The following is a 57,671-nucleotide window of genomic DNA, read 5'->3' as shown; positions in this document are numbered from 1 at the left end:
TGCCGGTGTGGCTGCCGGAGGACCACATGCCGCCGCCCGCGTGCCACTGGGTGCTGATGTAGGAGCCGTCGACGGGGGCGACGAAGGTGTTGAGGCGCTTGCGCTCCTCCTCGCGGGCGGCGCGCTCGGCTGCCTCGCGCTCGGCCGTCGCCTTCTCCTCGGCCTTCTGCTTGGCCTCGGCGGCGCGCGCCTTCGCGTCGGCCTCCGCCTTCGCCTTGGCGGCAGCGGCCTCGGCCGCGTGCTCCTGGGCCTCGGCCTGGGCCTCGATCTGGACCGGGAGGTCCTCGGCCGTCACGACGGCGTTCAGGCCGGTGTCCTCCATGGAGGGGGCCTTGTCCGACGCGGCGAACGCCGGGCCTGCGAGGGAGCCGACGACACCGGTGGTGGCGAGGGCGGCTATGCCGGCGTAACCGGCGGTCTTGCGGCTCAGACGACTGGAACCACGGTGCTTACCGGCGGCACGACTGCCAAACGCCATGAAGGGGCTGATCCTTTCCTTCCTTCTCGCCTACCGGGTTAGCTGACGGGTTCGGAGCAGGAAGGTCTCCTACGGGCCCCCTCTGGCGAGGCGGTCCGATTCACCCCAGGGACGCATGTGGGTCCCCGGCTCCCCAGGCTCGCGCCTGACGGGGACTCGGCGATCGCTGCCCGGTGCCGCGGATGCGGCGCCTACAACTGACGGACAGCACGGCCGACGCTAGGCGGATCATCAGTCAATCGCCAAACAGACACGCCTTTTTGTTGCGTACGCCACACCGCATACAAGCAACCTCTCCACTAAACAGACATAAGGGGCCCCGGTGGACAAGCCGCCGGAGCCCCTTGGAATGTCCGTCAGTTGCCGACGACGGTGACCTCACCGATCCCGAGCGCCCGCACCGGCGCCTCGATCTGCGAGGCGTCGCCCACCAGGACGGTGACCAGGCGGTCCACCGGGAAGGCGGCCAGAACGGCCGAAGTCGCCTCCACCGTGCCCGTTTGGGCCAGCTGCGCGTACAACCGGGCCTGGTAGTCGTCCGGGAGCTCCTGCTCGACCTGGTCGGCGAGCGTGCCGGCGACGGCCGCGGCCGTCTCGAACTTCAGGGGGGCCACGCCCACCAAGTTCTGTACCGCCACGTCCCGTTCGGCGTCGGTCAGACCGCCCTCCGCGAGGGTGCGGAGCACCTTCCAGAGGTCGTCGAGCGCCGGGCCCGTGTTGGGGGTGTCCACGGAGCCGCTGATGGCGAGCATCGAGGCGCCCTTGCCGTCGGCGGTGGAGCGCAGCACCTGGCCGAAGGCGCGCACCCCGTACGTGTAGCCCTTCTCCTCGCGCAGCACCTTGTCCAGGCGCGAGGTGAGGGTGCCGCCCAGGCAGTACGTGCCGAGCACCTGCGCCGCCCAGACCCGGTCGTGCCGGTCCGGCCCGATCCGGCCGATGAGCAGCTGCGTCTGGACCGCGCCGGGACGGTCCACGATGACCACGCGGCCGGTGTCGTCGGCGGTCACCGGCGGCACCGGGAGCGCCTCGGCGGAGTTGCCGGTCCAGCTGCCCAGGGTGTCCGCCAGGACGGCGTCCAGGTCGATGCCGGTCAGGTCGCCGACGACCACCGCGGTGGCGGTGGCGGGGCGTACGTGGGCCTCGAAGAAGGCGCGTACCGCCGCGGAGTCGATCCGGGCGACCGTCTCCTCGGTGCCCTGGCGCGGGCGGGACATCCGCAGGGTGGCCGGGAAGAGCTGCTTGGAGAGCTCCTTGGCGGCTTGGCGCTGCGGGTTGGCCAGCTCGTGCGGGATCTCGTCGAGCCGGTTGCGCACCAGACGGTCGACCTCGCTGTCGGCGAAGGCGGGCGCGCGCAGCGCCTCGGCGAGAAGGCCCATCGCCTTGGCCAGCCGGGAGGCCGGCACCTCCAGGGAGACCCGCACGCCCGGGTGGTCGGCGTGCGCGTCGAGCGTGGCGCCACAGCGCTCCAGCTCGGCCGCGAACTCCTCGGCCGAGTGCTTGTCGGTGCCCTCGGACAGCGCGCGGGCCATGATGGTCGCCACGCCGTCCAGGCCCTGGGGCTCGGCGTCCAGCGGGGCGGCGAGGTTGACCTCGACGGCGACGACCTGCTGGCCCGGCCGGTGGCAGCGCAGCACGGTCAGCCCGTTGGGCAGCACGCCCCGCTCGGGAGCCGGGAAGGCCCACGGCCGGGCCTGGCCGGCCTGCGGCTGCGGGTGGAAGGTCATCGTGACGGCTGCGGTGTCGCTCACTGCTCCGCCCCCTCGTTCTCGTCGTTCTCGTCGGCCCCGTCGGCCTCTGCCGGGAGCGGCTCGTACACCAGCACCGCGCGGTTGTCGGGGCGCAGTCGGGCCGCGGCCACGGCCTGCACCTCCTCGGCGGTGATGTCGAGGACCCGCTGGACGGCGCTGAGCGCCAGCTGCGGGTCGCCGAACAGCACGGCGAAACGGCAGAGTTCGTCGGCGCGGCCGGCCACCGTGCTCAGCCGGTCCAGCCACTCGCGCTCCAGCTGCGCCTGGGCACGCTCCATCTCCTCGGCCGTCGGGCCCTCGGCGGCGAACCGCGCGAGCTCCTCGTCGACGGCCGCCTCGATGTCGGGCACCTCGACCCCGCTGGAGGTCTTCACGTCCAGCCAGCCGAGCGAGGGCGCGCCGGCGAGCCGCAGCATGCCGAAGCCGGCCGCGACGGCCGTCTGGTCCCGGCGCACCAGCCGGTTGTGGAGCCGGGAGGACTCGCCGCCGCCCAGGACGGTCAGGGCCACGTCGGCGGCGTCGCACTCGCGGGTGCCGTCGTGCGGGAGCCGGTAGGCGGCCATCAGCGCGCGGGCCGGGACCTCCTCGACGATCTCCTCGCGCAGCTGCCGGCCCATGACCTCGGGCAGCGTGCCGTCGCGCGGCGGCTGCTTGCCGTCGTGCCCGGGGATGGTCCCGAAGTACTTCTCGATCCAGGCGAGCGTCTGCGCGGGGTCGATGTCGCCGACGACCGACAGCACCGCGTTGTTGGGCGCGTAGTACGTACGGAAGAAGGTGCGGGCGTCCTCCAGGGAGGCCGCGTCCAGGTCGGCCATGGAACCGATCGGGGTGTGGTGGTACGGGTGGCCGTCGGGGTACGCCAGGGCGGTCAGCCTCTCGAAGGCCGTGCCGTACGGGACGTTGTCGTACCGCTGGCGGCGCTCGTTCTTGACCACGTCGCGCTGGTTCTCCATGGACTCGTCGTCCAGGGCGGCCAGCAGCGAGCCCATCCGGTCCGCCTCGAGCCAGAGCGCGAGCTCCAGCTGGTGGGCCGGCATGGTCTCGAAGTAGTTGGTGCGCTCGAAGCTGGTCGTGCCGTTGAGCGAACCGCCTGCGCCCTGGACGAGCTCGAAGTGGCCGTTGCCGGGTACGCTCGCCGAGCCCTGGAACATCAGGTGCTCGAAGAGGTGAGCCAGACCGGTCCGCCCCTTGACTTCATGGCGCGAGCCGACGTCGTACCAGAGGCAGACCGCGGCGACCGGGGTCAGGTGATCCTCGGAGAGCACCACGCGCAGGCCGTTGGCCAGCCGGTGCTCGGTCGCTGTCAGGCCGCCGGAGCCGGCCTGGGCTGTGGCCGTGTGACCCATGGGCATGTGGTCCCTTCGATCGCGATGCAGAGATTTCCGTCAGACCTGCCACTGTATGCAAGCGCATCGGGGACCGGAGAAGTTCCCGGCTCAGAGTCCCCCGAGGACTCCGTCCAGGGGGTTCCCCAGGGTCGGAGTCGGCGTTGTCGGTGCCTCGGGCCACAATGGTCCGCGACGACCCCCGTCAGCCCCTGTCACACCACCCGCCAGACCACCCGCAAGACCCCCAGCACACCTTCTTGGTTAAGGAGCCGCGCAGCGATGGCCCGCCGCAGCACGAAGACCCCGCCGCCGGAGGATTTCGAGGAGAAGATCCTCGACATCGACGTCGTCGACGAAATGCAGGGCTCCTTCCTCGAGTACGCGTACTCGGTGATCTACTCCCGCGCCCTGCCCGACGCCCGCGACGGCATGAAGCCGGTGCACCGGCGCATCGTCTACCAGATGAACGAGATGGGCCTGCGCCCCGACCGCGGGTACGTGAAGTGCGCCCGCGTCGTCGGCGAGGTGATGGGCAAGCTGCACCCGCACGGTGACGCGTCGATCTACGACGCGCTCGTGCGCATGGCCCAGCCCTTCTCGATGCGGCTGCCGCTGGTCGACGGCCACGGCAACTTCGGCTCGCTCGGCAACGACGACCCGCCGGCCGCGATGCGTTACACCGAGTGCAAGATGGCGGACGCCACGTCATTGATGACGGAGTCGATCGACGAGGACACCGTCGACTTCACCGCCAACTACGACGGCCAGGAGAAGGAGCCCGTCGCGCTGCCCGCGGCGTACCCGAACCTGCTGGTGAACGGTGCCTCCGGGATCGCGGTCGGCATGGCCACCAACATGCCCCCGCACAACCTGGGCGAGGTCATCGCGGCCGCCCGCCACCTGATCCGCTACCCGCAGGCGGACCTGGAGGCGCTGATGCGCTTCGTGCCGGGTCCGGACCTGCCCACGGGCGGCCGGATCGTGGGCCTCTCCGGGATCAAGGACGCCTACGAGAACGGTCGCGGCACGTTCAAGATCCGGGCGACGGTGGCCGTGGAGAACGTGACCGCCCGCCGCAAGGGCCTCGTCGTCACCGAACTGCCCTTCACGGTCGGCCCCGAGAAGGTCATCGCGAAGATCAAGGACCTGGTCGGCTCCAAGAAGCTCCAGGGCATCGCGGACGTCAAGGACCTCACGGACCGCGCGCACGGCCTGCGCCTGGTCATCGAGATCAAGAACGGCTTCCACCCGGAGGCCGTGCTCGAGCAGCTGTACAAGCTGACGCCGATGGAGGAGTCCTTCGGCATCAACAACGTCGCACTCGTCGACGGCCAGCCCCTGACGCTCGGCCTCAAGGAGCTCCTCGAGGTCTACCTCGACCACCGCTTCGAGGTCGTGCGCCGGCGCAGCGAGTTCCGCCGCAGCAAGCGGCGCGACCGGCTGCACCTGGTCGAGGGCCTGCTGGTGGCCCTGATCGACATCGACGAGGTCATCCGGATCATCCGGGACAGCGACAACTCGGCGCAGGCCAAGGAGCGGCTCATCGAGCGCTTCTCGCTGAGCGAGATCCAGACCCAGTACATCCTGGACACCCCGCTGCGCCGGCTCACCCGCTTCGACCGGATCGAGCTGGAGTCCGAGCGCGACCGCCTCACCGGCGAGATCGACGAGCTGACCGGGATCCTCGAGTCCGACACGGAGCTGCGCAAGCTGGTCTCCACCGAACTGGCGGCGGTCGCGAAGAAGTTCGGCACCGAGCGGCGTACGGTCCTGCTGGAGTCGGCGGGTACGCAGGTCGGGGCGGTTCCGCTGGAGGTCGCGGACGACCCGTGCCGGGTGCTGCTGTCCTCGACGGGCCTGCTGGCGCGCACCGTGACCGGCGAAGCGCTGCCGGAGGAGGAGGGCGGCGCCCGCACCAAGCACGACCTGATCGTCTCGCAGGTCGCCGCCACGGCCCGGGCCGAGGTCGGCGTGGTCACCTCGTACGGGCGGCTGCTGCGGCTGTCGGTGATCGACCTGCCGCAGCTGCCGGACACCCACACCGCGCCGAACCTGGCGGGCGGCGCCCCGGTCACGGAGTTCCTCTCCGGTCTGGAGGCGGACGAGAAGGTGATCTGCCTGACCTCGCTGGACGAGTCCTCGCAGGGCCTGGCCCTGGGCACCGAGCAGGGCGTGGTCAAGCGGGTCGTGCCGGACTACCCGGCGAACAAGGACGAGCTGGAGGTCATCACCCTCAAGGAGGGCGACCGGATCGTCGGCGCGGTCGAACTGCGCACGGGCGAGGAGGACCTGGTCTTCCTCACCGACGACGCCCAGCTGCTGCGCTACCCGGCGGCCCAGGTGCGCCCGCAGGGCCGCCCGGCGGGCGGTATGGCGGGCATCAAGCTCGCCGAGAACGCCAAGGTGATCCACTTCTCGGCGGTGGACCCCGCGCGGGACGCCTTGGTGTTCACCGTGGCGGGCTCGCACGGGACACTGGACGACTCGATGCTGTCCGGGAAGCTGACCCCGTTCGACCAGTACCCGCGCAAGGGCCGGGCCACCGGCGGCGTGCGCTGCCAGCGGTTCCTGAAGGGCGAGGACCTGCTGGTCCTCGCCTGGGCCGGCAACGCCCCGGTCCGCGCGGCCGCGGCGAACGGCACCCCGGCGGAACTGCCGCCCGTGGACCCGCGCCGCGACGGCTCGGGGGCCGCACTGCCCGCGGCCGTCGCCGCTCTGGCGGGGGGCGCACTGTAGGACGTACGGCGGCATTCGGGTGGTGCGACCGGGGGGACGTACCACCCGAATGCCGACTAGTGTTTTCCCGTTGGGCTTGTGGGGGGCGGGGGAAAACTGTTGAGCCGTCAGTCGAGCGGGATGATCGGGAACTGGGCCGAGGCTCAGCGCAGGCAGCAGCGGACGCTGGTGATCCAGCAGCGTGAGGCGGAGCGCCGACGCCGGGCGTGGGACCGCGACGTCGCCCGGGGCGAGCGCGAACAGCAGGCCGCCTACCGGCAGCATCGCGAGGCCGAGGCCCGGCGCCGCACTGAGGGCATGGAGGCCGAGGTGGCGGCGCTGCAGAGCCTGCTGGTCACAGGCTGCCGGTCGGCGCCATTCCGGATGGCCTCACTCGTGCGGAACGAGGGGCTCGAACCGTTCCGTCCCGGGGCCTTGGCGCAGCCGGTGGCGATGCCCCGCATCGAGCAGTTCCTGCAGGAGAGCAGTGGCATGGCGCTGGGTTCCTACCGGCGGGCTCAGGCGGAACGCGAGGCGCACGCCCAGTACAAGCGGGCTCATCAGAAGGCGCAAGCTGCGGAGACGCGGCGCCAACAGCAGCTCGCCGAGCAGCGGCAGCAGTACGACCGGTGGGCGGCCGAGCAGCTCGCCGGGATCCGTGCGCACAACCGCGGGCTGAGCGAGCTGGCCGGAAGGCTGCGCGCGGGCGAGGCCGAGGCCGTGGTGGAGTACTTCTCGGCCGCCCTGTACGCCTCCACCGCCTGGCCCGAGGAGCTGCCGAGGCAGGTCGCGGCCGCATACGACCCCGCGGCTCAGCAGCTGGTGCTCGACTGGGAGTTGCCCCGCTACGGCGTGATACCTGAGGCCAAGTCGGTGCGGTACCTGCCGAGCACGGACCAGGACAAGGAGACCGCCCGCCCGGTCACGCAGCGACGGGCGCTGTACCGGGACCTGCTGGCGCAGTGCGTACTCCTGGTGGTGCGCGAGCTCTACTCGGCGGACGAGTTCGGTGCGCTGGACTCCGTGGTCGTCAACGGCTTCGTGGACGACCACGATCCGGCGACGGGCCGGGAGGCGCAGATCGTCCTCGCCACGGTATCGGCAGCGCGGTCCGCCTTCGAGGGACTGCGCCTGGAGCAGGTCAGCGCGGTGGAGTGTCTGGTGGAAGGGCTGCGCGGGCAGCTGTCGGCGCGGCCCGACCAGCTGGCTGCGGTACGGACGGGGCGCCGACCGGGCGAGGTCGGCGGCGTCGTCAGCCACGGCGGCCAATCCGGCAATGGGGACGACGAGCCGGACCTCTTCACGATGGACCCGATCGCCTTCGAGAACCTGGTGGCGGAGCTCTTCCGGGCGATGGGCATGGAGGCGGTGACCACGCAGCGGTCGGGCGACGGCGGGGTGGACGTGGAGGCGCTGGACCCGGCGCCGATCCGGGGCGGGCGGATCGTGGTGCAGGTCAAGCGCTACCGGAACACGGTGCCGCCGACGGCCGTGCGTGATCTGTACGGCACGGTCCAGGACAAGGGGGCGAACAAGGGGGTGCTCGTCACCACCGCATCCTTCGGGCCCGGGTCGTACACCTTTGCCAACGGCAAGCCGCTGGAGTTGGTTCCCGGGGCGGACCTGGTCGACCTGCTCCACCAGTACGGGCTGCGCGGGCGGCTGGGCGGCGGTCCGGCGCAGCGCGCGCCCGAGCCGGAGGCCCCGGCCCCTTCGGCGGACCACAACGTGCTCGGCATGTCCTGGTCGGGCGCGGTCGCCCTGGACGTGTGCGCCCTCGTCTGCGCCGGCAACCGGGTGCTGGGCGAAGACCACTTCGTGTTCTTCAACAACCCGCGGACCCCGGACGGTTCGGTACGGGCCCGCGCGCACTCGGCTCCCGACAAGGCCGCGCTGGAGGTCTCCTTCGACGCCCTGCCCGAGCCCGCCGACCGCCTGGTCCTCGTGGCCGCGATCGACCCGGAGGCCGATCCGCGCGCCGACCTCGCCGGGTTCACCGAGGCCCACATCCGCCTGCTGTCCGCCGGCGGCGAGGAACTCGGCCGGCTGGACGTCTCCGACGGGCGCGCCGGCGAAACCGCTCTGGTCCTCGGCTCGTTCCGGCGCCGCTCCAACGGCGACTGGGACTTCGTCATCGGCGGCAAGGGCTACCGCGGCGGCCTCGAGGACCTCCTGCGCGAATACGGCGTCGAGGTCGCCTGATCAAGCGGAGTCGGGATCGGAGTCGGGGTCGCCGTACGGATCGGGCTCGTACGGTTCCGCCTCCGGTTCGGCGTCCGCCTGCGCGGGGCGGTCGACGTAGCGGAGCACGCCCCACATGCTCTCCGGGGGTGCGTGCTGCGGGGCCGGTTCGCGGCAGGCCTCCAGTTCGTGGAGCAGGGCGGGGCCGTCCGTACCGGCGCCGATCAGGACCAGCTGCGTCAGACGGGCCTCGCCCCGGCCCCAGGGCTGCGGGGCGAACCGGAGGAAGCGGCCGACCGCGTGGACCTCGTAGCGCTCCTCGTGACCGGGGACGCCGAAGTATGCATAGCCCTTGATCCGGTACAGCCCGGCCGGCCGCCGGTCGAGGAAATCGATGAACCGGCGCGGGTTCATGGCCTGGTCCGACACGAATTCCGTGCTCTCGTACACCGTGTGGGCGTGCCCGGTGTGGTCCTCGCGCTCCGCGTCGTCCGCGTCCCTGGCCTGCGCGATCAGGTCCTCGAACGACAGCTGGCCCTGGGTCTCGGTCCACGGGCGGCGGTCGAAGAGCAGCTCCGGGTCGATGCGCCCGTGGTCGGCGGCCACCACCGGCGTCCCGGGACACAGAGCGCCCAGCTCGCCCTCGATCCGGGCCCGCTCGGCGGCGTCGACCCGGTCCGTCTTGTTGAGGACCACCAGGTCCGCGACGGCGAGGTGGCGGTCGGTCTCCGGGTGCCGGTCCCGGGTCGCATCGAACTCCGCCGCGTCCACGACCTGGACCAGCCCGCCGTACCGGATCGCCGGATTCTCGCTGGCCACCAGCATCCGGATCATCTCCTGGGGCTCGGCCAGCCCGCTCGCCTCGATGACGATCACGTCGATCCGGTGGACCGGCTCGGAGAGCTTCTCCAGGTACGCGTCCAGCTCGCTGCCGTCGACCGCGCAGCACAGGCAGCCGCCGCCGAGCGAGACCATCGAGTCGCCGACCTGGCCCGCCACGGCCATCGCGTCGATCTCGATCGAGCCGAAGTCGTTGACGACGACCCCGATCCGGGTGCCTCCCCGGTTGCCGAGCAGGTGGTTGAGCAGCGTCGTCTTGCCGGATCCGAGGAATCCGGACAGCACGACGACGGGAATCGGCTGAGCGGACTGCCGGACGGGCGGCTGAGCGGACGGCTGGACGGACGGCTGGGCGGGCTGACTGCTGTTCACCCCGCTGATCGTAGTCAGCCGAGCACCGGAACCGGCTCCGGCGGGTTCGGGCCGACGTACCGGGCCGCCGGACGGATGATCTTCGAATCCGCGGCCTGCTCCAGGACGTTCGCGCTCCAGCCGACCACACGGGCGGCGCAGAACGTGGGGGTGAACATCTCGCGCGGCAGCCCGCACAGCTCCATGACCACGCCCGCGTAGAACTCCACGTTGGTGTGCAGCTCGCGCCCCGGCTTGAGCTCGGCGAGGATCTCCTCGACGTGCCGCTCGACCTCGACGGCGAAGTCCACGAGCGGGCCGCCGAACTGCAGCGCGATGTCCCGCAGCATCCGCGAGCGCGGGTCCTCGGTCCGGTACACGGGGTGCCCGAAGCCCATGATCCGGTCCCCGGCGAGCACCCGCTCGCGGATCCACGGGTCGATGCGGTCCGCCGTGCCGATGGCGTCCAGGGTGTCCAGGGCCCGGCTGGGCGCGCCCCCGTGCAGCGGCCCGGAGAGCGCGCCGATCGCACCGGTGAGGCAGGCCGCGACGTCCGCGCCGGTGGAGGCGATCACGCGGGCGGTGAAGGTCGAGGCGTTGAAGCCGTGGTCGACGGTGGAGATCAGGTACTGCTCGACCGCCCGCGCCTTGACCGGGTCGGGCTCCTGCCCGGTGAGCATGTACAGGTAGTTGGCGGCGTACGGGAGATCCGCGCACGGCTCCACCGGCTCCAGTCCCTGCCCCAGCCGGTGCAGCGCGGTGAGCAGGGTCGGTACGGCGGCGCAGGCGGCCAGTGCGTCGGCGGCCCGGCGCCCGGGGTCGAGGTCGTACACCGGGCGGAACCCTGCGGACGCGCCGAGGAGCGAGAGCGCGGTGCGCAGTCCGGCGAGCGGGCCGGAGAGCGCGGTGGCCCGGGCGAGGGCGGGCAGCGCGTCGCGCACCGCATCGGGCAGCCGGCGCAGCGGGGCGATCTCGGCGGCGAACGCGGCCCGCTCGGCTGCGCCGGCCGGCAGGGCGCCGCGGAACATCAGGTGCCACACGTCCTCGAAGCTGCGGCTCGCTGCGAGCTCGACGGCGGAGTACTGGCGGTAGTGGTAGAAGCCCTCGCGGCCTCGGACGTCACCGAGTTCGGTCTCGGTGACCACGACTCCCGCGAGACCGCGGGGCACATCGACGGTGGTGTTCATGCATCGACCATCCATGATGGATCGAATCCTTGTCAATGTTGATCGAATCAATATATGTAGGGTGGGCGTCATGAACGACCAAGCGGAGGGCGAGCGCCGGATCAGCACCCGGCAGGCGGCGGAACTGCTCGGGGTGAAGCCCGCGACCGTGTACGCGTACGTCAGTCGGGGCCAGCTCACGAGCCGCCGTGACGCCGTCGGCCGCGGCAGCAGCTTCGACCCGCGCGAGGTGGAGGACCTGGCCCGGCGCAGCCGGCGCGAGGCGGCCGCACCCCCCGGGGCGGAGCTCTCCGTACGCACCTCGCTCACGCTCATCGAGCCCGACCGGTACTACTTCCGGGGCGTGGACGCCGTCGAGCTGGCCTCGCGGCACCGCTACGAAGAGGTCGCCGAGTGGCTCTGGACCGGGACGCTGCCGCGCGGCGCGCGGTTCACCGCTCCCCCGCAGGCGCTGGCCGCCGCCCGGCGCGCGGTGGCCGCGCTGCCCGAGCACAGCGGCCCGATCGACCGGCTGCGGGTGGCCACCGCGGCCGCCGCCGTGACGGATCCGCTGCGCTTCGACCTGTCCGCGGAGGCCGTACTGGGGTCGGCACGCTCCCTGATCCCGACGCTGGTCGGCGCGCTGCCCGAGGTGGGCGCGCCCGGCTGGCGCGGGGACGGCCGACTGGCCCGGCAGCTGTGGACCCGGCTGACGGCGCGCGAGCCGGACCCGGACGCGCTGGCCACGCTGGATCTGGCCCTGGCGCTGCTCATCGACCACGATCTGGCCGCCTCCACCCTGGCCGTACGGGTGGCCGCGTCGGCGCGGGCCCATCCGTACGCGGCGGTCTCGGCCGGGCTCGGCGCGCTCGAGGGCCCGCTGCACGGCGCGGCCGGCCGGCTCGCGCACCGGATGCTGGTGGAGGCCCTGGAGCGGGGCGGGGCCGCGCCGGTGGTCGCGGACCATCTGCGGGCGGGACGGCGGGTCCCCGGCCTCGGGCACCGGCTGTACGAGGGCGAGGACCCGCGGGCGACGGCCCTGTTCGCGCGGCTCGAGAACGTGCCCCAGGCCGGGCCCGCGCTGGCGGCCGCCCGGGAGGTCGTCGCCACGACGGCGGCCCGGCGGGGCGGCCTGGCCGCCAATGTCGACCTGGCGCTGGCCGTGCTGACGGTGTCGTGCGGGATGCCCGCGGAGGCCGGGGAGACGGTGTTCGCGGTGTCGCGGACGGCGGGCTGGATCGCGCACGCGCTGGAGGAGTACCAGGAACGGCCGCTCAGGATGCGCCCGAGCGGCCAGTACCAGGGGCCCCGCCCGCCACAGCCGATGCCGTGACGGACCCGCTGCCCGCGCCCGCCCGATGCCGCGCGCCGGCTCGGCCGGCGCTGCCCGCGGCCGGCGGGAGATCCGCCGCGGTTGCATACACATGGGATATTCCGCTCAGGCCGAAGGCGACCTACGGTTGCTGGTCATGCGGTTCCTCCACATGAGCGCTCGGCGCCTCGGGCTGCCCAGACGGGCCGTCTCGCAGATCCTGCTGACCCAGCTGGCCATCGCCGCCGGGGTCGCCGTGCTGGCCACCGGGCTCTTCCTGGCCCCGCTCGGCGCGCAGCTCGACGACCAGGCCATGCGGCGCGCCCTGGCCATCGCCCAGAGCGCGGCGGCCGACCCCTCACTGGCCGCCGACCTCCTCGACTCCGGACCGACGGCCGACAGCCCGGTGCAGGCCTCGGCCGAGCGGATCCGCCGCGCGACGGGCGCCGAGTACGTCGTCGTCATGGACCTGGACGGGATCCGCCGCTCGCACCCCGGCACCGACCGGATCGGCCTGCCCGTCTCCACCGACCCGAGCGATGCCCTCGCGGGCCGCGAAGTCATGGAGATCGACGAGGGCACGCTCGGCCGCTCCGCCCGCGGAAAGGTCCCGCTCCTCGCGGCCGACGGGGAGATCGTCGGCGCCGTCTCCGTCGGCATCGCCTACGACAGCGTCCACGACCGGCTGCTCGGCGCCATCCCGGGCCTGCTCGCCTACGCGGGCGGCGCCCTCGCGGCAGGCGCGCTCGCCGCCTACCTGCTGTCCCGCCGGATCCAGCGGCAGACCCGCGACCTGGCCTTCTCCGACATCGCCGGCCTCCTCGCCGAGCGCGAGGCGATGCTGCACTCCATCCGCGAGGGCGTGATCGCCCTCGACCGCGACGGCCGGGTCCGGCTCGTCAACGACGAGGCGGCCCGGCTGCTGGGCCTCGCGCCGGACTCCGCCGCCACCGTCGCCGGGCGTCCGCTGGACGACGTCCTGGGCGCCGGGCGCACCACGGACGTCCTCGCCGGCCGCGTCACCGGCCGCGACCTGCTCACCGTTCAGGGGCCCCGGGTGCTGGTCGCCAACCGGATGCCCACCGAGGACGGCGGTGCGGTCGCCACCCTGCGCGACCGCACCGAGCTGGAACACCTCGGCCGCGAGCTCGACTCCACCAAGGGCCTGATCGACGCCCTGCGCGCACAGGACCACGAGCACGCCAACCGCCTCCACACCCTCCTCGGCCTGCTGGAGCTGGGTCTGCACGAGGAGGCGGTGGAGTTCGTCACCGAGGTCGTCGGAGTGCACCGCAGCACCGCCGAACAGGTCACCGAGAAGGTCCACGACCCCCTGCTGGCCGCCCTTCTGGTGGGCAAGGCGACCGTCGCGGCCGAGCGCGGCGTCCCACTGCGCCTCGCCGACACCACCTTCCTGCCCGACTGCCTCGTGGACCCCGGCGGCCTCGTCACCATCACGGGCAATCTGGTGGACAACGCCCTGGACGCGGCGGCGGGCTCCGCCGCACCCCTGGTCGAGGTCGAGCTGCGCGCCGAAGGCCGTACGGCGATCCTCCGCGTGCGGGACAGCGGGCCCGGCGTCCCGGCAGCCCGCCGCGAGGAGATCTTCACCGAGGGCTGGTCGACCAAGCAGCCCAAGGCCCACCGCGAGCGCGGGCTGGGTCTCGCACTCGTACGCCGCCTCGCGGAGCGGCAGGGCGGCACGGCCCGGGCCGGCGAGGCAGCGGACGGAGGGGCGGAGTTCTCCGTCGTACTCCCGGAGGCCCTGCGATGAACGAGACCCCGATCCACGACATCCACGTATTGGTCGTCGACGACGACATGCGTGTTGCCCGGATCAACGCAGCGTACGTGGCGAAGGTTCCCGGCTTCCGTGTCTGCGCCCAGGCCCATTCGGCGGCCGAGGCCCTCTCGTACCTCGACACCCATCCCGTCGACCTGATCCTCCTCGACCACTACCTCCCGGACGAGAACGGCCTGGACCTGGTCCGCCGCCTGCGCCAGCTCGGCCACCGCACCGACGTGATCATGGTCACGGCCGCCCGCGACCTGGCCACCGTCCAGTCCGCCATGCGCCTCGGCGCCCTCCAGTACCTCGTCAAGCCCTTCACCTTCGCCGGCCTGCGCACCCGGCTGGAGGCGTACGGCTCCCTGCGCCGCACCCTGGAGACCGGCGGCGAGGCCGAACAGGCCGAGGTGGACCGCATCTTCGGCGCCCTCGCCGCGGCCGGGTCCCCGAACGAAATGCCCAAGGGCCACTCCGCCACGACCGCCGAACTCGTCCGCCAGGTCCTGCGCTCCGCCGAGGGCCCGCTCTCCACCCAGCAGATCGCCGACCGCGCCGGCATCAGCCGCCAGACCGCCCAGCGCTACCTGAAGCTCCTGGAGCGCACCGCCCGGGTCACCCTGGCCCTGCGCTACGGCGAGACGGGCCGCCCCGAACACCGCTACTCCTGGCTCCCGTCCGAGGGCCCGTGACCGCCGGACGGGAACGCGCTCAGACGGCCCCGGCGCCGGTCAGGGAGCGGACCTCCGTCTCCGCGTGCTTCGCCCCGTCGGGCTCCTCCGCCGAGGTGACCGTGCCCAGCCAGCCCGCCAGGAAGCCCAGCGGGATCGAGACCAGGCCCGGGTTCTGCAGCGGGAAGAACTGGAAGCTCACCCCAGGGAAGAGGGAGTCCGGACTGCCGGAGACCACCGGCGACAGGACGACCAGCACCACCGCCGGGATCAGGCCCCCGTACACCGACCAGACAGCGCCCCGCGTGGTGAAGGAGCGCCAGAACAGCGAGTACAGCAGCACCGGCAGATTGGCCGAAGCCGACACCGCGAAGGCCAGCCCCACCAGGAACGCCACGTTCAGGTCCTGCGCGAGCAGGCCCAGGGCGATCGCCACCGCCCCGATCCCGACGGCCGCGACCCGGGCCACTGTGACCTCGCTGCGCTGGCGCGCACGGCGGCGCTTGAGCGACGCGTACAGGTCGTGCGCCACCGAGGCCGAGGAGGCCAGGGTGATCCCGGCGACCACGGCCAGGATCGTGGCGAACGCGATCGCCGCCACGAAGGCGAACAGCACCGCGCCCCCGGTCGAGCCGGCCCCGCCGCCCAGGAACGCCGCGAGCAGCGGAACCGCCGTGTTGCCCGAGGCGTTGGAGGCCCGCACCGCGTCCGGACCCACCAGCGCGGCCGCCCCGAACCCGAGCACGATGGTCATGAGGTAGAAGCCGCCGATCAGCGCGATCGCCCACACCACCGACCGGCGGGCCGCCCGCGCGGTCGGCACCGTGTAGAAGCGCGACAGGATGTGCGGCAGCCCGGCCGTCCCGAGGACCAGTGCGAGGCCGAGGCTCATGAAGTCGAAGCGGGCGGTCCAGTCGCCGCCGTACTTGAGCCCCGGGCTCAGAAACCGCTGCCCGTGCCCGCTGCGCTCGGCTGCGCTGGTGAGCAGCTGGTCGAAGTTCCCGTGGAAGCGCAGGAGTACGAGCACGGTGAGGGTGACGGCCCCGCCCATGAGCAGCACGGCCTTCACGATCTGGATCCAGGTGGTGGCCCGCATGCCGCCGAAGGACACGTAGACCACCATCAGCGCCCCGACCCCGATCACGGTCAGCGTCCGGGCCGCGGTGCCCGAATCCCCGAGCAACAGGCCCACCAGGCTGCCCGCGCCGACCATCTGTGCGACCAGGTACAGCACCGAGACGGTGACGGAGGAGGTGCCGGCGGCGATCCGGACGGGCCGCTCGCTCATCCGGGCCGCGACCACGTCCGCGAGGGTGAAGCGCCCGCAGTTGCGGACGAGTTCGGCGACGAGGAACAGCACGACGAGCCAGGCGACGAGGAAGCCCACCGAGTACAGCAGGCCGTCGTAGCCGAAGAGGGCGATCAGGCCCGAGATGCCGAGGAAAGAGGCGGCGGACATGTAGTCGCCGGCGATGGCGAAACCGTTCTCCAAGGGGGAGAACAACCGCCCGCCGGCGTAGAACTCCTCGGCCGAGCCGTGCCGGTTGCGGCTGACCCAGGTGGTGATGCCCAGGGTGACCGCGATGAAGAGGCTGAACAGGAGCAGCGCGAGGGTCTGGTGCTCGGTGGTCACCGGCCGGCCTCCCGGGCCCGGGTCCGCTCCTGGCCGCGCTCCTGCTCGAAGACCGTCCAGCGCAGGTCCAGCGCGGCCCGGTCGCGGCGCAGCCGCGCGTGCCGGGCGTACGCCCAGGTCAGCAGGAAGGTGCTGAGGAACTGGCCGAGCCCGGCCAGCAGGGCGATGTTGACCGCCCCGACGACGGGCCGGGCCATGATCCCCGGTGCCATGGTGGCCGCGACCACGTAGGCGACGTACCAGAGGAAGAATCCGGCGGTCGCGGGGACGACGAACCCCCGATAGCGGCTGCGGACCTCCTGGAAGGCGGCGCTGCGCTGCACTTCGAGGTAGATGTCGGATGCCCCGGGCGCGGCCCGGCCGCCGGCGGCGGTACGCGGGGGCGCCGGGTCCTCGCCCTCGCCCTCCCCCCAGCCGACGGCGAGCGCGTCGTACCAGGGGTCGTCGAGCCGGATCGTTCCGGGATCGGGACCTTCGTGCTTGTCCACCGAACTCTCCTTGTCCGCTGCCGCATTGGCCACGTGCCCACAAGGATGTGCGGTATGGACGTTTTCCGGACTGGTGTCCCGGTGCTCTTCACTCCAACAGGTGATGGAGCGAAGAGCACCGGTCTGCCGGTGCGCCCGTCAGGCGTCGATGCGCGAGCGGTCCAGGGTCGCCGCGGAGCTCGTGATGAACTCCTTGCGCGGCGCGACCTCGTTGCCCATCAGCAGGTCGAAGACCTGCTCGGCCGAGTCCAGGTCGCCGATGTTGATCCGGCGCAGCGTGCGGTGGCGGGGGTCCATGGTGGTCTCCGCCAGCTGGTCCGCGTCCATCTCGCCGAGACCCTTGTAGCGCTGGATCGAATCCTTGTACCGGACGTTCTTGCGCTGGAATTCGAGCAGCGTCTGGCGCAGCTCGTTGTCCGAATACGTGTAGACGTACTTGTCCTGGCCCTTCTTGGGCTGGACGAGTTCGATCCGGTGCAGCGGCGGCACCGCGGCGAACACCCGGCCCGCCTCGACCATCGGCCGCATGTACCGCTGGAAGAGCGTCAGCAGCAGGCAGCGGATGTGCGCGCCGTCCACGTCGGCGTCGACGAGCAGGACGATCTTCCCGTAGCGCGCGGCGTCGATGTCGAAGGTACGGCCCGAGCCGGCTCCTATGACCTGGATGATCGCTCCGCACTCGGCGTTCTTGAGCATGTCCGAGACCGACGACTTCTGGACGTTCAGGATCTTCCCGCGGATCGGCAGCAGTGCCTGGAACTCCGAGTTCCGCGCGAGCTTGGCCGTACCGAGGGCGGAGTCGCCCTCGACGATGAAGAGCTCGCTGCGCTCCACGTCGTCGCTGCGGCAGTCGGCCAGCTTCGCGGGCAGCGAGGAGGTCTCCAGTGCCGTCTTGCGGCGCTGAGCCTCTTTGTGCTGGCGGGCGGCGATCCGGGTCCGGGCGGCCGCGACGATCTTCTCCATCACGGCGCGGGCCTGCTGCTTGTCGTCGCGCTTCGTGCTGGTCAGGAAGGCCTTGAGCTCCTTCGCGACCACAGCCGCGACGATCCGGGCGGCCGCCGAGGTGCCGAGCACCTCCTTGGTCTGACCCTCGAACTGCGGCTCGGCCAGCCGGACGGTGACGACCGCCGTCATGCCCTCCATCGCGTCGTCCTTGACCACGTCGTCCTCGGCGACGCGCAGCAGCTTCGCCGAGCGCAGCACCTCGTTCACGGTCTTGGCGACCGAGCGCTCGAAGCCGGTGATGTGGGTGCCGCCCTTGGGCGTGGCGATGATGTTGACGAAGGACTTGACCTGCGTCTCGTACCCGGTGCCCCAGCGCAGGGCGATGTCCACGCCGAGCTCGCGGGTGACCTCGGTGGGGGTCATGTGGCCGCGCTCGTCGAGGACGGGGACGGTCTCCTTGAAGGTGCCCTGGCCGGTCAGGCGCAGCACGTCGCAGACGGCCTTGTCCTGCGCGAGGTAGTCGCAGAATTCGCTGATGCCCCCGTCGAAGCGGAAGGTCTCCTCGGTCTTGCCGGCCCCGTCGATGGCGCGCTCGTCGCGGACGACGATGGTCAGGCCGGGGACGAGGAAGGCCGTCTGGCGGGCGCGCTGGTACAGCGTCTCCAGCGAGAGCCTGGCGTCCTTGAGGAAGATCTGCCGGTCCGCCCAGTAGCGGACCCGGGTTCCGGTCTTGCCCTTGGCGACCCGCTTGGCCTTGCGCAGGCCGTTGGCAGGGTCGAACGGGCTGTCGGGGCCCTGCTCGGTGAACATCCCCGGAACGCCGCGGCGGAAGCTGATGGCGTGGGTGGAACTGTTGCGGTCGACCTCGACGTCCAGCCGGGCGGAGAGGGCGTTGACCACGGAGGCGCCCACGCCGTGCAGGCCGCCGGAGGCCGCGTACGAACCGCCGCCGAACTTGCCGCCGGCGTGCAGCTTGGTCATGACGACCTCGACGCCGGACAGCCCGGTCTTGGGCTCGACGTCGACGGGGATGCCGCGGCCGTTGTCGCGGACCTCGACCGAGGCGTCCTCGTGGAGGATCACCTCGATGTGGTCGCAGTAGCCGCCCAGGGCCTCGTCGACGGCGTTGTCGATGATCTCCCAGAGGCAGTGCATGAGGCCCCGGGAGTCGGTGGAACCGATATACATGCCGGGGCGCTTGCGGACGGCCTCGAGGCCTTCGAGGACGAGCAGGTGCCGCGCGGTGTAGTTGGAGCCGTCCCGGTCTGCTCCGGACAGCAGCGCGCTGGAAGGCACGGACGTGTCGGCGGTCACGCAGTTCGCTCCTCGCTGAATTTCTTTTTCTGGCCCGTCGGGCGCAGGGTGGCTCGGTTGCCGGTCGAAGGGTACCGAGGCCTGGTAGAGCCGATGCAACGCCACCCTCGCGCTTCATCAGCCTAGTGCAGGGCCGCACGGGTGTTCGATCCCCCGGGGGGGTGAAGCAAACATCACGTTCCCTTCGAGGCATGAACCATTTAGGGTTCGGGCACGTCCTCATGCACAACCGGCACTCACGCCGGGGAGGACGGAACTGCTACAAGCGAACGACTGACAACGCGAAACCGTAAAGCAACGCAATACGGCTCCTTCGCCGCCAACCGGCAACAGCCGGCCAGCTTCGGAAGGAAGTTTCGAGGAAAAGCCGCGAGCGGGAACGTTTTCGGCCTGGTTGGATGTTGACCCTGGTACGACAGCTCGTCGAGCTAGAGAAGAGGCGACGTGACTACTGTTCTGACACCCGCGACCCCGCTGACGGCCGCTGACCGATGCGACCGTTGCGGCGCCCAGGCATATCTGCGCGTCGTCCTGCTGAGCGGCGGTGAACTGCTGTTCTGCGCCCACCACGGGCGTAAGTTCGAGCCGGAACTCAAGAAGATCGCCGCGGATATACAGGATGAGACCGAGCGGCTCACGTCCGCTCCGACGGCCAATGCCGACCCCGAGGACCGCTGACACAGGCCTATACCTCGCATCCGACGAGCCAGGACCGGCCAGGCCGGTCGACGGGCGGACCCCTGAGACCCAGGGGTACCGCCCGTCCTCACGTCCGGAGCCCCGCCGGGGCACGACGGTTCGCGGCCCCGGCTAGCGGCTCGAGCGCCGAGGTCCCCCGGGCGCTCCCGGCGCCCCCTGCGGCTCCCGTGTCACAGGCCCCCGTCCAGGCCGTGCAGCGGGTCCGGAGCGCCTTTGGGCGCCCCACGCGACGTCCTGGCCGGTGCTTTGCCGCTCGGCCGTCTCGGAGGCCGTCACGAAGCCGGTGAGCGGCGCGATCTTCGTGTACACCCCTGGACTGTCGGGGCGCCCGCAGCCCCGTCCCCAGGACACCAGCCCGATGAGCCGGCCCTGGGCCACCAGCGGCCCGCCGCTGTCCCCCTGGCAAGCGTCCCTGCCGCCGTCGCGGTGCCCCGCGCACACCATGGACTCCGGCCGGTACTGCCCGTCCGCGTCCCCCGGGTAGGCGCGTCGGCAGACCTCGTCCGCCAGGACCGTCACCCGCGCGGCACGCAGTGCGTACGCGTAGTCACCGAAACCGCTCGTGTCGCCCCAGCCGTAGACGGCCGCCTCGCCGCCCGCCTCGTACCCTGGGTGGCCGTCCCCGGCCATGGGGAGCACGTAGTGCGCGGGTACGGCTTCCTCGAGCTCCAGAACGGCCAGGTCGCCGGCGTTGCTCCGCGTGTCGTAGCCCGGGTTCACCCGGGCCGAGCGGACCGCGATCTCCCGGCCCTCGGCAGCCCTCAGCTGCGTACGCCCGGTGATCACCCGGAAGTCGGGGACGGACTCGATCGGGCCGCCCAGCACCTGACGTCCCAGGCAGTGGGCCGCCGTCAGCACCTTCGTCGGGCCCACGATGACGCCTCCGCAGAACTGGCCGCCCCGCGTACCCCCGAACCGGTCACGGCTGGCGAGGGCCACCACCCACGGGCTGTCGGCCGCCTTCACCGGCTTCCCGCCGATCACCACACTGTCCGCAGCCGCGTGCGGTGCCTGGGCCAGCGGCCCGGCGGCCGCTCCCGCCACCAGGGCCAGCGCGCCCGCCAGAGCACGGGAAAAGGGACGACGCATGAGGCCTCCTGACTCTGAGTGTGCATGACTCCACCCAGAGTGGGACGCCCTGTGGCCGAGCGCACCCGCGCGCGGCCACCTCCCTACAGCCCCCGGCCCGGTCAGTCCAGGTAGTCGCGCAGCACCTGGGAGCGGGACGGGTGGCGCAGCTTCGACATCGTCTTGGACTCGATCTGACGGATGCGCTCGCGCGTGACGCCGTAGACCTTGCCGATCTCGTCGAGGGTCTTCGGCTGTCCGTCGGTGAGGCCGAAGCGCATCGAGACCACGCCGGCCTCGCGCTCGCTCAGCGTGTCGAGCACCGAGTGCAGCTGCTCCTGCAGGAGCGTGAAGCTCACCGCGTCCGCCGGGACGACCGCCTCGGAGTCCTCGATGAGGTCGCCGAACTCGCTGTCGCCGTCCTCGCCGAGCGGCGTGTGCAGGGAGATCGGCTCGCGGCCGTACTTCTGGACCTCGATGACCTTCTCGGGGGTCATGTCGAGTTCCTTGGCCAGCTCCTCCGGGGTGGGCTCGCGGCCCAGGTCCTGGAGCATCTGGCGCTGCACGCGGGCGAGCTTGTTGATGACCTCGACCATGTGCACCGGGATGCGGATGGTGCGGGCCTGGTCGGCCATGGCGCGCGTGATCGCCTGGCGGATCCACCAGGTCGCATACGTGGAGAACTTGTAGCCCTTGGTGTAGTCGAACTTCTCGACCGCACGGATCAGACCCAGATTGCCCTCCTGGATCAGGTCCAGGAAGAGCATGCCGCGGCCGGTGTAGCGCTTGGCCAGCGAAACCACGAGGCGGAGGTTGGCCTCCAGCAGGTGGTTCTTGGCGCGGCGGCCGTCCTCGGCGATGATCTCCAGCTCGCGCTTGAGCTTGGGCGCCAGCTTGTCGGAGTTGGCCAGCTTGTCCTCGGCGAACAGGCCCGCCTCGATCCGCTTGGCGAGCTCGACCTCCTGCTCGGCGTTGAGGAGGGGGACCTTGCCGATCTGCTTGAGGTAGTCCTTGACCGGGTCGGCGGTGGCGCCGGCCACGGCCACCTGCTGGGCCGGGGCGTCGTCCTCGTCGTCGGAGATGACGAAGCCCTTGCTCTCGCCGCCGTCCTCTTCCTCCTCGGCCTCCGCCTTGACCCCGCCGGGGCCCTCCTCGACGGACTCCTCGTCGCCGGCCTCGCCGGCGTCCTTCTTGGCGGCGGCCTTCTTCGCCGCCGTCTTCTTGGCAGCGGTCTTCTTTGCGGGCGCCGCCTTCTTGGCAGCCGTCTTCTTCGCCGCCGTCTTCTTCACGGCGGGCTCGGTTCCGGGCTCCTCCGCGAGAGCGTCCACGGGCTCCGGGTCCACCGTCTCGGCCGCCGGTGCCGCGGCGGCGACGGTCCGCGCAGCCGTCGTCTTCGCCGCGACGGTCTTGGTGGCCGTCCGCTTGGCCGGGGTCTTCGCTGCGACGCTCTTGCGGGTGGTGCGCTTGGGCGACTCCGCGGCACTGACCATCAGCGTCACACCCTCTTCCTCGAGGATCTGGTTGAGGCTGCGCAGAACATTCTTCCACTGGGTCGCAGGAATCTGGTCAGCCTCGAAGGCCCGACGCACGTCATCGCCGGCGATCTGCCCCTCGGCCTTGCCCCGCTCGATGAGCGCCATCACAGACTCGGAATCGGCGATCTCCGGCGGGAGCGTACGGGATGTGCTGGCCGACACGAACAACCTCTCGGAACGATGGAAACGGCTTCCGACCCCGGCCGGGTGGTGCTGGACCGGAGCCGACGACCACCGACTGGGGATGGGCCGGGGGCGCGGGCAGGGGCCGGGGAGCTGCACAGCACCCGCAAGGGCTGCTGTCTTCCCTCCGTCGGCCATCACCTCTCTAGGTCATCGCTTGACCTCGCGGAGTGTTACGCCGAATTCTTCGTGGCCCGAGTCACACCCCGATTGCCCCTATGCCGGTCATACGGTCGTACACGCGGCCCGGACGCGGCCGGAGGGCGCCGTACGAGGTCGCCGACGGTGGTGCGGGGCCGGCCCCCGCCGGGGCCCGTGTCCGCTGACCTGCGGTCGAGGGCCTGCGTACGCCGGTGTCGCCGGGGCGTCTGCCCGGCCTCCGCCGGGAGGCGCCCCCACCGGACTGCGTCCCGGGGTACCTCCAGGGCGCCGGCGCCACCACCAACGCACTCCGGCGGCACGTGCGAGTACTCCCGCGCCGCCGTCCGTACGCCCGTCAGTGCTCGCGCGGGGCCGGGACCACACGCTCGACCTCCGGGTGCACCATCAGGAGCTGGCGCATGGCGTTCTCGGCACCTGTCGCGTCCCCGGCGGCGAGGGCCTCGACGATCCGCGCGTGGTGCGCGACGCAGGCCTCGCTGGGCCGGTCGCAGGCGGTGACGGGGCTTCCCGAGACGTGGAGCGCGGCGGAGACGATGCCGGACAGGTGCTCCAGCATGCGGTTGCCCGCGACCTGGATGAGGAGCGCGTGGAACTCGTTGTCGGCGCGCGCGAAGGTGATCGCGTCGCCCTGGCCGAGGGCGTGGCCCATGATCTCGACCATGTCGGCGAGGCGCTGCTGGATGTCAGGGCGGCCGTGGCCGGCGGCGAGGCGGGCGGCGAGGGGTTCGATGGTCCAGCGGAGCTCGTTGAGCTCGCGGCGCTGGTCGTCGCGCTGGGGGCCGAATGCGCGCCACTCGATGATGTCGGGGTCGAGCAGGTTCCAGTCGGCGACGGGGCGGACGCGGGTGCCGACGTTGGGGCGGGCGCTGACGAGGCCCTTGGCCTCCAGCACGCGCAGCGATTCGCGGACCACGGTGCGGGAGACCTCGAAGCGCTGGCCGATCTCCTCGGGGACCAGCGGGCGGTCTGCGCCGAGGTCGCCGGAGACGATCATCTGGCCGAGCTGCTGGACGAGTTGGCCGTGCAGGCCGCGACCGCGGCTGCCTGTGGCGCGGCGGCCGACCCGGCTCAACTCGACGTCGGCGCCGTCCCAGTGGGGCGCTCCGACGCGGTCGGCCCCGGAGGCTTCCGCGTAGGGGTAGCGGTCGAGTTCGCCCGGACCGGCGAGGCCGGAGTCGGCATGGCGGGCGGCGGTCATCATGGTGTGCGCAAGGGTACTCACGAATCCTTTGTCGGCCTTGCCTCGATGACCCTTGAGGTCTTTGGTGAAAAGCACACGAAAGGGTGATCGGTGCCTCCTACGCAATTGACGACTTATCGTAAAGAACCGGGCCCTTTGCGGGGAGTTGTGGTCCGGTTCACATGATGCGGACCGGATCGGTCCCGTTGGGACTTTCTCCGGCTCGGGAACGATCACGAACGGTCTCTTACCAACGGACGCGGCTGCGCAGTCCTGTGAACCCATAGGCGCACAACAGGACCATCAGCGACAACACCAGCGCGGTGCCGACGGGTTGGGCCATCACCCGCAGGGCCCCCAGGACCAGGCGGTCCGCCTCCGGGGGCCACTGCGCCCAGGCCAGCCCGCGCAGCCGGGCCGCGAGTCCGCTCGCCTGGTACGCGGAGGGACCGTCCAGCGCCTTGCGGACGAGCGGAACCACCATGACCGGGACGGCGAGCACGGCCGCCAGGCCCGCGGTGGCCGACCGGAAGACGCCGGAGGCCAGCACGCCGGCCCAGGCGCAGCCGATGAGCAGTCCGGCCCAACTCGCGGCCGGGGACACCCATTCCGCGGGGGTGCGCAGCGGCCCGCGGTCGAAGACGAGCTTCAGGGCGGCGGCGTCGGCGGTGACCGCGAGCCCTCCGAACATCAGGGCGAGGCCCGCACAGACGGTCAGTTTGGCGGCGAGCAGGCCCAGCCGGCGCGGCACGGTGCCGCGGTCGGCGGCGAGCACGGGGTAGCGGTACTCCTCGCCGAAGGCCAGGGCACCGAGCAGTCCCGCGCCGAGGGCGGCGGGGGGCAGGGGCAACAGCTCCGGCCAGGCGGCGAGCAGCCGGTTCTGCGGGGTGCCGCCGGCCCGCGCCAGCACCAGGGCGGTGACGGCGGAGACGGCGACGACGACGGCCGCGGTGAGGACGGGCACGGCGGTACCGAAGACCCGGCGCAGCTCGTAGCGCAGCGGCCGCAGCGGCCCGCCGACCCGGCGTACCGCCGAGGCCGTGATCCCGCTGCGGGCAGCCGACCGGCTGCCGCTCTGGGAGGGCAGGGATCCGGCTTCGGCCGCAGCGGCGTCGCCCGCAGGGTCCGTGCCGGGCTCGGTGCGCGCCTGGGGCACCGGCGGTACGGACCGGCAGGCGGCGCCGGCGTCCCCGGTCTCGTCGGCGAGCTGGTGGACCAGCACGCCGTGCCGGAACGCCGCTTCGCCGACCTCGGCGCAGCTGCTGCCGTACACCGACAGGCGAGTGCCGGACTCCTCGACGATCTCCACCGCACGCTGGGCGTCCCGGGCCTCCCGACCGAGTACGTCGGCCAGCCGGGCGGCGTGCGGGCTGCGCACGGCGACCCGCGGCCGCAGCCGGGTACGGGCGAACTCGGCCGCGTCCTGGTCGGCGACGAGCCGGCCCGCCTCGATGCTCACGACCCGGTCCGCGCTGCGGGCGGCCTCCTTCGCGTCGTCGGTGGTGAAGAGCACCGCGCCGCCGAGGGAGGCGTGACCGCGCAGCAGCCCGTGCAGCCAGCCGCGCTCGCGGGGCGCGAGTCCGGCGGCGGGCTCGTCGAGGAGCAGCGTGCACGGATCGGCGAGCAGCGCCGCGGCCAGCGCCACCCGGCGGTCCATGCCGAGCGAGAGCGAGCCGAGCCGCTGGTCGCGCAGGCCCGCGATGCCGACGACCTCCAGCATGGTGTCGGCCCGGGAGGCCGGCACCCCGGCGGCGGCGCACAGCATCCGCAACTGACCCCGGACGGTGCGCGCCGGGTTGCCGGGGACGTCGCCGAGCAGCACGCCGACTTCACGGCCGGGATGCGCAATCCGGTGCAGCGGGCGTCCGCGGAAGTAGGTGACGCCGCGGCCCGGTTCGAGTTCGAGCATGAGCCGCAGTGCGGTGGTCTTGCCCGATCCCGGTTCGCCGAGGAGGGCGGTCACGGTCCCCGGGCGGGCCTCGAAGGTGAGGTCGTCCACGAGGGGCGGGAGGTCTCGACGGGGTGTGCTGGTGAGTCCGATGGCCTGGAGCATCGCTTCTCTCGCGGGGGGTGAGACCGCTCTGCGGCAGCGTGAGTACCGCAAACAAGATAACGCGATATGTCCGATTTTCGGCGCAACCAGGGTGCGTTCGCGAGCGTGTCGACGGCGGCGCGGATCGCGATGGTGCGGGTGGCGGGGCCTCAGACTTCCGGGCGCAGCATGGGCGGGTTGAGCAGGGTCGCCCCGCCGGCCCGGAACAGCTGGGCGGGACGGCCGCCCTGACGAGTCGTCGTCCCCCCGCCCGGCACCAGGAACCCGGGGGTCCCGGTGACCTTGCGGTGGAAGTTGCGGGGGTCGAGGGCCACGCCCCACACGGCCTCGTAGACCCGGCGCAGCTCGCCGACGGTGAACGCGGGCGGGCAGAACGCCGTGGCCAGCGAGGAGTACTCGATCTTGGAACGGGCCCGCTCCACACCGTCGGCGAGGATCCGGGCGTGATCGAAGGCCAGCCCCGAGGCCGCCTCGTCCTCGACGGCCAGGAGCTCGTCGACGGGGGCCCAGCGCGCGCTGTTGGCGTCTCCGCCGGCCCGGGGCGCGGGCAGGTCCGGAGCCAGGACCAGATGCGCCACGCTGACGACACGCATGCGCGGATCCCGCTTCGGGTCCCCGTACGTGGCCAGCTGTTCGAGGTGCGCCCCGTTGCCCGCGCCCGGCTCGGCCGGATCGTGGGCGCACAGGCCGGTTTCCTCGGAGAGCTCCCGGGCCGCGGCCGCGGCCAGGTCCTCGTCTCCGCGCACGAAACCGCCGGGCAGAGCCCAGCGTCCCTGGAACGGCTGCTCACCCCGGCGGACGACCAGCGCACAGAGCGCGTGACGCCGCACGGTGAGCACGACCAGGTCGACGGTGACAGCGAAGGGCGGATAGGCCGACGGGTCGTAGGGCGACATGCCGCGATCATAGTCGTCTGCCTGACGATAAACAGAGCTTTCGTGATCCCTGAGGCGGCCGCCCCCAAGCAGGGGGTGTCCGGCGGATCAGACCCGGTCCCGGCCATGATCCGCGGACACCGCCTAACCGCCGAGTTGGAGCGCATCGGCTGCCTCCTCCACCATGGCGAGGCCCAGCCGGCTGATCCGGACGGCGAACGGTTCCCCCGAGATCTGCAGGTCGGAGAACCGGAGGGCGCCGAGGGGAGCTCCGGGCAGCGGGACGAGGGCGACCGTGCCCGCGGGGGCGTCGGGACGGATCCCGGCGAGGGCGGTCAGGGCATGGACCCCGGCGGCAGCGGCCACCGCCGCGGGGCGGCAGGCCGCCGGGTGCGGCAGCGGTGCGCTGCCCACCGTGCGCTGCTCGGCGGCGTACATCTCCGGCAGCCGGTACCCGAAGCTCTCCGCCGCGTCCAGCAGGCCCCGCAGCAGTCCGGCGGCCTCCTTCTCGAAGCCGGCCTGGGCCAGCCCGGCGACCGCCACGGCACTCTCGTACGCCCGCACCGCGCCCGAGCGGTGGCCGAAGGGGTTGTGGCCCGGCTCCCGGAACGCCATGCTGCGCAGCCCCCATCCGGAATCCATGGCGGGGGCCCCGAGCAGACGGGCGAGCTGCTCGGTGCGGACCCGGTCCAGCAGCCCCGGGGCGAGCCGGCCGCCGCCCAGCAGGCCGGTGTCCAGGAGGTGGGCGGCGGCCCCTGTCAGGCGGGGCAGCGGCCGCCCGTCGGGGTGCAGGGCCGTCGCGGGCCGGCCGCCGTCCGGGCCGTCGATCCAGAACGCCTCCCGGAACCGCTCCCGCAGCGCGGCCGCCCATTCCCGCCACTCCTCGGCGCCGGGCCGCCCGCATCCGGCGAGCAGGTCGGCCCCGAGCAGCGCGGCCCGGTGGGCATGGGCCTGGGTCTCGCAGCGGCGCGGCCCGGGATCGGGATCGGCCAGGAACCCGTCCTGCCCCAGGGCGCCGCGCAGCCAGTCCAGGCACCGCTCGGCCGCCGGGAGGAGCCGGGCCACCGCCTCCTCGGGCATCCCCCACCGCCGTGCCTCGGCGAGCACCGCCGGGAAGGCGAGGGTCGCCTCGGTGCCGGTGCATCCCGGCGGCAGCTGCGGACCCGCCCCGCGCAGCGGCCCCGGGATCTTCCCGGTGTCGGGGCCGCGGCCGCCGGTCTGGGTCCGGGCGAGGGTGCGCAGGGTGGCCGCGGCGAGCCCGGTCCCGAGCGGCAGCGCCATCCGGGCGGCCCAGAGCGACTCCGCAGGGGCCAGTCCGAGCCGCCACGGCACCCCGGCCGCGGCGAACGCGTCGGCCGGCTCCTCACGGTCCCGCATGAGCAGCGCGCCGAGGTCCTCGACGCTGGTGCGGAACCAGGCCCCGGCCCGCGGGTCGTCGCCCTCGGCCCGGGCGTCCGCCAGCGGGTTGGCCACCTGCCCGGCCGGGGCCCGCGCCGTGCGGTCCTGCGTGGTCCGCAGCTCGATGGTGCGGGACTCCCCCGGCCCCAGCTCGATCTGCCAGCGCAGCAGTCCCGCCGAGGCGAGGGCGTCGTCCGGGGCCGGCTCGGCCGCGGTGACGGCCTGCGCCTCCACGGTGCTCCAGCGCAGCCCGGCGGCATGCACGCCGGCCGGCAGTTCGGGCCCGGTCCGGCCGGCGGCCACCGCGGCCAGCTCCGCCAGGTCGGTGCCGAGTGCCACCTCCACCGGGAGGCGCATCGGCCGTGCCGCGAAACTGCGCAGGGTGATCCACTCGGTGCCGTCGGCGTGCCGGACCCGTTCCACGCCGATGTCGGGGTCGGGGCCCGCTTCGGCCCCGGTACGGACGGTCGCGGTGAAGGCGGCCCGGTCGGAGCCGAGGCTGCGCCCCTGGACGGCGACCGGGTCCCGGCCGGCGACCCGGAGCACGCAGCGGGACAGCAGCCGCCGCCCGGAGCGGTAGATCCCGTCGATCCCCCGCCCCGTCAGCTGGCCGTGTTCCGGTGAGATGACCAGGCAGGGCGCGGCGACGCAGATGACGGCGCCGTGCACGGGCGGCAACTCGGTCCTGCGGGCGGGCGGTACGGAGTGGGCCATGGGTCGCCTTGTCTGGGCTGTCTGCGCTCCGGCCGGTTTCGCTGGGCGGCGGCGCGGCCGGGCCCCCGCCACCCTCCAGCTGAACGCCCCCGCCCCCGCTCGGGTCACGGGCCCGGGGGGCGGCTGCGCCCGTACTGGGCCGTGCCGGTGACGCGGTCGCCGCCGCAAGGCGGTGATCGCAGCGTCCCGGAGCCGCCGCACGGGATTTCCCCCGCCGCGGCCCGGGCCCACCCCCCGGCGCCCGGCCCGTCCCCGGTTCCGGTGCCGGTCCCGGTCGCGGTCCCGGCTCACTGTTCGCTCCCTGCGGTGCGGCGGGGCTCACGGCGGGTCTGCGCCTTCCGGCGGCCCGGAGGGCGGGTGGCGGCCCCTGCGCGCTTGCGGCGGGGTTCCCGGCGCCGCCGCTCCTCCCTCAGGCAGGAGCGCAGGCCCTCCGGGTCGATGCCCTCGTTGCAGGCGTGGTGGAGCAGCTGGGCGAAGCGGTACTCGGCATCGGCCCGCAGGGCCAGCCCGAGAGCGATCCGGGCGGTCGGCTCGTCGCCGGTGGACCACGAGACCCACCCGGCGAGGGTGAGCGGCGCCGCCGCGTGCTCCCCGTAGGCCCCGACGCAGCGGCGGGCCAGCGCCCGCCACAGCCGCAGGGCGGGGGCTGCCTCTTCGCCCTCCATCCACTCGGCCGCGACGTCCCGGATCTCGCGGTCCTGGAGGCCCAGGATCACGGTGGCGGCCTCGTCGTGGCCGAGCAGCGCGTCGTCCCACTCGTCGGGGCCGGGGCCGCCCTCGACGGGCGGGGCGAGGGTCATCCGCCGCATCAGGGTGCGGGCCAGCGTGACGGTCTCCGCTCCGACCTCCTGCCGGGTGGCACCGTCGAGGATCTTCGGCACGAGGGCGGCGGCCGCCCGGTCCAGGGCCCGCTCCATCTCCACCGCCACACCGCCGCGCAGCGGTGCCAGCCGGCCCTCGATGTCCCGGAGGGAACCCCTGACCTGGAGACCGGCGAAGGTGGCCGTCGCCGCCATCACCGAGGTGCCGGGGGCGGCCAGCGGGCTGCCCTCGGCCGGGCAGCACCGCTCGTCGGGGCAGCAGTAGGACCAGTACCGGCCGCCGGAGATGCAGAGCGCCTCCATCACGGGCACGTCGAGCGCCCCGCAGGCCAGCCGGATGCGTTGGGCCAGCGGCCGCAGCCGGGTCATCACCCGCTGGCCGCTCTCGCCGTCGGCCGGGTCCTGGCAGAGGAACAGGACGATGCCGTCGGGCTTGTCGCCGCGCCGCTCGCTGCCCCGGACCAGGCAGTCGGCGACCTGCCGGGCGGTGTCCTCCCATTCCGCGGGGGCCGAGGGAATGCCGACGCGGAGCCTGCCGCCGAAGCGGCCGCCCTCGCCGTGCACGGTGACCATGACGAGGGAGTCGGTGGGGTGGAAGCCGAGCATGTAGGGCAGCGCGTCGGCCAGTTCGGCCGGGCTGCGCAGGGTGATCCGTGGGTCGAGGGCTGGTCCGGACGGGCTGATGGAGGGCCGGTCGGACGGGGTGCGTGATTCGCGGTCGTTCGTCATGCCCCGACGGTCCCGCGGACGATCGGATCACGAAACCCCTGTGGATAACTATTGATCGTTCAACATCCACAGGTTAGGAGTGCCGTTGGCGCGATGTCGGAACCATCGCGTTGCATGGGGGCATGAACCCAGACCACCGGCTCACGCCCACACCGTCGACTCCGCGCGGCGGCCGACTCCGCCGACCCGCGCGGTCGGCGCCCCCTTCCCCGCCGGCCGGCCGGAGGTCCAGAGCCGCGGGGAGTTCCGGCCGCCGGCGGATGCGAGCTTGCGGCACCTCCGGGTCACCGCGGAGGCTGGGCGGCGCCGCGGCCACGGCGGTACGGGAGACGCCCCTGTCGCAGCCGGTGGTGATCCGCATGCCGGAGCCCGTGGTCCGCCGGACGCCGGACGCCGGACGCGCAGGGCGGCCGCCTCCAGGACCCGGGAACCACCTGCCCCCGGCCGGCCCCCTGTCAGCCCGCCGTCGCGAGGATCAGCGGAAGGACCGGTCCGCTGCCCGCCTGCCGGAGCAGGCGGGCGGCGACCGCCAGGGTCCAGCCGGAGTCGGAGTAGTCGTCCACGAGGAGGACGGGCCCGGGCGACTGCGCCAGCGCACCGGCCAGTTCCTCGGAGACGGCGAAGGCAGCGGCCAGCGCCCGCAGACGCTGGGCGGAGTTGCTGCGGCGCGCCCCGTGCGCGCCGTCACGCCCGGTGTAGGTCAGGGTGCCCAGGTACGGGAGGCGGCCGATGCCCGCGATCCCCTCTGCGAGGGAGCCGACGAGCTGCGGGCGGGCGAGGGACGGTACGGCGACGACGCCGACGGGCCGGGCGGAGGCGTCCGGTACATCGGGGGCCCAGCCGCCCGCGGAGCGCGCCCAGTCGGCGAGGACGGCCACCGCGGCGTGCAGGACGTCGTCGGGGACCGGCCCGTCCGGGGCGTTCTCGGCGAGCAGCGGGCGCAGCCGGTTGCCCCAGCCGATGTCCGAGAGCCGGCCCAGGGCGCGCCCGGTGGAGCACTGTTCGCCGGCCGGGATGCGTCCCTTGAGGTTGATGCCGAGTGCGGGCATGCCCGTCGGCCACATGCGGCGCGGCTCGACCTCCACTCCCGGGCGGTCCAGCTCCTTCGCCGCCCCGCTCAGCGTCTCCGCCGACACGGAGGAATCGGCCCAGGCGCCCGCGCAGTTGTCGCACCGGCCGCACGGGGCGGCCCCCTCGTCGTCCAGCTGCCGGCGCAGGAACTCCATCCGGCAGCCGGTGGTGCTCACGTAGTCGCGCATGGCCTGCTGCTCGGCGGCGCGCTGGCGGGCGACCCAGGCGTACCGCTCGGAGTCGTACGTCCACTCCCGGCCGGTGGAGGTCCAGCCGCCCTTCACCCGCTTGACGGCTCCGTCGACGTCGAGCACCTTGAGCATGGTCTCCAGCCGGGTGCGCCGGAGCTCCACCGCCGCTTCCAGGGCCGGTACGGACAGCGGCCGTCCCGCGTCGGCGAGGGCCGACAGGGTCTGCCGTACCTGGGCCTCGGGCGGAAACGCGGTATCGGCGAAGTAGCGCCAGATGGCCTCGTCCTCCTTGCCCGGCAGCAGCAGCACCTCGGCGTGTTCCACGCCGCGCCCGGCGCGGCCGACCTGCTGGTAGTACGCGATGGGCGACGACGGCGAGCCGAGGTGGATCACGAAGCCCAGGTCGGGCTTGTCGAAGCCCATGCCCAGCGCCGATGTCGCGACCAGCGCCTTGACCCGGTTCTCCATCAGGTCGACCTCGGCCTGCAGCCGGTCGGCGTTCTCCGTCTTCCCCGTGTACGAGGCGACCGGGAAACCGCGCTGGCGCAGGAACGCGGCGGCCTCCTCGGCCGCGGCCACCGTCAGCGTGTAGATGATCCCCGAGCCGGGCAGCTCGTCCAGGTGCTCGGCGAGCCAGGCCAGCCGGTGCGCGGCGTCCGGCAGCTGCACCACGCCCAGGCGCAGGCTTTCGCGGTCCAGCGGGCCGCGCAGCACCAGCGCCTCGCCGGCGCCCGTTCCCAACTGCTCCGCCACGTCCGCGGTGACCCGGGCGTTGGCGGTCGCGGTGGTGGCCAGGACCGGGACGCCGGGGGCGAGCTCGGCGAGCATGGCCCGCAGCCGGCGGTAGTCGGGGCGGAAGTCGTGGCCCCAGTCGGAGATGCAGTGGGCCTCGTCCACCACGAGCAGACCGGTGGTGGCCGCGAGCTTGGGGAGCACCTGCTCGCGGAAGTCCACGGAGTTGAGGCGTTCCGGGCTGACGAGGAGGACGTCGGTCTCGCCGCGCTCGACCTCCTCGTAGATCGCGTCCCACTCCTCCGGGTTGGCCGAGTTGATGGTGCGCGCCTGGATGCCGGCCCGGGCCGCCGCCTCGACCTGGTTGCGCATCAGCGCCAGCAGCGGCGAAATGATCACCGTGGGGCCGGATCCGCGCCGTCGCAGCAGGGCGGTCGCGACGAAGTACACCGCCGACTTGCCCCAGCCGGTGCGCTGCACCACCAGGGCACGTCGGCGCTCCTCCACCAGGGCCGCCACGGCCTGCCACTGGTCCTCCCGCAGCCGCGCCGAACCTCCCGGTGCGCCCACGAGCTCGGCGAGGACGGCATCGGCTTCGGTGCGGAGCTCCAGGTTGTCCATGCCCCCATGCAACCCGATGGCGCGGACAATCGGCCAATTCACCCAACGTGACGATCACGTCACGGACCGCCCGCGTCTCCTGACGGCTCGAGCGGCCATACCGGGGAGCACGCCTCCACCAGGCCTGGACCGGGACCCCGGCGCCGCAGTCGAGTCTGGCCCGTAGCGAGTGCTTTCGCCGGTACTGGCGCTTCGGCCGTAGCCGAATGAGTCATCTTCGGTGTGACGGGGCAAGGATATGAACGGCATACCGGCGAATTCCGGTCGGCGGCGCCAATTGCTCGTTGCCGCATGCTCGCTGGCCACGCGAGAATTGGAGTGCTCCCGCTCGGCTCGACGGCGCTCTCCTGGGCCACGCTGCGGCGCGCCCGCACTTCAGCTGTGCCCGTCCGCGGGCGTGTACCCGAAGGGAGGACCGTGACCTTCGGATTCGCCCCGCACTCGACCACGTCTCGGACACAGGCAGCCGGTGGCGCCAGCCGGCACGGCCGACTGCTGGAACCCGCCGAGTGGACATCGGCGGGCATCCCCCTGCTGCGCAATCCGCGCGAGGTGGTCAGCGGGTTGCACTCCCGGCACGGTCCCGTGCCCTCGACGGCCGTGATCGCGGTCCTCGGTCCCGAGGAACAGCTCGTCGCGAGCGCGTCCTTCGTCCAGCGCTCGGCCTCGGCCGACGGCTGGGAGTACCGCAACGCCCTGCTCTCCGCGCTGCGCCGGGTCATCCCCCACGACCTGCGGCGCCGGACCCCGGTGCGGACGGCGGTCCTGCTGTACTGCCGCGAGGGCGACGAGCGGTGGACGGAGGAGGACGGCGCCTGGATGTGGGGGCTGCGGGACGCCTGCACCCTGCACGGGCTGCGCTGCGGCGCGTACATCACGCTGACCCGCGGCGGCTGGCAGGTGCTGGGCGAGGGCCGGGGCGGCCGGCGGCCCAGCTCCGACTCGCGGCCCGAGCACCTCGGCGACACCGTGGCCGAGTTCCCCGCGGTGACCCTGCGCACCGGCGGCGGCGCGACCGAGGTCCTGCGCCGTACCGCCGCACGCTGAGCCCCGCCGCAGCCGTACCCCGACCCGTACGCGGGCAGCCCTCACGGCCGCACACCCTGGAGCGGGCGTACGGCAGGTCAGGCCTCGGGCTTCAGCGGGGCCGGCCGACCGGCCCGGCCCCTTGCCCGCGCCGGGTCACGGGGCGTCAGACGCCCGTGCCCAGCACGGAGTTGATCTGCTGCGGGTCGCCGCACACGATGAGCAGCGCACCGGCCCGCGCCAGCGCGGCCGGCAGGGCGGCGGCAGTCGCCCCGGCCGGTCCGCCGTTGGCCGCGAAGACCACGACGGGACGGCCCGCAGCGCGCTTGAACTGCGCCGCGTCCGCGTAGAAGACGTCGTCCCCGGCATCGTGCAGGGCCCAGTACGCGGCCTCGCCGAAGGACAGCTCGTGAGCGGCCCACGGGTGCGGGTCTCCGGTGGTGAGGACCAGGATGTCGCCGGGCGCGCGCCCGCTGTCGAGCAGCAGGTCGACGGCCTCTTCGGCCGCGTCCAGCGCACCCTCGGCGGAGGCCGGGATCAGCTGGATCTGCGGCACCGCCGCGGAGACGGACGGTGCGGTGGGGGTGGCGGGAACGAGTCCGGGGGTGGCCTGCGGCGCACGCTGCGCGGGCGGGGCGGGCCTGGGGGCGCCTCCGGCGCGGCTCGCCGCCGCGGGGGAGGGACCGGGGCGTCCGGGCCGCGGCACGGCGGCGGGACGCGGACCAGGTACGGGGCGGGGGGTCTGCGCGGTGCGGCTCGCAGCCGGCGTGACGCGGGGACCCTGGGCACTCTCGTGAATCTGAGGCTCCTCGGGGGTGAGAGGCATGAGTTGATGTCTATCAAACACCGGTACGAAACGTACCGGCGGGTGGCACGTGGGTGCGATCAGAAATCGAAGCCGAGTTGGCCTCCGTTTTCCAGCTCCACCGACTCCTCGCTGCGGCGCACCTTCTTGAGGTGCCGCCACCGGGGCAGCCCGTCGAGGTACGCCCACGAGAGCCGGTGGTACGGGGTCGGCCCCAGTTCCTCGAGCGCGGCCCGGTGCACGGGCGAGGGGTACCCGGCGTTGTCACCGAAGGCGAAGTCCTCGATGCCGCCGCCCAGTTGGCCCAGTTCGGCCATCATGCGGTCGCGCCTGACCTTGGCGATCACCGAGGCCGCCGCGACGGCGACGCAGGACTGGTCGCCCTTGATCACCGTACGAACCCGCCAGGGCGGGCCGAGATAGTCGTGCTTGCCGTCGAGGATCACCGCGTCGGGCCGCACGGGCAGCGCCCCCAGGGCGCGCTCCGCGGCGAGGCGCAGGGCGGCGGTCATCCCGAGTTCGTCGATCTCCTCCGGGGAGGCGTGCCCCAGGGCGTACGCGGTGACCCAGGCCTCCAGGACGCCGAGGAGCGCGTCGCGTCGTTTCTGGGTGAGCAGTTTGGAGTCGGTGAGCCCTGCGGGCGGCCGGCGCAGACCGGTGATCGCCGCGCACACGGTGACCGGACCGGCCCAGGCCCCTCGTCCGACTTCGTCGACCCCGGCGATGACCTTGGCGCCGGTGGTTGCACGGAGGGAGCGTTCGACGGTGTGGGTGGGTGCTTCGTACGGCATGGCGCCAGCAAGGTTACGCCGCCCCGAGGCGCCTGCACACCCCGGCCCGGGTGGAGTCGGTACGGCGTCTTACACCCTGAGCAGCGGCACCATCACCTGATCGACCATTTCCTCGATGTCCGGATCCGCCCATTCGCTCCCGCACACCTTCGCGCCGTACATCATCATCGCCGGAATGACATCGGCCACGAACGGACCGGTCGCATCCGGCCGCACGTCCCCCCGCTCGATCCCCCGCTGGACAAGCTCCCTGATCAACCGGTGGGCGGGCTCGTGCAGCCCCGCCCGGATGACGTCGTGGAACCGGCCCGCATGGGCGTGGTCGCATTCGTGAAGGACGGCACGCAGCGCCTGACCGGCCCGCGACTCCATCACTTCCCGCATCCGCACACACAGCCGGACGAGGTCACCCCGGATCGATCCGTGGTCGGCGATCCCCCCGATCGGCGGCAGCCCGGTCCGCAGCACGTCGGCCACGAGGTCCGCCTTCGAGGGCCAGCGCCGGTACACCGCCGCCTTGCCCGTGTGCGCGCAGGCCGCGACGCCCTCCATGGTGAGCGCGTTCCAGCCGACGGTGCTCAGCTGCTCCAAGGCCGCGTCGAGAATCGCCCGTTCGAGTTCCGGACCCCGCCTGCGCCCCGGTGACGTCGCTGACCAGCGCGAACCCACCATCACCTCTACCTCCGAACCGACCCACGCGCCCCTCGCACGCGTTTTCAGCCTTAGTGAACGGTTGCGTTCACTATCAAGGGCCTCCTACCGTGGACCCGCAGTGAACGAACGCGTTCACTATTTCACTATGGGGGGTTCCACGGTGAAAGGCTCTCAACTCGCCACGCCCCGAATACCGGGCGCGGCCCGCCGGGAAGGCCGCCCGGGCGTGGCCCTCACGGTCATCGCCGCCTGCCAGCTGATGGTCGTCCTCGACGCGACGATCGTGAACATCGCACTCCCGCACATCCAGACCGCCCTCTCCTTCTCCACCACCGACCTGTCCTGGGTCATCAGCGCGTACACGCTGGCCTTCGGCGGCCTCCTGCTGCTCGGCGGCCGGGCCGGCGACATCCTCGGCCGGCGCCGTGTGTTCCTGACCGGAATCCTGGTGTTCACCCTGGCCTCCCTGCTCGGCGGATTCGCGCAGGAGCCGTGGCAACTGCTCGCCGCCCGCGCGCTGCAGGGGGTCGGCGGCGCGATCGCCTCGCCGACCTCGCTGGCCCTGATCACCACCACGTTCGCCGAAGGCCCCGAGCGAAACCGGGCGTTCGGGGTGTTCGCCGCCGTCTCCGCGGGCGGCGGCGCCATCGGCCTGCTGGCCGGCGGGATGCTGACCGAGTGGCTCGACTGGCGCTGGGTGCTCTTCGTCAACGTGCCGATCGGCGTGCTGATCGCCGTGCTCACCCCGCTCTACATCACCGAGTCCGAGCGCCACCCGGGCCGGTTCGACATCGCGGGGGCGCTCACCTCCACCGGCGGCATGGCCTCGCTCGTCTACGGGTTCATCCGCGCCTCCGAGGACGGCTGGCGCGACGGGCTCACCCTCGCCTCCTTCGCCGCGGCCGTCGTCCTGCTCGCGCTCTTCGTGGCCATCGAGTCGCGGGCCCACGAGCCGATCGTCCCGCTGCGGATGTTCGCCGACCGCAATCGCGCCGGCACGTACCTGATCATGCTCGGCCTCGCCGCCGCGATGTTCGGCATGTTCTTCTTCATCGTCCAGTTCGTCCAGAACGTGCTGGGCTTCTCGCCCATCCAGTCTGGGCTCGGCTTCCTGCCCGTGACCGTCGCGATCGTCACCGCCGCCGGCCTCTCGCAGCGCTTCCTGCCGCGGTTCGGCCCCAAGCCGTTCATGGTCGCCGGATCGGCCCTCACCGGTGTCGGACTGGCCTGGCTGACCCTCATCCACACCGACAGCTCGTACGTCTCCGGGGTCCTCGGGCCGATGCTGGTGTTCGGCTTCGGCATGGGCCTGAACTTTGTGACGCTCACCCTCACCGCCGTCTCCGGCGTCGCCCAGCGGGAGGCGGGCGCGGCGTCCGGGCTGCTCAACGCCAGCCAGCAGGTCGGCGGCTCGCTCGGCCTGTCGATCCTGGTCACCGTCTTCGGCACGGCCAGCCGGAGCGAGGGGGAGAAGCAGGTGCCGGACTTCGTGGCCCACGCGGACCCCGGTCAGCTGGCGGCGTTCAAGGAGACCGGGCGGCTGCCCGACCCCTGGGGCGACCTCGTCCTCACGCAGGGCATCTCCACCGCGTTCACCGCGGCCGTCGCCATGGCCGGGCTCGCCCTGGCCACCGCGCTGCTGGTGATCCGGGTGCGCAAGAGCGACCTGGAAGCCCTCAACGGCGCCGCCGCGGAGGCCGGTCCGGCCGCCTGAGCCCGATCCGGCGTACGGGGGCCGGGCCCTGTCCGGCGTACGGAGGCCCGGGCGCGGGGGCAGATCCCGCGCCCGGGCCCTCGTACGACCGCCGCCGGGCGGTCAGCCGGTGCGGCTGTGGAAGGTGCCCAGGCTCGAGCAGACCTCGTACGAGGCCTTCACCGGGCGCTCGCGGAGGATCTGCCGGGCCCGGTACTCGCCGAGGCTCATCGCGTACCAGGGCACCCGACCGCCCCTCGACAGCTCGTTGTTGATGCCGCGCAGGGCGCAGGAGCGGCGGGGTTCGGGCAGGCGGTCCAGGGCGGGCACCGCATCCGCCGACAGCGACTGGAAGTAGGCCAGGTCGATCTTGCCGTCCTGCTGGAAGCGGGCCACGTTCCGCTCGGCGACCATCCCGTCCGGGGACAGCAGCCCGAACGCCAGGACGGCGACGGCGGCGCTTCCCGCGACCGCGCGCGGCAGCCGGCTCGCGCCGAACACCCCGGCAGCCATGATCAGTACGATGACCAGCCCGAGCCAGAGCTCCATCGCGGCCACCGACACGCGCAGCCGGGTCAGCCCGTACGCGTCCACGTACAGGTCCATCCGGCGCAGTGCGGAGGCGACCACGATCAGGGTCAGCGCACACAGGGTGCCCAGGACGACGCGGACGAAGCGCGGGTCCCCGGCTCCGGCGCGCGGCGCCCAGCGCAGGGCGAGGGCGATCACGGCGAGGGTGAGCAGGGTGGCCCAGAGCAGCTGCCAGAAACCCTGGCGGGCGTACTCGGCATAGGTGAGCCCGGTGCGCTCCAGGACCCTGTCGTATCCGCCGAACAGGACGGCCAGCTGGACGGCGTTGAAGCCGGCGAAGAGCAGATTGAGCACGACGAGCGGAAGCGCCCATTCGACGCGGGAGCGCGGCTTTCCGGGCGCCACCCGGATCCGGTCCCAGCGTGAGGGGGCCGCGGCGGCGCGGGCGGCGGCAAGTGCGAGCAGGGCTCCGAACAGGAACAGCAGGAGGCGCGCCGGGCTGTCACCGATGGAGACGTCGGGGGTCAGCCCGTTCAGCAGGTCCGCGAAGGCGGCGTCGGCGGAGGCGAAGAGGGCACCGAAGAGCACCAGCAGGACCACGGCCACCAGTGCTGCCTTGGCCACGGGCAGCCAGCGGCTCCGGTCGACCCCGCTGCCGCGCGAGCGGAGCCCCGCCCAGGCCCAGCGGATCCCGAGCACGGCTGCGTCGACGAGGCCGAGCGGGCTGAGCAGGACGCCGGGCCAGGTGCGGCTGCCGTGCAGGGCCAGTGCACCGAGCAGGACGGCGGCGAACAGCGCGAGTGCGGACGGCCAGTCGGCGTCACGCAGCGCCGGTACGGCGAGGAGGGCCAGGCAGCCGATCGCCCAGACCAGGGTCCAGGGGCGGGCGGTACGCCGGGCTGCGCGGGCGGCGACGTACGCGGCAGCGATGGCCGGCACGACGGCGAGGAGCAGGCCGGGGCCCAGGCCGTCGCCGAGGAAGAGGGCCGAGGCGAGGCCGGCGACGACGGCGCAGACCAGCACGGCGGTGGGCACGGGCCCGGCCTGCCCCGGCCGCGCGGCTTCGGCCCAGGCGAGCGGGGCGATGGACCACGCCCCGGACTCGGCCCGCTGCTGGCGCACTTGATAGGCCCGCCAGGCCTTGGGATCCCACCCGGCGGGCGCAAGACCCGCCGCCGCCCCGGCGCCCGGCCCGACGGCAGCAGGCCCGGCGACAGACTCCGCGGACGGTGCCCCGGTCGGCGACGCGGCGGCCGCCGCGGGCCCGGCCGTAGGCGGGGCGGCAGGCCCGGCAGCCTGCCCGGCCGGCGGCTGCGCGGCCGGCACGGGCGCGGCGGCAGACCCTGCCGGCGGCGCCGCAGACTCTGCCCGGGGCGCCGGGGCGGCTGCTGCGGCGGAGCCTGACGGCGGACCGGCGGCGGCGCCCGGCCCGCCCTTCGGCGGAGCCGGCTGCGCCGGACCGGCCGCCGAGCCCCCGGCCGTGTCCCCGGCCGCGGCGTCGGCCACCCCGTCGGTGTTCTCTGACATCGGGTTCCCTTCCCCTGTCGGCCGCCTCCGTCATCACGACGGAGGCGGCAGCGCGCGGACAGGGTAGGCCCGTGACGTGCGGCGTCAGCCATACCGGAACGGCCCCTGTGGCAGGACCGTGACAATCAGAACGGGGCATATCGCCCACCGCGTACGCCGCTCCCCCGGCCCGGCCACCAGGCCGCAAGGCCATCGCGCCGCCGGCCGCCGCGCCTTCGGCTAACGTGCCGCCGTCTCCGGCAGCCAGGCCGGCAGGGCTTCCGTACGGGCCAGCCAGGCGGCGGGCAGCACCGCGTCCCCGCGCGCCCCCAGCACCCCGCCGACGATCGCGCAGGTCGTGTCGACGTCGCCGCCCACCTGCGCGGTGGTCCAGAACGCCCGCTCGTAGTCGTCCAGCGACCGCGCCGCCGACCACAGGGCGAACGGCACGGTGTCGTGGGCGCTGGTCCGCCGCCCGCAGCCCAGGACCGCCGCGACCGTCGTCGCGTCGCCGTAGTCCAGCATGTCCCGGGCCCGCCGCAGCCCGGCGCCCACGGCGCTGCGCGGCACCAGCGCGATCACCCCGTCCAGCAGGTCGGCGGCCTTCGGCGGACCGGCCGGAGCCGCCGCCAGCGCGGCCGCCGCGGCGACGGCCATCGCCCCGCACACCGCCTCGCGGTGCTGGTGGGTGGTGTAGGCGGAGATCTCCGCCTGGTGCGTGGCCTGCTCCGGGTCGTCGGCGTACCAGGCACCCAGCGGCGCGATGCGCATGGCCGCGCCGTTGCCCCACGAGCCCTGCCCGTTGAACAGCTCGGCGGCCAGCGTGCGCCAGTCCTCGCCCTCCCGGACGAGCCGCAGCATCCGGTTCACGGCGGGCCCGTAGCCGCGGTCGAAGTCGTGGTGGTGGGCGAAGGAGCTCGCCAGGGCGTCCTGGTCGATGCGTCCGTGATCCGCGAGGACGGCCACCACCGAGCAGGCCATCTCGGTGTCGTCGGTCCACTGCCAGGTCCCGGTGCCGGCGGGCAGCTCGCGGCGCTTGAGGAGGGGGTAGTTCACGGGGACGAAGTACTGGGAGCCCAGGGCGTCACCCAGAGCCAGCCCGCGGAGGCTGGCCATGGCGCGTGCGTAGCGCCTTTCGGAAGAGGAGTCAGCGGTCATCCCGCGTCACTCTAGCCGTCCAGGTCATAAGGCTCCGGTGTGGTCCACCGCTCAAATGGGCGGTCCATCCGGTATCGGCCGTCCGGACCCAGCAGAAGCACCCGGAATTCGCCGTTCCCGGGGTTGGAGAGGGCCTCGAACTCGGCCACCGACCAGTGGAACCAGCGCATGCAGAACAGGCGCATGGTCAGTCCGTGCGTCACGAGCAGCACGTTCGGCGGATGGTCCGGCGCCTCGAAGCTGCGGTAGAGGCTCTCCAGGAAGGACCCGACCCGGTCGTACACGTCCGCGCCGGACTCGCCCTGGGCGAAGCGGTAGAAGAAGTGCCCGTACGCGTCGCGGTACGCCTTCTGCAGCCGGACGTCGGCCCGGTCCTGCCAGTTCCCCCAGTCCTGTTCGCGCAGCCTCGGCTCCTCGCGCATCCGGACGCGCGCCGGGTCCAGCCCCAGCTCGCGGAACGTCTGGAGGGTCCGGCGATAGGGGGAGACGTACGCGCTGACGGCTTCGTCGCCGAACAGCTCGCGCAGCCGTACGCCGGCCTCCGCGGCCTCCTCGTGCCCCCGGCGGGTCAGGCGCAGGGCGTGATCAGGCTCCCGCTCGTACACCGTGTCATCGATATTGCCCTCCGATTCCCCGTGCCGGACAAGGACGATGCGCCGTGGTCGTGCCATTCCCCGACCCTATTCGGCCACCGGCGGGCCCGGCACGCGGGCACGCCGGTCGGGCCCGCCGCTCGTCGTACGGTCATACAGTCCAGGACGATTCGAGGTCGACGACGTCACCGGTGAGGGCTTCCACGTCGGCCTCGGTCTGGGCGCGCAGCGAGAGCCGCTCGACCCGTTCCTGACGGTACTTGCCGTGTTCGGCCGCGGCGTGCCACATCGACAGCACGAGGAACTCCCGGCCCGGCGCCTCCCCGAAGAGGCCCCGGATCATTCCGGGTGAGCCGGCCATGGCGGGGTTCCACACCTTCTCCTGCATGAGCGCGAAGTGGTCCACACGGCCTTCCCGCACCCGGGTGTGGGCGACGCGCACGACGTCCGCGTCGGTGAACCGCGGCTCGAAGCCGGTCTTCACGTCGAAGCGGTGGTCGAAGAGCGTGGCCCGGGCGTTGGTGTACGTGCCGGTCTGGGCCGCGGCCAGCCGGTCGTACGACCGGGCCATGAAGGAGTCGTAGAAGGAACGGCTCTCCCAGAACGCAAAGACATGCGCGACCCCCTGTCTCCCCCGGCTCCAGCCGCCGCCCTGTCCCCGGAATCCCGGCTCGCCAGGCAGCCCCGCCCATTTGCGCTGCCCGCGCTCGAACCCGCGTCGGTCCGTCACCGTGCAGCGAATCCACTTGACCAGCACCGCGCCATCGTACGGGCCCGGCGCGGCCCCGGTCAGTCCCTATCGCGGTTGATCCGCTCCAGTTCCTCCGCATCCCGCCCGGACAGCCGAAGCCCGAACTCCCGGTCGAGCAGCGCGTGCAGCTCGTCGGGGGCCACGGACTGCCGCTCGACCCGCCCTTCGGGATACAGGCGGCTGAGCTCGCGCCCCACGAGCGCCCGGCGGACGGGAGCGCCCGGGTGCTGGACGACGACCTGCCCGACGAAGGCGGAGCGGGGGTGGGAGGAGCTGTAGTGGTTGAGCAGGACGTAGTCGACGGGGTAGTAGGGCTGAGGGGAGAACGCGTACAGGTCCCGCCAGGCTCCCTCGCGCAGCATGCACAGCACGAGGATCCCGTCGCCCTCCTCGCGGACGGCGTAGGTCCACTCCCCCTGCACGACTTCGGCTCCGGGCCGCGCCAGCGGGACGGGCTCGCGGGGGCCCTGGTGGCCGAACCCGGCGTCGCACAGCCAGGGTTCCCCGTCGACGGTGGCGACGAGGACGGCGTGCGTCACCGCGAGCAGGGTGTCCCCCCGGGTGCGGTTGCGGGCGCCGCGCCCGGAGACCTCGAAGCCGATCCGCTCCAGGGCAGCGGCCAGCAGCGAGTTCTGCTCGTAGCAGTAGCCGCCGCGGCGGCCGTGCACGAGCTTGTCCTCCAGGGCCTTGACGCCCAGCTCGACGGGGCGGCCGAGCAGCACGTCCAGGTTCTCGAAAGTGATGGCGCCGGTGTGGGCCCGGTGCACTGCGTACAACGTCCCGAGATCCGGCCGGAGTTCCCCGTCGTCCCCGACCGGCCCGTCGTAGCCGATCCGCGCCAGATAGGCCTCGAGATCCAGCTGGTCACCGCTCCACATGTCTCCCCCGCTCCCGCCGTCCGGCCCGCGGGCGCCCGTCGGCCCCGCTCCGCCCAATGATCACCACGGCGGTCCGGCACGCCAACCCCACGTCGAAGGGGACCGGCATCGGCCGGTCCCCTTCGTGTACTGCTGGTCAGCTACCCGTGCGGGCTACGCCCGGTGTCAGCTGCAGCCGCTGGTCGAGCCGCAGCCCTCGCAGATGTAGCAGGAGCCTGCGCGCTGCATCTTCGTACCGCACGAGAAGCAGAGCGGGGCGTCGGCGGAGACGCCGAGCTGCATCTCGACCAGTTCGGCGTTGGAGTGCGCCGTCTTCGGGGTCTGGACCTCGACGACCGCGGCCGGCTTCGGGGCTGCCGGGACGGCGGCCAGCGGCGCCGACTGGGCCAGGGACTCCGTGTCGAGCTCGTCCTCGAGAGGCTCGTACGAGCCGGTGTCCAGGTGGCGCTGACGCTCCTCGGCGGTGTGGATGCCGAGCGCCGAGCGGGTCTCGAAGGGCAGGAAGTCGAGCGCCAGGCGGCGGAAGATGTAGTCGACGATCGACTGCGCCATCCGCACGTCCGGGTCGTCCGTCATGCCGGCCGGCTCGAAGCGCATGTTCGTGAACTTCGAGACGTACGTCTCCAGCGGGACGCCGTACTGCAGACCGACCGAGACGGCGATCGAGAAGGCGTCCATCATGCCCGCGAGGGTCGAACCCTGCTTGGACATCTTCAGGAAGACCTCGCCCAGCCCGTCGTCCGGGTAGGAGTTCGCGGTCATGTAGCCCTCGGCGCCACCGACCGTGAAGGAGGTGGTGATGCCCGGGCGGCCCTTGGGGAGGCGCTTGCGGACCGGACGGTACTCGATGACCTTCTCGACCGCCGCGCGGATGGTGTCCTCCGCCTTGGCGGTGACCTCCTCCTTCTCCTCTTCCTTCTTCTTCGCGGAGAGGGGCTGGCCGACCTTGCAGTTGTCGCGGTAGATCGCGAGCGCCTTGACGCCCATCTTCCACGCCTCGAAGTAGATCTCCTCGATCTCCTCGACGGTCGCCGACTCCGGCATGTTGACCGTCTTCGAGATCGCGCCGGAGATCCAGGGCTGGATCGCGGCCATCATCCGGACGTGGCCCATCGGGGAGATGGAGCGCTCGCCCATCGCGCAGTCGAAGATCGAGTAGTGCTCGGTCTTCAGACCCGGGGCGTCGACGACCACGCCGTGCTCGGCGATGTGGGCGACGATCGCCTCGATCTGCTCCTCCTGGTAGCCCAGGCGGCGCAGGGCCTGCGGGACGGTGCCGTTGACGATCTGCATCGAGCCGCCGCCGACGAGCTTCTTGAACTTGACCAGGGCCAGGTCCGGCTCGACACCCGTGGTGTCGCAGGACATCGCGAGACCGATGGTGCCGGTCGGTGCGAGGACGGAGGCCTGGGAGTTGCGGAAGCCGTTCTTCTCGCCGAGGCGCAGGACGTCCTGCCAGGCCTCGGTGGCCGCGGCCCAGATCGAGTTGTCCAGGTCCTCGGTGCGCGGCGCGGCGCCGTTGGCGTCGGCGTGCTGCTTCATGACGCGCTTGTGCGCGTCGGCGTTGCGGGCGTAGCCGTCGTACGGGCCGACGATGGCGGCCAGCTCGGCGGAGCGCTTGTACGCGGTGCCGGTCATCAGCGAGGTGATCGACGCGGCGAGGGTGCGGCCGCCGTCCGAGTCGTACGCGTGGCCGGTCGCCATCAGCAGGGCGCCGAGGTTGGCGTAGCCGATGCCCAGCTGGCGGAAGGCGCGGGTGTTCTCGCCGATCTTCTGCGTCGGGAAGTCCGCGAAGCAGATCGAGATGTCCATTGCGGTGATGACGAGCTCGACGACCTTGGCGAAGCGCTCGGCGTCGAAGGACTGGTTGCCCTTGCCGTCGTCGTTCAGGAACTTCATCAGGTTCAGCGAGGCGAGGTTGCAGGACGTGTTGTCCAGGTGCATGTACTCGCTGCACGGGTTGGACGCGGTGATGCGGCCGGACTCGGGGCAGGTGTGCCAGCTGTTGATGACACCGTCGTACTGGATGCCCGGGTCGGCGCAGGCCCACGCGGCCTCGGCCAGCTTGCGGAAGAGCGCCTTGGCGTCGACCTTCTCGATGACCTCGCCGGTCATGCGGGCGCGCAGGCCGAACTCGGTGCCGTTCTCGACGGCCGTCATGAACTCGTCGTTCACGCGGACGGAGTTGTTGGCGTTCTGGTACTGGACGGACGTGATGTCGTCGCCGCCCAGGTCCATGTCGAAGCCCGCGTCGCGCAGGGCGCGGATCTTCTCCTCTTCCTTCACCTTGGTGGCGATGAAGTCCTCGACGTCCGGGTGGTCCACGTCCAGGACGACCATCTTGGCCGCGCGGCGGGTGGCACCGCCCGACTTGATCGTTCCGGCGGACGCGTCGGCGCCGCGCATGAAGGAGACCGGACCGGAGGCGTTGCCGCCGGAGGAGAGGAGCTCCTTGGAGGAGCGGATGCGGGAGAGGTTCAGGCCGGCGCCGGAGCCGCCCTTGAAGATCATGCCCTCTTCCTTGTACCAGTCGAGGATCGACTCCATGGAGTCGTCGACGGCCAGGATGAAGCAGGCGGAGACCTGCTGCGGCTGGGGCGTGCCGACGTTGAACCACACCGGGGAGTTGAAGCTGAAGATCTGGTGCAGGAGGGCGTAGGTCAGCTCGTGCTCGAAGATCTCCGCGTCGGCGGGGGACGCGAAGTAGTCGTAGTCCTCGCCGGCCTTCGTGTACGTCTTCACGATGCGGTCGATGAGCTGCTTCAGACCGGTCTCGCGCTGCGGGGTGCCGACGGCTCCGCGGAAGTACTTGCTGGTGACGATGTTGACCGCGTTCACCGACCAGAAGTCGGGGAACTCGACGCCACGCTGCTCGAAGTTCACCGAGCCGTCGCGCCAGTTGGTCATGACGACGTCTCGGCGCTCCCAGCTCACCTCGTCGTACGGGTGCACGCCTGGGGTGGTGTGGATGCGCTCGATCCGAAGGCCGCTCTTGGCAGTCTTGGTCCCCTTGGCGCGGGAACCTCGTGCCGAGCCGCTCGCCGTCTCTGTCATGCCGCTTCCTCCCATATGCGGGCAAAAACGCCCTAAAGTGCCAGCGTTATTCCGCGGCACGGTCTGTCTTGTATCTACGTTTCTTCGCCTGAGCTGTCCGGGAGGCCGCGCTGCGCTGCGGCCCCCGCTCAGTCGGCGGCGGAGGCGGGCACGGGGACCGCCACGGTCCCGCGGGGCCCGCACTCTTCGGGGTGAGGCCGTGGCACGCGGAGTTCCGCGATGGCGGTCTCGAAGTCTTCGAGTGTGTCGAACGCCTTGTAAACGGACGCGAACCGGAGGTACGCGACCAGGTCGAGCTCCTGCAACGGGCCGAGTATGGCCAGACCCACGTCATGGGTGGTCAGCTCGGCACTCCCGGTGGCGCGCACCGCCTCCTCGACCCGCTGGCCGAGCTTGGCGAGGGCGTCCTCGGTGACCGGCCGCCCCTGGCACGCCTTGCGCACGCCGGAGATGACCTTGGTACGGCTGAAGGGTTCGGTCACCCCGCTGCGCTTGATCACCATCAGCGAGGCCGTCTCCACCGTCGTGAAACGACGGGAGCAGTCGGGGCACTGACGGCGCCGACGGATCGACGTGCCGTCGTCCGTGGTGCGGCTGTCGACGACGCGGCTGTCGGGGTGCCTGCAGAAGGGGCAGTGCATGGTTCCCTCACCCTCCCTCTTGGCACGACTGAATCACCTCGCGAGGACCCTGAACGACGGGGACCAGGTCCCCGTCGGAGGCTCGCGAAGCAGCCACCAGCATATGCGATGCCGAGGGCCTCGACGGACCGAGGACCACAACTTCTGGGCGGCAGCGCACATCCAACCACTAGATCTTGGGTTGTGGTGGATTTGGTTCGTTCCGCGTGTCGCCGAGTCCGGTACCCGGACCCGGGCATTCCCGGTGCCACACTGGGCGCGGGACCGGAAGCCGGCGATCCGACCGGGAAGGGTACCGTAAACAGCGGAGGCGGGACCGAACCCGCGTTCGGCAGACCGATCGTCTATACACCCCCTGATCTGACCCCGCTGGACGATCTGCGATTTTTCACTCGAACGTGTGTTTGGCGCAACCTTTCGAAAGCTACTACCGTTGTCCAGCTAGGGAGAACATTTCGAGAGGGGCCGACGTGACCACCACCGCAGACAGTGCCACCATCACTGCCCAGAACCGCTCCCAGAGCCGACTCGAGCCGGTGCATCCCATGAATGACGCAAGCCTGAACCCGGAGGCGGAGCCCGTACGCCCCGCACGATCGCTGCCAGGTCGACCTCCAGGCATCCGCGCCGACAGCTCCGGGCTCACGGACCGGCAGCGGAGGGTCATCGAGGTCATTCGCGATTCGGTGCAGCGCCGGGGCTACCCGCCGTCGATGCGGGAGATCGGCCAGGCGGTCGGCCTGTCCAGCACGTCGTCGGTCGCGCACCAGCTGATGGCCCTCGAGCGCAAGGGCTTCCTGCGCCGCGACCCGCACCGCCCCCGGGCGTACGAGGTCCGCGGCTCCGACCAGCCCAGCTCGCAGCCCACGGACACCACCGGCAAGCCCGCCGCCTCGTACGTCCCCCTGGTCGGCCGGATCGCGGCCGGCGGCCCGATCCTCGCCGAGGAGTCGGTGGAGGACGTGTTCCCGCTCCCCCGCCAGCTCGTCGGTGACGGAGAGCTCTTCGTCCTCAAGGTCGTCGGCGACTCGATGATCGAGGCCGCCATCTGCGACGGCGACTGGGTCACGGTCCGTCGCCAGCCGGTCGCGGAGAACGGCGACATCGTGGCCGCGATGCTCGACGGCGAGGCCACGGTCAAGCGCTTCAAGCGCGAGGACGGCCATGTCTGGCTGCTCCCGCACAACGCCGCCTATCAGCCGATCCCCGGCGACGAGGCGACCATCCTCGGCAAGGTCGTCGCCGTACTGCGCCGGGTCTGACCCGCGTCGCTTCCCAGCCAGCCCCCGGGACCCACTGCGCCGGTCCCGGGGGCTGTTTCGTTGTTCGCGGCTAAACCGCCGCCGCTCTCGCGGATGTGGTTGCTCGCCGCTTGGGTTGCTCAATTGACGGTCGCCGCTCGTGCTCCCGAGAACTACTTGCCGTCAGCGTGAGCGGCGGCGTCGATCGCGGCGAGGGAGCGGCGGGCCTGGTTGCGGTCCGTGGTGTACCAGAAGTCCGGCAGCGTGGCCCGCAGGAAGCTCCCGTACCGGGCCGTGGCCAGCCGGGGGTCCAGGACCGCGACGACACCCCGGTCCCCGCCGGCCCGTACGAGCCGGCCCGCGCCCTGGGCCATCAGGAGCGCCGCATGCGTGGCCGCGACGGCCATGAAGCCGTTGCCGCCGTGCTCCTCGACCGACTTCTGCCGGGCGCTCATCAGCGGATCGTCGGGACGCGGGAACGGGATCCGGTCCATGACCACGAGCTGGCAGCTGGGACCGGGCACGTCCACGCCCTGCCACAGCGACAGCGTCCCGAACAGACAGGTCTTCGGATCCGCCGCGAACGCCTTGATCAGCTCGCCCAGCGTCTCCTCCCCCTGGAGCAGGATCGGGTTGTCGAGCCGCCCGCGCAGCTCCTCGGCGGCCGCCTTGGCGCCCCGCATGGAGGAGAACAGGCCGAGGGTGCGGCCGCCGGCCGCTTCGATGAGCTCGGCGAGCTCGTCCATCATGTCGCCGCGGGTGCCCTCCCGGCCGGGCGTGGCCAGGTGCTTCGCGACGTAGAGGATGCCCTGCTTGGGGTAGTCGAACGGCGAGCCGACGTCCAGGCCCTTCCAGACCGGTGCGTCGTCCCCCTCGACCCCTTCGGGAGACAGGCCCAGCGAGGCCGCGACCCCGTTGAAGTCGCCGCCCAGTTTGAGCGTGGCCGAGGTCAGGACCACCGAGCGGTCCTCGAACAGCTTCTCGCGCAGCAGCCCGGACACCGACAGCGGGGCGACCCGGAGGGTGGCACCGAAGCGGTCGTGCCGTTCGTACCAGACGACGTCGTACTCGGAGCGCAGCAGGATCCGCTCGGCCACCCCGTGGACGCTCTCCACCGCGGCCAGGGCCTGCTTACGGACGGCGTCCTCGTCGTGGACGGACTTGTCCCGGGTCGCACCGATCGCCGAGATGACATTGCGCGCCGCGTCCCGCAGGGCCGCCAGTGCGTAGCCGAGGTCCTCGGGGACCTCCTCCAGCCGGCCCGGGAGGGCCAGCTCCATGACCCGCTCGAAGGACTCGGACGCCGTCTGCAGCGCATCCGCGGTCTTCTCGTCCACCAGCTTGGCCGCGCGCTTCACGGCGCGGTTGACCTGGCCCGGGGTGAGCTCGCCGGTGGCGACCCCGGTCACCCGGGAAACCAGCTCGTGCGCCTCGTCCACGATCAGCACCTCGTGCTGCGGCAGCACCGGGGCGCCCTCGATGGCGTCGATGGCCAGCAGCGCGTGGTTGGTGACGACCACGTCGGCGAGCTTGGCCCGCTCGCGGGCGGCCTCGGCGAAGCACTCGGCGCCGTACGCGCACTTCGTCGCGCCCAGGCACTCCCGGGACGAGACGGAGATCTGCGCCCAGGCCTTGTCCGAGACGCCCGGGGTCAGGTCGTCCCGGTCGCCGGTCTCGGTCTCGTCGGCCCAGTCGCGCAGGCGCAGCAGGTCCTTGCCGAGCTTACTGGTGGGGGTGGCCGCCTCGAACTGGTCGAAGAGGCCCTCCTCCTCGTCCTGCGGCGCGCCCTCGTGGAGCCGGTGCAGGCACAGGTAATTGGACCGGCCCTTGAGCATGGCGAACTGTGGGCGGCGACGGAGCTGCGGATGCAGCGCGTCGACCGTCCGGGGCAGGTCACGCTCGACCAGCTGCCGCTGGAGGGCGAGCGTGGCGGTGGCGACGACCACGCGCTCGCCGTGCGCGAGGGCCGGCACCAGGTAGCCGAGGGACTTGCCGGTGCCGGTGCCGGCCTGGATGAGCCGGTGCGTGTTGTCGTCGATCGCTTCGGCGACGGCTTCGGCCATGGCCACCTGGCCGGGCCGCTCCGTGCCGCCGACGGCGGAGACGGCGGCGTGCAGCAGGTCGGGAAGGGAGGGCTTCGTCATAGCAATGACAACCCTACGGGGCGCCACCGACAGTGACCGCCACGACGATGATTCATGGCCGGTACAAAGGGTTGGGCACGGTGCCGCACTCCACCGCGTGCGGCCGGTCGGGGCGGTCGCGGTAGCCGTCCTCGTACAGCCGGTTCCGGTTCAGGCAGAGCCGCCCGATGCGCTCCCCGAGCAGGTCGAAGAGCTCGTGGCGCTCCTTGAGCTCGGGGAAGCGGGCCTGGTGGCGCAGGATCTCCGCCCGTACGAGCGACCAGAACTCCTCCTCCGGGACGCCGAGGCGGTCCTCGCACAGGGTGGAGAGGTAGCGGAAGACTCCGACGAAGAGACCGGAGTGGATGTACTGGGGCAGGAAGTCCGCGGGCTTGTCGCGCAGCGCGGCGCGGACCTCTGCGGGCACGGAGGCGAGCTCGGGCAGCGGTTCCTGGCAGATGTTGATCTCGCCCACGAAGTCCTTGAGGGCGATCCGGACCGGGACCTCGTGCTCGTCGAAGATCACGGTGGCGTTCTCGCCGTGCGGGGAGAAGACGGTTCCGTAGCGGTAGAGGAAGTGGAGCAGCGGGGGCAGCAGGGCGGCGAAGAGCCGCCGGAGCCAGCCGGCCGGGGTGAGCCCGGACCGGGCGACGAGCTCGGCGGTGAAGGACCGGCCGCGCAGGTCGACGTGGAGGAGGGAGGCGAGCGTACGGCCCCGCTCACCGGGGGCGAGCCGGCTGGTCAGGGGCTCCCGCCAGATCGCCCCGAGGAGCTCCCTGTACTGGTACGGGGCTTCGGGGAGCTCGTCGTAGACGGGGTGCCGGACGGTGACCGAGGCGACCTCGCCGAGGAGGACCGGGCGACATTCGTCGCGGAGGAAGGGGTCGGCGTCATGGAGGCACCGGATCCAGGCGGTGACGGCCGGGGCGGCGGCGCATTGGTCGGAGGGCAGGCCGCGCCAGACCAGGGTGTTGAAGACGGACAGCGGCAGTTTGACGCTGTGGCGGTCGGGGCGGGTGAGGTTGAGGAAGGTGCGGATGGACTGCTGCGGGATGCGTATGTCGGGGTCGGCGGGGAGCGGGACCAGAGCGCCCGAGGCCAGGGCCGGGGCGAAGAGGGGGAGCACGATCTCGTCCCACTGCCAGGGGTGGACCGGGAGGTAGAGGTAGCCGCGCGGGTCGAGGCCGCGGGCGCGCAGGGTCTGGTCGAAGGCGGCCCGGGTGAGGGGGTCGAGCTCCTGGGCGTACAACCGGGCGGGGTCTTCCAGGCCGGCCGTGCCGCGGTAGGCCGCGAGGGAGGTGTGGGCGGCCAGCCAGGGAAGCCGCTGTCGGGTGCGGGCCTCGGGGGCCCAGGCGGCGGTGTCGGCGGCGGACAGCCCCAGACGGCCTTTGTTGAGGACGAGCCAGGGGTGGCCTGTCTGGTGGCCTTCGAGCTCGGCGTGGTCGAGATCGGCGAGGACGTCGGCGGTGAGGGCGGTGTGGTCGAGGCGCGCATCGGCGGCGAGGGTGGCGCTGAGCTCGCGGACCAGGTGGCCGAGGGTGGCACCGTCGAGGCCGAGGAGGGTGCGGGTGCGGATCAGGAAGGCGTACGGGTCCGCGAAGGCGGTCGGGGGCTCCGGCGACGGGGGCGGCGGCGTGAGGGTGACGGTGTCGGGGGCGACGTGCCAGCTGCCGTACGCGCGCCGGCGGGCCCGGAACCCGAGGCTGCTGCCGTCGTCGAGGGTCAGCTGCCAGGCGTCGCCGGAGGTGGTGCCCGGGGCCGGGACGGGCCTGACGATCTCCTCGTAGGCGAACTCGCCGAGCATCTTGGCGAGTAGCCGACGGGCGGCGGACTCCCAGGTCGCACTGTTGAGTTCGGGCGGCGTGCAGGGGTGCTGGGGGGACGGCGGTACGGCAGCTTCCGAGAAGTGGGGGCCGGTGGAGTCGGGGGTGGCGGGGAAATGCGGCACGGGACTCCTCGGGGATCGGGAACTTTGCTGCGCGACGCAGAGTTTTCGAAGGGTGAGGCGTGAACGGGGAGGGTCGGATGGATCAGATGAGGTTGCGCAGGGCTCGCTCGCGGATCATCAACGCCGCCCGCTTCTCTGGGAGGTCGATCTCCGCGGAGCAGCGGAATCCGGAGTTGAGGAAGGCTGATACCGAGGGGGTGTTGCGGATGTCCGGTTCGGCGATGACGCGTGTGCAGCGGGGGCGGTTGTCGAGCACGAGGTGGGAGACGGCGCGCAGCAGGACGGTGCCGAGACCGCGGCCGCGGTTCGTGCCGTCTCCGATGAGCAGGTGGATACCGGTGTCGTGGGGGCGCGCCGGGTAGTGGCGGGAGAGCGGGTCGAGGTCGGCCCGGTAGATCTCCCAGTAGCTCATTGGTGTCCCGTCGAGGAGGCCGAGGCAGGGGATGCTGTGGCCGTTCCCGTCGAGCTGGACCCGCAGGTGGGCGGCGGTGACGGCGGCGGGACCGGCGAGTTCCCAGTAGGCGGCCACCTCGGGGTCGTTCATCCAGCCGGTGAGCAGTTCCAGGTCGCGGCCAAGCCGTACGGGTTCGAGGCGGAAGGCTCCGGCGGGTGTGGGGGCCGAGCCCCATCCGGCCGGGGAGTCGAGCAGTTCGGCCTCGGCGAGCAGGGGCAGCAGCCGGGGGGTGAGCCGTCGTCCGGGGATACGGGTGCCGACGGTGGCGGTTGCGGTGGCGGTGCCGATTGCCGTGGGGGCGGCGGCGACGGGGGCGAGGGCAGTGGCGGCGGTGTCGGTGGAAGGCATCGGCACTCAATCGTGGAGGGGGTTGGTGAGGGTCACGTAGACGGACTGGGAGTCGACGGGGCCGACGAGCTCGTCGAGGCCGCCCAGGCGGGTGAGCAGATTCGCCTTGCAGCGCAGGGTGGGTGAGTCGAGCAGCCGCGCGGGGAGCGGTCCGAGTCCGGAGGCCTTGCCGAGGAACCGGCGGAAGGCGGCGAGCAGGACGCGTTCGTCGGCGAGCCGCTGGGATCCGAACGCGCCGATGAGGCCGAGCACGTTGTTGATGCCGAGGTAGTAGGCGAAGCGTTCGTCGGTGACGGTGTCGGAGACGAAGGTGTCGCTGGCGCTGCCGATTCCGGGGAGCCGGCGCTCGAGTTCCGCGCGGTGGGACGCGCGGAAGTAGTAGCCCTGGTTGTCGCGGTAGCGGCCACCGACCGGCCAGCCGGCCGGGTCGAGGAGGACCAGGGTGTTCTGCTGGTGGGCTTCGAGGGCGATCCCGGCGAGCGCGTCGAAGGCGAGGACCGGCAGGACGACGTGCTCGAGGTAGCGCAGGAACCACTCGGCGGCGACGGCGGAGGGCGGGCGCCCGGTGGTGGCGGCGAGCCGGGAGACGACCTCGGCGAGCCGGGAGCGCATGGTGGTCCGGCCCGGCCACGGGCGGGGGGCGGTGAGCGCGGCGATGCAGACGGCGTCGTCGTGGGAGCGGAAGGGGTTGTGGCGCAGTACGGCGTCGAGTCCGGGGACGGGGGTTCCGTCCGGGGCGTCGACGGCGATCCAGGCGGGGTCGCGCACGATGTCGAAGCCGGGGTGGGCCGCCTGCCACTGCTCCGCGAGGCCGGTGCGGAGCAGCCGGTGCACCTCGACGCCGCGGTGGAGTTCCTTGCGGAGGTTCTCGCGGCGGGAGTTGGTGATGCGCAGGCCCAGGGAGAGCTTGAGCATCGCGGGGGTGCCGGGGCGGTGGACGGTGCGGACGGAGGAGGTGGGGTACCAGGGCTCGCCGTACGGGCCCAGGTCGTGCAGGAGCCCGGCGTCGCGGAGGGCGGCGACGGCGGGCCGCTGGAGCAGGTCGCCGGCCTGCCAGGGGTGCAGGGGAAGGGGGATCGTGCCGTCGGGCAGCGGGAGTCCGGGGCCGAGCCGGCCGAGGAGCCGGGCGGCGGAGACGGGGCGGCCTCGTTCGGTCCAGGCGGAGTCGGTGGCGAGGGCGGAGGGTTCGACGGCGAGCCAGTGCAGGGGGAAGGAGCCGTGGAGTTCGGGTGAGTAGCGGCGTGCTTCGGCCTCGGAGAGTCCTTCGCGGCTCTTCGGATCCGGCTGGAGGGGGTGGCCGAGGAGGAGGGACTGTTCGGCGGTGAGGAAGAGGTCGTCGGCGACGGGTTCGGGCGGAGTGGGGCGTTGGCGCCGGTCGGCGATGAACTCGGCGGTGCGGCGCACCGAGTCGGCGACCCGGCCGACGAGGTCGGCGCCGCCGCGGCCGCCGCTGTCGCCCTCGCGGGCGAGCAGTGAGGCGACGGTGACGGCGTCCACGGCGGGGGCGTGGGCGGGCGCGCCTTCGAGGCGGGCGGGCGCGAAGCGGTGCCAGCCGGCCGGGGACCAGTAGCGGACGGCGACGAGGAGGGCGGTGCCGGAGGCCGGGAGGGGGATGCGGAGCAGGGTTCCGACGGGCCCGTCGGGACGGCCGATGCCGTTCTCGCGGACCCAGCACCGCAGCAGGTTCTCCACCGCCGCTGCCTCGGCGGCGACGGCCGGGTCGGGGTGGTCCAACGGGTCCGGCGGCATGGCGGCTTCGGGCCCGACCGGCCCCCCGGAGCCGACCCGTACCCGAAGCGTCCCGTCCTTCTGCCGCGGCACGGTCCCCCCACCACCAAGGTGGCGGGTTCCGCCCGACCCGCCGCTCCCCGGGGCACTACCCTCCGGCCCTGACGGCGGGGCCACCCCCTCGAGCCCGCCGGCACGGCCCCCACTCCGGGGACCACCGGGCACCCCGAGGCCGCCCGTCCCACCGGCCCCGAGGGCCGACCACGGCATGGGATGCGGGGCCGGAGCGCTCTCCTCCGGTCCGGGGCCCGAGGGGAACCCGCCAGGGCCGCCAAGCCCACCGAGGCCGGCCGTTCCCCCGGCGTCGTCGGCCCCGGGGGCCGGCCAAGCCGTGGCCTGCGGGTCCGAAGCGGTGCCCGCCGGCCCGGGGTCCGAAGTGAACCCGCCGAGACCGTTCGCGACACCGAGGTTGGCCGTTCCTCCCGCGCCGTCGGCCACCGCGGTCGGCCGCGGCATGGGGTGCGGGGCCGAAGCGGCGCCCTCCGGCAAGGCCTCCTGGGTGGACCGGCCAACGGCGCCGCCATTCCCCTGGGCGCCACCGGGGGAAGCGGAACCGTCCATCCGTACGACCTGGTCGGCCCCGCTCCCACTCTGGCCGCCCGACCCACCACAGGCACCGAGGCCATGGATTCCGCCGTCCGCGGGGGCCGGCCACTGAGTGGCCTGCGGGCCCGAGCCCAGGAGGGCTTGTGGTGCCGTGCCGGGGCCCGCCGACTCCGCCGGCTCCGACGCGTGCCTGCCCAGGCCGGCGGCGCCGTTCCAGGGGGTGCCGGGAGCTCCGGGGCTACCCATCCCTGCGGTCCCGTCGACCCAGCCCCCACTCGCGCCCTCGGACCCAGCGGGGGCAGCGAGGCTGCCGGTTCCGTCCGGTCCGCAGCTTCCCGCGGCCGGCCATCGGGTGGCCTGCGAGACCGGGGCAGCGGCCGCCGAGCCCGCCGTCTGCGGGGCGGGACCGCCCCGGGTGGTGGAGCCGCCGATGCTCCCGGAATCGCCGGGGGCCCCGGGAGTGTCTGTCCCTGCGGTCCCGTCGACCGAGCTCCCACTCTGGCCGCCGGAGGCGCCGGTGCTGCCGATCTCGGCCTGACGCGGGGTGGGCTGACAGCCCGAAGGCTGCAGGGCGCGAGCGGCACCCTCCGGCTCGGGCTCCGAGGCGGATCCGCCGAGGCAGCCGGCGCCACCGTTCCCGTGGGGAACAGAGAGATCCCCCGACCCTGCGGCCCCGCCGCTCGGACCCTCGGCTGGGGCCCCGAGGTCTGCGGTCCCCGGGGTGCCCTCCCAGTCTGGGCCTTGGGTCCCGCCGGCACGGATCGGGCTTGGGCGTCCGGGCGCACCGGTACGGCCGATCGCTGCGGTCCCGTCGGCCCCGCTCGGGAGCAACTTGCCACCGGAGGCATCAAGGCTGCCGGTCCCGGAGGCCGAAGCCAGCGGGAGCTGCCGGGCCGGGGTGAGGGCCGCCGACTCCGGCTCCTGGGTGGATCTGCCGCGCTGGGGCGCACCGCCCAGGCCGTCCGCTTCATCCGTCCCTCCAAGGGCACCGGATACGGGGTTCGGCATCCGAGGGGGCTGGGACGTCGAGCCCAGCAGGGGCTGTCGGGTCGCGGCCGCGCCCGGCGCCTCCCGCTCCGGCGCGGGCTCACTTAGGACGCCGATGTCACCGGCCGGGTCGGGCCCGTCCAGGGCATCGGTCGCGGCCGGGACACCGGACCAGCGCGGCCACGGGTTGGCCGGATCCGACGGCTGCGGCGCGGGCTCGCCGATACCGGGGGCCAGCCACACGGTGGGCGTCAAGGCCGAGCCCAGTGGCTGCCGGTCCAGTGCCGGGGCAGGACCACCCGGGGCACCGGTCGCAGGAGGCAGCGTGCGGAAGGCCTGCCGGGTCGGGCCCGCCGGGTCATGGTCCGGTGTGGAGTCACCGACCAGGGTGGGCCCGTTCAAAGCGGGGCCCCCGGAAGGTAGCCGGCGGGAGGCCTGCGAGGCCGAGCCCTCCGGCTGGTGGTCCGGCGCCGGATCGCCGACCGGGATGGGACCGCCCGGGGCACCGGGCGCCGGGGGGAGCCGGTGGGAGGCCTGCGGGGCCGAGCTCGCCGGCTCGTGGTCCGGTGTGGAGTCGGCAGTGGTCCCGGGGAGCAGCCAGCGGGTGCGGGGCGCGGTGGAGCCCGGCTCCGGCTTCGGGGTGGAGCCGGAGCCGGGCTCCGTGTTGCTCGGGCCGGTGGTGGCGGGATGGTGCAGGGTGGCCTGGGCGGAGCCCGACGACTCCGACTCCACCACCGGGCCGCCACGGCCAGCGGGGGCCGTGCCAGCGGGCATGCCCGGCCCAGCGGGAGCGGCGGACCCGCCCGAGACGGCAGAGGTGCCAGGCCCGCCCGGGCCATCGGAAGCAGCGAACCCGCCCCGGCTGGCCGGGGCACCGGCTCGGGCCGGGAAGGCAGGGGCAGCCGGCCCGCCCAGGACGCCCGAGGCGCCAGACCCACCCGGGCCGCCAGAGGCAGCAGGCCCACCCTGGTCAGCGGACGCAGCGGACACGCCCGAGCCAGCATGAGCGCCAGACCAGCCCGGGCCAACGGCAGCGCCGGGCCTGTCCGGGCCAACGGAAGCGCCAGGCCCGCCCGGGCCATTGCAGGCAGCGGACCCGCCCGGGGCGGCGAAGGTGGCGGAGGCGGCGGGCCTGACGGGGGCGCCGGGGGCCTGGGGGGCCGCCGG

39 protein-coding genes and 1 riboswitch (1 of these 40 running past the window's edge) are annotated in these 57,671 nt (G+C 72.9%); of the genes, 9 read left to right on the top strand and 30 right to left on the bottom strand.

What is annotated here, in order from left to right:
• From IF09_RS0131195 to IF09_RS0131185, 3 genes are all read right to left on the bottom strand, one after another.
• Positions 1-478 carry the 5' portion of a M23 family metallopeptidase gene (locus IF09_RS0131195; protein ID WP_030301456.1) on the bottom strand. Its footprint begins 317 nt before the window's first position, so 478 of the gene's 795 nt are visible here — the first part of the coding sequence; it begins with the start codon at positions 476-478; its stop codon lies beyond the left edge, outside the window.
• A 13-nt stretch (positions 479-491) separates the two neighbouring features.
• Positions 492-650: riboswitch (cyclic di-AMP (ydaO/yuaA leader) on the bottom strand.
• 184 nt (positions 651-834) lie between these two features.
• Entirely contained in the window at positions 835-2,202 is a 1,368-nt protein-coding gene (locus IF09_RS0131190) for a M16 family metallopeptidase (protein ID WP_030301454.1), read from the bottom strand.
• Between the two features lie 20 nt (positions 2,203-2,222).
• Positions 2,223-3,572, bottom strand: a complete 1,350-nt coding sequence (locus IF09_RS0131185; protein ID WP_030301452.1) for a M16 family metallopeptidase — start codon at positions 3,570-3,572, stop codon at positions 2,223-2,225.
• Positions 3,573-3,833: 261 nt separating this feature from the next.
• Here IF09_RS0131185 and IF09_RS0131180 point away from each other — a divergent pair, with 261 nt between their 5' ends.
• Together IF09_RS0131180 and IF09_RS0131175 are read left to right on the top strand one after the other, a co-directional pair.
• Positions 3,834-6,290, top strand: a complete 2,457-nt coding sequence (locus IF09_RS0131180; RefSeq protein WP_030301450.1) for a DNA gyrase/topoisomerase IV subunit A — start codon at positions 3,834-3,836, stop codon at positions 6,288-6,290.
• Positions 6,291-6,389: 99 nt separating this feature from the next.
• Positions 6,390-8,471 carry a restriction endonuclease gene (locus tag IF09_RS0131175; protein ID WP_418953084.1) on the top strand — a complete coding sequence of 694 codons (2,082 nt, stop codon included), beginning with the start codon at positions 6,390-6,392 and terminating at the stop codon, positions 8,469-8,471.
• On the opposite strand, the gene IF09_RS0131170 is transcribed toward IF09_RS0131175, so the two are convergent.
• Both IF09_RS0131170 and IF09_RS0131165 read right to left on the bottom strand, forming a co-directional pair.
• The gene (locus IF09_RS0131170) at positions 8,472-9,587 is read right to left on the bottom strand and encodes a CobW family GTP-binding protein (protein ID WP_030301445.1); all 1,116 of its coding nucleotides are present in this window, start codon (positions 9,585-9,587) and stop codon (positions 8,472-8,474) included.
• An 89-nt stretch (positions 9,588-9,676) separates the two neighbouring features.
• On the bottom strand, positions 9,677-10,843 hold the full coding sequence (locus IF09_RS0131165) for a citrate synthase/methylcitrate synthase (protein ID WP_030301444.1): 1,167 nt from the start codon (positions 10,841-10,843) through the stop codon (positions 9,677-9,679).
• Between the two features lie 55 nt (positions 10,844-10,898).
• Here IF09_RS0131165 and IF09_RS0131160 point away from each other — a divergent pair, with 55 nt between their 5' ends.
• The 3 genes from IF09_RS0131160 to IF09_RS48085 all read left to right on the top strand — a co-directional run bounded on the left by IF09_RS0131160 (position 10,899) and on the right by IF09_RS48085 (position 14,597).
• Positions 10,899-12,140, top strand: coding sequence for a citrate synthase (locus tag IF09_RS0131160; RefSeq protein ID WP_030301442.1), 1,242 nt, complete (start codon positions 10,899-10,901; stop codon positions 12,138-12,140).
• Between the two features lie 136 nt (positions 12,141-12,276).
• Complete coding sequence (locus IF09_RS0131155) at positions 12,277-13,893, top strand: sensor histidine kinase (RefSeq protein ID WP_030301440.1); 1,617 nt, start codon at positions 12,277-12,279, stop codon at positions 13,891-13,893.
• Entirely contained in the window at positions 13,890-14,597 is a 708-nt protein-coding gene (locus IF09_RS48085; RefSeq protein ID WP_030301438.1) for a DUF7342 family protein, read from the top strand. The genes IF09_RS0131155 and IF09_RS48085 overlap by 4 nt, the downstream gene beginning before the upstream one ends.
• 19 nt (positions 14,598-14,616) lie before the next feature.
• Here the strand turns inward: IF09_RS48085 and IF09_RS0131145 are convergent, their stop codons facing one another.
• The 3 genes from IF09_RS0131145 to IF09_RS0131135 form a co-directional block, all read right to left on the bottom strand.
• Entirely contained in the window at positions 14,617-16,209 is a 1,593-nt protein-coding gene (locus IF09_RS0131145; RefSeq protein WP_030301436.1) for a cation acetate symporter, read from the bottom strand.
• Entirely contained in the window at positions 16,206-16,697 is a 492-nt protein-coding gene (locus tag IF09_RS0131140) for a DUF485 domain-containing protein (RefSeq protein ID WP_037636474.1), read from the bottom strand. Before IF09_RS0131140 ends, IF09_RS0131145 begins: the two co-directional genes overlap by 4 nt.
• 138 nt (positions 16,698-16,835) lie before the next feature.
• On the bottom strand, positions 16,836-18,956 hold the full coding sequence (locus tag IF09_RS0131135; RefSeq protein ID WP_030301433.1) for a DNA gyrase/topoisomerase IV subunit B: 2,121 nt from the start codon (positions 18,954-18,956) through the stop codon (positions 16,836-16,838).
• Positions 18,957-19,400: 444 nt separating this feature from the next.
• On the opposite strand from IF09_RS0131135, the gene IF09_RS0131130 reads away from it, so the two are divergent.
• Positions 19,401-19,634, top strand: a complete 234-nt coding sequence (locus IF09_RS0131130) for a DUF7455 domain-containing protein (protein ID WP_030301431.1) — start codon at positions 19,401-19,403, stop codon at positions 19,632-19,634.
• 132 nt (positions 19,635-19,766) lie between these two features.
• Here the strand turns inward: IF09_RS0131130 and IF09_RS0131125 are convergent, their stop codons facing one another.
• The 8 genes from IF09_RS0131125 to IF09_RS0131090 all read right to left on the bottom strand — a co-directional run bounded on the left by IF09_RS0131125 (position 19,767) and on the right by IF09_RS0131090 (position 32,988).
• Positions 19,767-20,744 carry a serine protease gene (locus IF09_RS0131125; protein WP_078613557.1) on the bottom strand — a complete coding sequence of 326 codons (978 nt, stop codon included), beginning with the start codon at positions 20,742-20,744 and terminating at the stop codon, positions 19,767-19,769.
• Between the two features lie 101 nt (positions 20,745-20,845).
• Positions 20,846-22,420: an RNA polymerase sigma factor gene (locus tag IF09_RS0131120; RefSeq protein ID WP_030301427.1), complete on the bottom strand. Its 1,575-nt coding sequence runs from the start codon at positions 22,418-22,420 to the stop codon at positions 20,846-20,848.
• A 517-nt stretch (positions 22,421-22,937) separates the two neighbouring features.
• Entirely contained in the window at positions 22,938-23,825 is an 888-nt protein-coding gene (locus tag IF09_RS0131115) for a FadR/GntR family transcriptional regulator (protein ID WP_078613555.1), read from the bottom strand.
• Positions 23,826-24,030: 205 nt separating this feature from the next.
• The gene (locus IF09_RS0131110; RefSeq protein ID WP_030301423.1) at positions 24,031-25,836 is read right to left on the bottom strand and encodes an ATP-binding cassette domain-containing protein; all 1,806 of its coding nucleotides are present in this window, start codon (positions 25,834-25,836) and stop codon (positions 24,031-24,033) included.
• 149 nt (positions 25,837-25,985) lie between these two features.
• Positions 25,986-26,732, bottom strand: a complete 747-nt coding sequence (locus IF09_RS0131105; RefSeq protein WP_030301420.1) for an NUDIX hydrolase — start codon at positions 26,730-26,732, stop codon at positions 25,986-25,988.
• A 123-nt stretch (positions 26,733-26,855) separates the two neighbouring features.
• Positions 26,856-28,823, bottom strand: coding sequence for a glycogen debranching N-terminal domain-containing protein (locus IF09_RS0131100; protein WP_030301418.1), 1,968 nt, complete (start codon positions 28,821-28,823; stop codon positions 26,856-26,858).
• A gap of 287 nt (positions 28,824-29,110) precedes the next feature.
• A complete protein-coding gene (locus IF09_RS0131095; protein WP_063607453.1) occupies positions 29,111-30,373 on the bottom strand; it encodes a DUF4192 domain-containing protein in 1,263 nt (420 codons plus the stop codon).
• A 455-nt stretch (positions 30,374-30,828) separates the two neighbouring features.
• Positions 30,829-32,988 carry a RecQ family ATP-dependent DNA helicase gene (locus IF09_RS0131090; protein ID WP_030301414.1) on the bottom strand — a complete coding sequence of 720 codons (2,160 nt, stop codon included), beginning with the start codon at positions 32,986-32,988 and terminating at the stop codon, positions 30,829-30,831.
• Positions 32,989-33,405: 417 nt separating this feature from the next.
• Here IF09_RS0131090 and IF09_RS0131085 point away from each other — a divergent pair, with 417 nt between their 5' ends.
• Positions 33,406-34,035 (top strand): hypothetical protein, encoded by a 630-nt coding sequence (locus IF09_RS0131085; RefSeq protein WP_030301412.1) that lies wholly within the window; start codon positions 33,406-33,408, stop codon positions 34,033-34,035.
• 145 nt (positions 34,036-34,180) lie between these two features.
• Here the strand turns inward: IF09_RS0131085 and IF09_RS0131080 are convergent, their stop codons facing one another.
• The 3 genes from IF09_RS0131080 to IF09_RS0131070 all read right to left on the bottom strand — a co-directional run bounded on the left by IF09_RS0131080 (position 34,181) and on the right by IF09_RS0131070 (position 36,282).
• Positions 34,181-34,840: a hypothetical protein gene (locus IF09_RS0131080; RefSeq protein ID WP_030301411.1), complete on the bottom strand. Its 660-nt coding sequence runs from the start codon at positions 34,838-34,840 to the stop codon at positions 34,181-34,183.
• A gap of 59 nt (positions 34,841-34,899) precedes the next feature.
• The gene (locus tag IF09_RS0131075; protein ID WP_030301409.1) at positions 34,900-35,610 is read right to left on the bottom strand and encodes a ribonuclease HII; all 711 of its coding nucleotides are present in this window, start codon (positions 35,608-35,610) and stop codon (positions 34,900-34,902) included.
• A 69-nt stretch (positions 35,611-35,679) separates the two neighbouring features.
• Positions 35,680-36,282, bottom strand: coding sequence for a TetR/AcrR family transcriptional regulator (locus tag IF09_RS0131070; protein ID WP_030301408.1), 603 nt, complete (start codon positions 36,280-36,282; stop codon positions 35,680-35,682).
• A gap of 142 nt (positions 36,283-36,424) precedes the next feature.
• Here IF09_RS0131070 and IF09_RS0131065 point away from each other — a divergent pair, with 142 nt between their 5' ends.
• Entirely contained in the window at positions 36,425-37,978 is a 1,554-nt protein-coding gene (locus IF09_RS0131065) for an MFS transporter (protein WP_037636485.1), read from the top strand.
• Positions 37,979-38,080: 102 nt separating this feature from the next.
• On the opposite strand, the gene IF09_RS40885 is transcribed toward IF09_RS0131065, so the two are convergent.
• The 7 genes from IF09_RS40885 to nrdR form a co-directional block, all read right to left on the bottom strand.
• Entirely contained in the window at positions 38,081-40,015 is a 1,935-nt protein-coding gene (locus tag IF09_RS40885; RefSeq protein WP_078613554.1) for a DUF4173 domain-containing protein, read from the bottom strand.
• A gap of 219 nt (positions 40,016-40,234) precedes the next feature.
• On the bottom strand, positions 40,235-41,152 hold the full coding sequence (locus IF09_RS0131055) for an ADP-ribosylglycohydrolase family protein (RefSeq protein ID WP_030301402.1): 918 nt from the start codon (positions 41,150-41,152) through the stop codon (positions 40,235-40,237).
• An 11-nt stretch (positions 41,153-41,163) separates the two neighbouring features.
• Positions 41,164-41,823, bottom strand: a complete 660-nt coding sequence (locus tag IF09_RS0131050) for a histidine phosphatase family protein (RefSeq protein ID WP_030301399.1) — start codon at positions 41,821-41,823, stop codon at positions 41,164-41,166.
• A gap of 73 nt (positions 41,824-41,896) precedes the next feature.
• On the bottom strand, positions 41,897-42,502 hold the full coding sequence (locus tag IF09_RS0131045; protein ID WP_030301398.1) for a YdbC family protein: 606 nt from the start codon (positions 42,500-42,502) through the stop codon (positions 41,897-41,899).
• A gap of 32 nt (positions 42,503-42,534) precedes the next feature.
• Positions 42,535-43,374 carry an arylamine N-acetyltransferase family protein gene (locus IF09_RS0131040; RefSeq protein WP_037636471.1) on the bottom strand — a complete coding sequence of 280 codons (840 nt, stop codon included), beginning with the start codon at positions 43,372-43,374 and terminating at the stop codon, positions 42,535-42,537.
• A 165-nt stretch (positions 43,375-43,539) separates the two neighbouring features.
• On the bottom strand, positions 43,540-46,428 hold the full coding sequence (locus IF09_RS0131035) for a vitamin B12-dependent ribonucleotide reductase (protein ID WP_030301393.1): 2,889 nt from the start codon (positions 46,426-46,428) through the stop codon (positions 43,540-43,542).
• Positions 46,429-46,556: 128 nt separating this feature from the next.
• The gene (gene nrdR, locus IF09_RS0131030; protein ID WP_030301391.1) at positions 46,557-47,069 is read right to left on the bottom strand and encodes a transcriptional regulator NrdR; all 513 of its coding nucleotides are present in this window, start codon (positions 47,067-47,069) and stop codon (positions 46,557-46,559) included.
• Between the two features lie 470 nt (positions 47,070-47,539).
• Here nrdR and lexA point away from each other — a divergent pair, with 470 nt between their 5' ends.
• Positions 47,540-48,331 carry a transcriptional repressor LexA gene (lexA, locus tag IF09_RS0131025; protein ID WP_030301390.1) on the top strand — a complete coding sequence of 264 codons (792 nt, stop codon included), beginning with the start codon at positions 47,540-47,542 and terminating at the stop codon, positions 48,329-48,331.
• 152 nt (positions 48,332-48,483) lie between these two features.
• On the opposite strand, the gene IF09_RS0131020 is transcribed toward lexA, so the two are convergent.
• The 4 genes from IF09_RS0131020 to IF09_RS0131005 form a co-directional block, all read right to left on the bottom strand.
• Complete coding sequence (locus IF09_RS0131020; protein ID WP_030301388.1) at positions 48,484-50,454, bottom strand: ATP-dependent DNA helicase; 1,971 nt, start codon at positions 50,452-50,454, stop codon at positions 48,484-48,486.
• 52 nt (positions 50,455-50,506) lie between these two features.
• Positions 50,507-52,381, bottom strand: a complete 1,875-nt coding sequence (locus IF09_RS0131015; RefSeq protein ID WP_030301387.1) for an IucA/IucC family protein — start codon at positions 52,379-52,381, stop codon at positions 50,507-50,509.
• A gap of 82 nt (positions 52,382-52,463) precedes the next feature.
• Positions 52,464-53,183: a GNAT family N-acetyltransferase gene (locus IF09_RS0131010; RefSeq protein WP_030301385.1), complete on the bottom strand. Its 720-nt coding sequence runs from the start codon at positions 53,181-53,183 to the stop codon at positions 52,464-52,466.
• Positions 53,184-53,189: 6 nt separating this feature from the next.
• On the bottom strand, positions 53,190-55,088 hold the full coding sequence (locus IF09_RS0131005) for an IucA/IucC family protein (protein WP_418953083.1): 1,899 nt from the start codon (positions 55,086-55,088) through the stop codon (positions 53,190-53,192).
• Positions 55,089-57,671 lie beyond the last annotated feature (2,583 nt).

Source organism: Streptomyces katrae, from assembly GCF_000717655.1.
GTDB classification, from domain to species: domain Bacteria; phylum Actinomycetota; class Actinomycetes; order Streptomycetales; family Streptomycetaceae; genus Streptomyces; species Streptomyces katrae_B.
Note: the sequence above shows the minus strand (reverse complement) of the source record. Positions and strands in the feature narration are given on the sequence as shown.

Coding starts and splice junctions, on each gene's coding strand:
- IF09_RS0131010 (WP_030301385.1), bottom strand. CDS start 53,183: ATGCCTTCCACCGACACCGCCGCCACTGCCCTCGCCCCCGTCGCCGCC.
- IF09_RS0131190 (WP_030301454.1), bottom strand. CDS start 2,202: ATGACCTTCCACCCGCAGCCGCAGGCCGGCCAGGCCCGGCCGTGGGCC.
- IF09_RS0131105 (WP_030301420.1), bottom strand. CDS start 26,732: ATGTCGCCCTACGACCCGTCGGCCTATCCGCCCTTCGCTGTCACCGTC.
- IF09_RS0131075 (WP_030301409.1), bottom strand. CDS start 35,610: ATGCCGTACGAAGCACCCACCCACACCGTCGAACGCTCCCTCCGTGCA.
- IF09_RS40885 (WP_078613554.1), bottom strand. CDS start 40,015: ATGTCAGAGAACACCGACGGGGTGGCCGACGCCGCGGCCGGGGACACG.
- IF09_RS0131035 (WP_030301393.1), bottom strand. CDS start 46,428: ATGACAGAGACGGCGAGCGGCTCGGCACGAGGTTCCCGCGCCAAGGGG.
- IF09_RS0131125 (WP_078613557.1), bottom strand. CDS start 20,744: ATGCGTCGTCCCTTTTCCCGTGCTCTGGCGGGCGCGCTGGCCCTGGTG.
- IF09_RS0131185 (WP_030301452.1), bottom strand. CDS start 3,572: ATGGGTCACACGGCCACAGCCCAGGCCGGCTCCGGCGGCCTGACAGCG.
- IF09_RS0131020 (WP_030301388.1), bottom strand. CDS start 50,454: ATGACGAAGCCCTCCCTTCCCGACCTGCTGCACGCCGCCGTCTCCGCC.
- nrdR (WP_030301391.1), bottom strand. CDS start 47,069: ATGCACTGCCCCTTCTGCAGGCACCCCGACAGCCGCGTCGTCGACAGC.
- IF09_RS0131040 (WP_037636471.1), bottom strand. CDS start 43,374: ATGTGGAGCGGTGACCAGCTGGATCTCGAGGCCTATCTGGCGCGGATC.
- IF09_RS0131110 (WP_030301423.1), bottom strand. CDS start 25,836: ATGCTCCAGGCCATCGGACTCACCAGCACACCCCGTCGAGACCTCCCG.
- IF09_RS0131070 (WP_030301408.1), bottom strand. CDS start 36,282: ATGGTGGGTTCGCGCTGGTCAGCGACGTCACCGGGGCGCAGGCGGGGT.
- IF09_RS0131165 (WP_030301444.1), bottom strand. CDS start 10,843: ATGGATGGTCGATGCATGAACACCACCGTCGATGTGCCCCGCGGTCTC.
- IF09_RS0131055 (WP_030301402.1), bottom strand. CDS start 41,152: ATGACCGCTGACTCCTCTTCCGAAAGGCGCTACGCACGCGCCATGGCC.
- IF09_RS48085 (WP_030301438.1), top strand. CDS start 13,890: ATGAACGAGACCCCGATCCACGACATCCACGTATTGGTCGTCGACGAC.
- IF09_RS0131090 (WP_030301414.1), bottom strand. CDS start 32,988: ATGGACAACCTGGAGCTCCGCACCGAAGCCGATGCCGTCCTCGCCGAG.
- IF09_RS0131080 (WP_030301411.1), bottom strand. CDS start 34,840: ATGCCTCTCACCCCCGAGGAGCCTCAGATTCACGAGAGTGCCCAGGGT.
- IF09_RS0131100 (WP_030301418.1), bottom strand. CDS start 28,823: ATGGCCCACTCCGTACCGCCCGCCCGCAGGACCGAGTTGCCGCCCGTG.
- IF09_RS0131160 (WP_030301442.1), top strand. CDS start 10,899: ATGAACGACCAAGCGGAGGGCGAGCGCCGGATCAGCACCCGGCAGGCG.
- IF09_RS0131155 (WP_030301440.1), top strand. CDS start 12,277: ATGCGGTTCCTCCACATGAGCGCTCGGCGCCTCGGGCTGCCCAGACGG.
- IF09_RS0131180 (WP_030301450.1), top strand. CDS start 3,834: ATGGCCCGCCGCAGCACGAAGACCCCGCCGCCGGAGGATTTCGAGGAG.
- IF09_RS0131050 (WP_030301399.1), bottom strand. CDS start 41,823: ATGGCACGACCACGGCGCATCGTCCTTGTCCGGCACGGGGAATCGGAG.
- IF09_RS0131095 (WP_063607453.1), bottom strand. CDS start 30,373: ATGACGAACGACCGCGAATCACGCACCCCGTCCGACCGGCCCTCCATC.